Origin of the sequence: Rhodococcus sp. LB1, from assembly GCF_001583455.1 — a bacterium.
Taxonomy (GTDB): Bacteria; Actinomycetota; Actinomycetes; order Mycobacteriales; family Mycobacteriaceae; genus Rhodococcus_F; species Rhodococcus_F opacus.
On the sequence record NZ_LTCZ01000046.1, the window covers coordinates 1 to 57,671 of the forward strand.

A 57,671-nucleotide genomic window follows, 5' to 3' on the forward strand; every position below is an offset into this window, starting at 1 on the left:
GGGTGCGTGCTTGACCGCGATCGCGGTGAGCTTGCGCTTGCCGGCCTGCCGGATTCCGGCCGGCCCGCCGCAGCGGGAGAGGATCTCGAGCACCGCCGGATGGGTGATGCGGGGGCCGAGGACCCGCTCGAGGGCAGGGTGGATGGAGGTGAGCAGGCCTCGGATGCGGTTGCTNNTCGGCGAGGGCCTCGTCGCCGGTATCGACCCGGCGCAGGGTGTGCGGCATGGTGCGGGCGGTATCGGCGATGATGAACGCGTCTCGGGCGTCTGTTTTCGCCTGTCCGGGGTACAGGTCGGCGATGCGGCGCATCGCCAGTCCGGGCAGGTAGCCGACCTCGTGGCCGCCTACGCGGGCCACGGTGACCGGCAGGGCGCCGATCGTATTGGGTTGGTCGACGACCACCAGCCCCGATCCGTGGCTGGCCAGGCGGTCGAAGACCGCCCGCAGTTTCGCTTCGTCGTTCGGCAACGCCTTGTCGTAGATCTTCTTTCCGGCGGCGGTCAGTCCGACGGCGTGGTGTTCGCCTTTGCCGACGTCGATGCCGCAGTACACCGCATAGTTCGAGTCCATTCAGGGGTCGTCCCTTGTGTCTCGGTCGGCCGGTCGCCGATCCGGCATCGACGCCCGGCACCCACGTTACAAAGAGACCTACCCAATTTCGGTTGGCCGTGTCCCTATCAGCGGTCCGTCGACGCCACCACACCCGGCGACACCACCCCCCGGATCATGCGAGAGACAGGGGCAAGGAGTCATACCGGGTCTGGCGACCGTAGCCCTTCTGTGAAGGACCGTGAATAAGGTAACGGGGCCACTGCCGAGGTGGTCGGGAACGGTCGCACCGGCGAGTCGGCTGCTTCCCAAGATCATCCCGAACCGCGACGGGGAATCGTTCCGACCCTCCATACGCCCTCCCAGTCGCCCCGAGATCTGCCGTCGCCGACCCAGCCACGAACCTGAGAAAGATTCGTTGCTCGACTGAATTTTCCAGCTCCTCCGTTGTGGCTCATTTTGTCGCAGTAGGTAGTTCACGGGAACGAGTGCGACACGAGGCTTTCGAGGGCGCACCGATGGTGTACCGGCCAATCCCGACTGGTACTACAACCTCGTCACCGCTGGCGAGGCAGAGATCGAACGTGGCACCGACCAGTGCCCGGTGGCAGTTGATGAGGTGTCGAATCCGAGCCCCTGGCCCCGAACAGCTGAGACCAGGCTCGTTGCTACGTCCATGCTCGCGTCAGCCACGACGTCAGCAAGGACGGTAGCCCCGCTCGGTGCGCCAGTGGCACGGCGTCCGTGAGAGTGTCATTTATGTTGTGGTCCAACGCCATACGACTGCCGGTCGGCCAGTGGCCTGCACGCGGACGCGCTCGTCGGTACGTTCGAGTCCAGGTATCGCCTTGAGCGTGCGATTGAGATTGCCTTGATCGGGCCGGCTGCCGGTGAGGGCAGTGGTGACCGTGACTGCGTGGGTGGCGGGGAATTCTGTGCCGAGGAGGGCCCGGGTGAATGTTGCGTCCCGCCAGAGGAGGCTGGTGGCGAGGATGCGGCGTCCGGCCGCGACGATGCGGTCGTGGTCGAAGGCGAGGGTGCCGTGTTCGTCGAAGCCGCGCCACTGCGTCGCGGCGGCAGGGTCCGTGGTGATGTTGTCGGCGGTGATGACGGCCCACATGGCGATGGACAGGGTCGGCCCGCGTGGGTCGCGACTGGGCTCGTCGAACACCTCAAGTTGTCCCACGGCCAGGATCGCGTCGTCCGGGATACCGAGCTTGGTGGTGACGGCGCGGCGGGCAGCCGTCTCGAGGCGTTCACCGGCGCCGAGAAGGACGCCGGGCAGGGCCGTCTGCCCGGTGTACGGCTCCCAGCGGCGGGGCGCGACGCCGTAGCGCAGCGAGCCGTGTTCCGGGTTGCCGAACCGGAGAGCGACCACGTCGACGGAGACCGATGACTGTTCCATACGGTGATCATGCGACAGCAGGCTCTCGGACGCGACGAGCGGCCCGACTGGGACCGTCGGAGGTGAGCACCACCGGTGCGCCGACCAGCGATCCGAGGTGCGCCGCGACGTCTGCCGGATGTGTCGGCAACTCGACTGTGTCGGGCGTGAGTGCGGACAGGACGTCGGTGAGGTGTTGTTGATGCGCGAGGTCCTTCCACGGCCCGAGCGGCAGCAGGTCGCCGATGCCGGGGTACCGGCGTGCGCTACGGATGGGGATCCCGGCCGCTGCGGCACGGGTCACCGCGTCGAGGTGGGTGACGGCCAGACTGTCCACACCGCCGCAAACCTTTGTCGCGTACCGCATCAGTACCTCATCGAGGTCCCCGATCCGGAAGGTGCCCTGGTAGCTGCCGGTGCCGTTGTGCAGTTCGGGTAGGACCGCACCGAGTGTCGGGTTCTCGGTGGGCATCGGGCCTGCACCGTGCCGGGTGGTGTAGGTGCGGGTGACGCCGAGCACGTGGCTGTCGCGGCCGTGCTCGGCGGAGAGTGCGCGCGCGTTGCTCGGTTCCACGGTGGACCAGGTGGTGTGTGGGTGGAACCCGCGCCACTCGTCGAGTAGCACTCCTTGTGCGCCCTCGTAAACCAGGCGCCCTCCGTCCGCGAGGGCGGCGAGATCACCGTCGTCGGTGATCCGGACCGCGGCCACGAATTCGGAGTACATGATGACCATGTCGTCGTGGTCGGGCCACCGGTGCATGCTGGGGGAGACCAGGTGACGGTAGTGGTCGGCCATCGCGGCGAGTTTGGCGCGCAGAACCGCTGGGCGGTGGCAGTCCCCGACGGTGAGTGCGTCCGGGTGGTCGAGGGCGTAGGCGGCGGTCTCGCCGATACCTTTGCCGCAGGAGCCGTGCCTGCCGTCGCCGCGGGCGTCCTCGCGGGCGCGGTTGGCGGCGACGTGGATCGGGGTGGTCAGTAGCGCGTGGGCGTCGATGTGCAGTAATTGGAGCGGATTCGGTACACCCAGCGCAGCCAGGGCGCGGGCCTCGGCGGCGAGGGCGATCGGTTCGACGAGGACATGCTTCGACAGCACCGTGGGAACGCCGGAGAAGGTCCCGGACCCGAACTGGGAAAAGGTGTGGTGGCGACCGTCGACGACGACGTTGTGCGCGGCCTGTGCGCCGCCGTTGAACCGGACAACGGCTGCGACGTCGAGGCCGGCGTCCGGTGCGCAGAGCCAGTCGACGGTGGCGCCCTTGCCGGCGTCGCCGAAGCCCAGGTCGACGACGATGATGTCGCGGTCACCGAACACCGTGGTCATGGGATCTCCTGTCGTAGAGGGGAGTCGGGAGGCGGGCTCGCACCCGAAGCCGGATCGAATGCCCCGCCTCCCGAACGGGTGTCAGGTGAAGGACACGTCGTCGCTGCCGGCCGGATCGATCGGCAGTGGACTCACCGCGACGGGGGCCCGCGCCGCACTGAGGACGGCGAGCGCGTGACCGACGGTGTCCGCTTCGGCGGCGGATCCGACGTCACGCAGGTCCGCCAGACCCTCGCCGAGGTCGATGCGGTCCTCGCCCATGCCGACCGTCAGAGCGATCAGCTCGCACACCGCGCCCGGGTCGTCCAGCTTGAGGAACCGTTCCCCGAGTAGCTGCTGCCAGTGGTCTGCGATCTCGGGATCGTGGTAGTACGCTGACTGATTCGGCAGTACGAAGTAGACGTTCCACCGCCGTTCGAGTTCCCGGTACACCGACTCGACGGTGACATCGCGGTCGAGGTCGTCGCCGATCACCGCGCGCACGTGGCGGGCCGACAGTCGGGCCTTGTTCAGTTCGTCGCCGATGATGAACAGGTATCCCTTGTGGCCGCGTTTGTCCCACGCGTCGGTGGCGGTGTGCCGTGTCATGAAATATGCGGCCAGCTCGTAGCTTTCGGACTTCTGACCGCCGCCGTTGCCTTCAAGGAAGATGGTGCGGAGTTGCTCGTCCATGGCGTTGCCGGACTCGAATTGACCGACCTGCAGGGGCACTCGGTCGGAGTCGGCGTCCCCGATGCCGCCGAACAGGATCTGCGGGTCGTCGGCGTACCCCTTGCGCTGCAGCAGGCCGTGCAGTTTGCCGAGCTTGTCCTGCATGATCCGCGGTACCGCGCCCATCGAACCGGTGACGTCGAAGAGCACGGCGATCGGTAGCGACTCGGGGTGCCCGGCCGAATCCCGGCATTCCCGCACGGTCACACCCAGCGGGTCCAGGGTCGGATCGGCCTTCCACTGGTCTCTCGGTCGTGCGTACATCGCGCTGGTGTAGCCGAAGTCGTCGACGCCGCGGGCGGTGCGGAACGTTTTGGCCGCGGTGTAGGTGTCGTCATCCCACTTGCCGTATCCCATGGTGGATCACTGTCCTTTCGTGGTGGGGATGGTGAACGGGCGGAATCGTCGCCGCCCGTAGAGCGTGTCGAGCAGGTCGTCGAACTCGGCGAGCAGATCGACGGCGTCGGGTCGCAGACCAGGTTGTGGTTGCATGCAGCCGCATGCGAACGCGCGCAGGCGTTCTGGGGCCGTGTCGGCGAGCATGTTCAGCATCAACCGATGGGCCATGAACACATCCCAGGCCGGGGTTGCGGGGGAGTCGGTGGAACTTTCCGGTGGATAGTGCTCCCGCCGAGAGGGGATTGTCGCCAGCGGAACCGTGCCTGGGCGGGTGGCGAACGACCACCCGGCTAGTACCACTCCATGCCGCTCAGGGTGAATGAGCACGTTGTCCGCGGTCACCGCGGTGTGTACCCACCCGGCGCGATGCGCGGCGGCAAGAGCCCGAAGCAGACGCCGGTGCATCCACACCCAATCCCGCGGATCGAGCCCGTCCGGGTAGCCAGCCCGGACCTCGGCGAGGGTGACGAATCCAGTGGTCGGCGAGTCCAGCACGTTCACCTGCCGCCGGGCGCCGGTCACAGGGTCGGCGTGGGTGAGGTGGTCGATCAGTTGCGGGAAGTACGCGCGCAGCCAATCATTCCCGCCCTCGGCGGACGCCGCGATCTCAGTGAGCGCGGCCCGTTCCGCATCGATCAGAGCGTTCGAGGAGACATTGCGGGGAACCTTGATCACAACGCCCGCGCCGCCGCTGTCGGTGGCATGGTGCAGGTCGGCGATCGAACCACGGGCATGCCGAGTCCCGAGTCGGTAGGAGCCGCGACTGCCGTCCAACACGATCGCCGCGGCCGCGGCCGCGGCCGTGGTAGTCGCAGCCTGCTGCCAGCGGCGATATAGGTCGGACGCATGTGTGAATGCTGCTGCCGCGCAAGCGGCGTACGCGCGATCAACCCGATCCGGGTGAATCAGAACCGACAGGCGGCGGAACCGCCGACGGGCAGCGCGCTGAGCCGCCGGATCGTGGGTGATTGGGCCGAACAGGTCGCTCGGCACGATTGCCGCTCCCACAACATCGAGTGCCTCCGTCATCGTCTCCATACTTTTAGTCTAGATGACTAAAACATTGGTCTGCAACCCGCGAGGATCGGTCAGAGGCGTGTGGGTCGCAGGGCAAACAGTCCGAGCTCCGAGGAGTGAGCGATGCTGGAAAATCGATCGAACCGGGGCACTGGCGATGGAAGCCGCCGTCGTTGCTCCCGTGGACGACTCGTTGGACGGTGCGCCGACGGCGATGCCAGCACGGTGCGAGGTCTTCGCGCCTACATCAAGATTGCAGGATCAACTTATCGGGATGTATCGGCATAGTGCAGGGCAATGAGAAGTGATTAACGGTGGGACTGGATTCGGTGTTTCATCGCACCCGACGACAGAACTTCGGACGTCCTCGTGCATGACTCGGAAATCTCGGCCAGCAGCCAGGGCAGACGTTCCTGGAGGGTTCGAAATTGGTCGCGGTTCCTCGAAGACCTGGTGTTCGTTCGAATGTCAAAGAGTAGGGACTCTCGTTGATACGCCACCTGCGATTGCCGTTCGCTCCTAGCCTTCCACTTCATCCCCTCGACCGAAAGCCCAACGAGTAATTTCGCTCTCCCGACAGTCGTCAGTGAGCAGCGTTGTATGCCTCCGCGATCTCGGTAGGAATGCGCCCGCGAACCCCGATGTCATAGCCCTGCTCCTGAGCCCATTCTCGCACTGCCCTCACATGATCACGGTCCCGCCGCGCAGGCTTCCGCTTGACCTCCTCACCCGACGTGAGTGTGCCCGCTGATCGATTCTTGCGGCCACCTACTCTTGTGGCGTGATCGATGTAATAATCGAGTTTCTTGTGGAATTCCTTCGCATTCTTCGCTGACAAATCAATGTCGTAGTCGATCCCATTCACGGAGAATGCGATCGTCTCGCCCCTTCCCTCCGCAATAGGGGATCCGTCGATATCGTCGACATGCTCGACAACTACTTGGCGCGCCATTTCCACTCCTTCGTCACCTTTCGCACCCACTCTACGTCCATTACGCAATGCTCGCCTCAGCGAATATGAGGGTGCGTCAGGCTGCGGCATCAAGAATGGCTAAACGGACGGAAAGATTTGGACGCTAACCCATCCGTCAGGCGGCGAGTCCCAACTATGCCGACTCCCAACGTCGAATGGATTTCGTCGTGGCGTCAAGCCTTGAACCATTCTGCTCCCCGACTAGATCTCGAGTGGCGCCGCTGAGATTGGGTTCAGACCGCTTTGCGTGCAGAGCTGTCGCGGGTAAGGACACCAGGCGTCTTCCTCGATCGTCTTGGGCAGATGCCCCATCGATGAGTTCTCGAGCGGACCCTGATCTTGATCGGCGCCGACCACTCGTGCCCGCAGTCGCCGCACCTCCACCAAACCTTCCTGGCACTGTTCACGCCGACCTGATCTGGTGTGATGTCGGAGTTTCTATCCCAGTTCCAGTCTGCGACGACGTCCGGCCGCTTGTCAGCTAGTGACGTACCTGGCTTCGGCGGGCGACTACTGCCGGCCTTACGCGAACAGATGCGACAGCCGCGTCCATACGTCCGGGCTTGAACGGTGGCCAGTGGAGAGGCAGGTGAAGTACTGGTCTGGCGAATCGGGCGGGGACGTTGACCAGGTGCCGGCGCAATGTGGCACCACGAGCAACGGCGTGACTTCCTCCGCAGACGGTGCCCGCGGCGCGCAGCAGGTTGTGCGGATCGCGGCGCAGAGCACCCAGGCGCTGTTCGCGCCGAAGCGCCTGGAGGGAATGTGGCAAGTGGTCCGTCGATCAAGTCCGCGAACACCGTTTCGACGATCGCGTGTTTGCGATGAGTGAGGTCGGCGTCGACGGTCTGCAGGTCGGAGTTGGTGAAGAACGGGTGATGCCGCCCTACCGGGAACAGCGCGTCGGGGTAGTTGGCGTCCTTGACGCGGCGCACGATCAGGCGGGCGGTGACCTGGTGGCGTCCGGAGAACGCGGTGTACTCGACCTCGGCGACCTCGGCGTCGGAAATCAATTCCCCGGTGTCGGGGTCGGTGACCGCACCGGGAGAGTGCAGGGCATCCATTCCCTGCCCGTCAATACTGTCGATGGCCTGGGTGATGCGCGGGTTACGGGTCATCACCAGCGAGAACTCGATGCCGGCGGTGACCGCGGCGCCGATGACGGCCTTGTTGCCGAACGCCGAATCGCCGCGGGCCATGATCTTGCCCGTCGCCCGCAGGCGCGGGCGGTGGTGATCGCCGAGCGCAATTGGGAGGCAGCGCCGCGCCCGGAGCCGGCCTTGCCTGCCCGTAGTCGCATCTCCGCGATCACCGGTGCCGCCTGCGCGGTGGACAGGGCCGTGACCTGCGGCGAGAGGCCCTTGCGGAGCAGGGCGCGACCGGCGATCTTCGCGTGCCCGTAGGAGCTCCTTGCTTCTGGTGCCCGTAGACCGGCCGAAGCAACGAGTCGATGTCGAGGTACGCCAAGTCCTCGATGCCGGGCAGCAGTGGTGTGCGGGCGGCGAGGCCGATCAGGTGTCGGCGCAGCACCGCCCCGAGCTGCGGGCTGTGTCCGTAGGTGAACTCGCGCAGGAAGATCCCCAACGTCGACGGCGCATACACCTGGTCGAACACGATCGGGCTGCCACCCGCCCGGATGGTGTCCACATCGTCGATGTTGTCGGCTCCGGTGAGCGTCCCACCGACGATCGAGGTCAGTTTCCCGACCGCGTTCGCGCCGCACCCGAGGCCACCCGCGTGGAGTCGAGGTCGACATGAGAGTCGATCAGCTCCGACAGGCCGGACTGTTCGGCGAGTTCGAGAACCGGCACCAACCCGGCCGCCGACACGAGATTGCGTTCGTCGAACACCGCGGACCCAGCCGTGAACGTGTGCGGAGATTGCACTGAAAGTGCCTTTCCGCATGTGGACAATCGTGACCTGAGAATCTCGATTCTCTCACTACGGGAAGCGCTTTCGCCATTCGCACGCCGTCGCACCCACAGCAAACTCCACGGATCCAGGCAAAGGTTTCTCCTCCATTTTCATCGCGAGGTGATCATGGGCGCGGATCTCGCGGACCTTTGCCTTGAACCGTGACGGTGTCATCCCGAACCGGACAAGTATTTCCTCTGCGGGTGCGCCGCCATAGGGGGCCCACGTTCGGACAAATTCGAGGATGTCCTCGGCCTCTTTGTCCACTTTGGGTTCTTCGGCACGGGTCCGATTTGCCGCTCGGCGCCGCTGTTGCCACTGTCGGTAGCGGCGTATCTCAGGGGCAGTCTGCGCGCCGGGCCTGGGGCGAGATGCTGTGTTTCTGTAGGACTCCGGATTCGTGGGTTCCATCATGCTTCCTTCATCATGGTCGAACTGTGGGGTCAAGTTCGTGCTACCGGATGGGACCGCACTCGGATCGCGTAGGAAATCTCCGCGGCCATGTGGCAGGGTGTTTCGGTGCGGAGATGTCGGCACGTCGGGCCCGCCCGATTGAGCGGAACTAGGCGCCCACACCGGCCCACACCCGCTGCACATGGACGAGTGCAGTCGCGTGCCGCTGAGTTTGTGCCACCGGAGGGTGCCGTTGTTAGCTATCGGAGAAAACGGACGCGAGGTTAGTGATTCGCTGTGCACGTGCGAGTTTCGGAAGATCGCTACCGTCCCGGGCCCGTTCACCACCTAAGCCGAGTTCATCGATCTTCCGGTAAGTCAGGCTTCCTGACGAACGACTGATCAGATGGATCTCGCCAGGCATCGGAAATGGCGCTATCGGTGGAGGGCCCATTCGAGCATTGTGAATTCCTCGTCGATGTCGGTGAATAGGCCCGTCACACGATCACCGATTATTGGCGCACTGTCCTCGTCGCACAGGATGCGCCCTGGAATGACAGGCCCGGCAGCGAGTTCGATCAACGCAACCGTGTACGGGACGGCGTCCTTCAGTTCAGGATGTAGTGCGCGCTCGTACACGGTGTAGCTCCAGATGGTCCCCGTGGGTTCTACATCACGCCAGTCAGCGTTTCGGGACCAGCATTCCGGGCATAGTTCGCTTGCCGGGAATCTTGTATATGAGCACTGGCTGCACTGCTGGAGTGATAGCCGCCGTTCGCGCATTGCGGTCCACATCGGTGCCGTCAGATCATCGCCCGGGGCGGGTCGAATGTGGCTGTTCATGCTGCTGCCGTCAGTAGTGTGGCAGCGGCTTTCAGGAAGTCGTGCGACGAGCAGTCGAGCGCGGTTCGCGCCCCGGGCACCTGTCGCTCGCCGCATTCGCCACGTAGTTGTCGAACTGACTCGCAGAGGTTGAGCCAACCCCACATGTAGCTCTCTGATAGTTGCCCCCCACTCGTGTTTACCGCTAGTGATCCGCCTGGTCGGGTGTTGCCTGCGGCGAAGAATGGCCCGGCGTCGCCTGGTTCGCAGAAGCCGTAGCTCTCGAGCATCTGGAGGGTCCACACAGAAGTCGCATCTTGAACGTAGACGGCGTCGATTTCCGACGGGCGCACACCCGTGGTGTTCCAGAGCTGTCGGGCAGTCGCGCCCAGCCAGGGCCGCATGAGATTGTCGGCGTTCTGGTCGGCTCGTAAGGCCGTCTTCTCTGCGATGCCGACAATGTGAATCGGCTTCTTGGGTGAATACTTTGCGCGATCTGCTCGAGTCAGTACGAGTGCAGCGCCGCCGTCGGAGATCATTGTGAGATCGGGACGCCTCAATGGCGCTGCGACGTAGGGGTGGGAGAGGTAGTCGTCGATCGTCATCTTTTCCTTGAAGATGCTGAGGGGATTGAGGCGAGCCCATTCCCGTTGGGATACCGACACCCATCCGAGCTGTTCCTCGGTCGTTCCGTAGAGGTGCTGGTGTCGACGGAAGGCCATCGCCGCCGAGCCCGCAACATGTACAAGTCCTGCCGCGGCGGCGAATTCGGCACCACCACCGACTGTGCGCCCGAACCCCACGCGTTGGGAACGTTGATTCGTCCCGTATGTGAGCACCACAGTGTTTGCCAGCCCTGCGGTGATCGCCATGACACCGAGGTGAAGTGAGAAGTTTCCGGTACCGTAATCGAGGGTGGCGCTGTAGTCGGGATTGATACCCAGCATGTGGCCGATTTGTTCATCGATTCCCGCGCCGCCAGTGAGATTTCGGCACGTGATCAGGCCGTCGACGTCGTCTTTGGTCAAGCCGGCGTCAGCGAGCGCCAGTTGGACTGCTTCTGCGGCTATTTCGTTGGCACTACGGCCCGGGAGTTGGCCCTGCTCGGTGGTTCCGACACCGACCAGGGCGGTCTTCATGGCAATGGACATACTTTCACTCTCACTTTGAAATGCACGGTGTCGACCTGCGGTCAGGGTTGGCGGCCGGATACGAATTATTTGTTCGCGGGCTGATCAAGATCGCGAAGGTCTATGCCTTTTGTTTCTTTGATCAGGATGGAGCCGGCGACCACGACGGCTCCTAGCACCATGATGTACACGCTGAAGAGCGAACTCTTGCCAGTCGAGGTGAGCCAGGTGTTCAGGTAGGGGGCAGTGCCGCCGAAGATTGCAACCGACAACGAGACGACGAGTCCGACGATGGTTGCTCGGATCCGGGTCGGCGCTTGTTCAGCCACGATCGCGGGGTAGATCGCCCCGGCGCACGCCCACACGAGCTGGCCCAGCATCAGCGCGACGAACAGAGTCCACGGGGCGCTGGACACCATGCCGGCGATGGGGAACGCGAGTGCGATCATGAGCGCGCCTTGCGCGAACACGAATGGCTTACGGCCAACTTTGTCGGATAGGGCTCCCATGAAGGGCAGCAGAAGCACGATGAGGCCCTGAGACAGCAAGCTGACCACGAAGGCTGACGTGGGATGCATGTCGTGCTGCGAGATCGCGTTGGTCGGAGCGAACGAGACCCATGCGTAGAAGGAGATGTTGGTGCCGACCGAGATCATGATGATGCGTAGAGCGATACCGAGGATCTCCCGACCACTCATTTTGGTTGCGGGGGTATCGGATTCTTCGACGGTCTCGGCCTCTTCGAGAAAGACTTCGGTTTCGATGGCTGTCCGGCGGATCCACAACGCGAACAGTCCCAACAGTCCGCCGAACGCGAATCCGATCCTCCAACCGTACGAATCCATCTGATCCGCGTCGAATATTCCGGTCAGTACTGCAGCACTGGATGTTGCGGCCATCAACCCAATCGTTGATGCTACGAAAGGCATCGACGACCATAACCCGCGTCGCGCCGGCGGAGCGATCTCGGCGGCATAGGTGTACGACACGCCGGCCTCGCCTCCGTGCGCAAGCCCTTGTACCAGTCGCACGATCAGCAGAAACGCCGAGGCCCCAATTCCGACCGCCGCGTAGGTCGGCAGCGCGGCCATTGCCACGCTCGACCCCGCGAGTAGGCACATTGTCGCGACCATGACGTTCTTTCGGCCGATCTTGTCGCTGAGTCGGCCGAAAACGAAGCCGCCAACTGGCCGAGCGACGAATCCTACCGCGAAGATCGCCAGCGTGCTCAGCAGAGCGGAGGTGGGATTGTCAGACTGAAACGCGTTGTGGGCCAAATAGACCGAGAAGATCGCGTAGAGATTCCAGTCGAACCACTCGAGTGCGTTTCCGACCCCGGCCGCTACCAATGAGCGGCGTTGCGCACTGGAGGATGTTTGCTTGTCCACAGACTGGGTGGTGCTTACCATTTTGTGTCTCCATGGGTACTGGCGAAGGAGTCGACGCGCGACTGAAGGGGGCTGTGCCTACCTCAAACGGTTCGAAGTCGACCGCTCGCCGTGGGGGTGGACTTCGGTGGCTGCTCAACAGCTCGGCGAGAACGGACATGCGGGGGACGGTCTCGCCGTAGCAGCTGGACTGCTGGGCAATGTCGTCGGGATCACAGTCGACAGTACTGCCATCGCGTGAGCAAAAGCAAGGTTTATCGGCGAGAATTAGGCAAAAGTGTCGACTCCTGACAGGTTAGCGAGAGTCGGGGCCTTTACCGTCGACAATGGCAAGCAGGCCGGGTAGAGCGTTGGTCGCCATCGCCCGGTTGAGTGCAGCTGCGAGCTGACCGTCTCGCTCACGGAGTGCGAGCATCAATCGTTGATGGTCGGCAAGTGAGCGTTCGATTCTCCAGCCACGTGCCATTCCGAGGTGACGTAGCTGCATGACGCGGAGCCCGAGCCCGTCGATGGTTCGCTTGAGTGTCGCGTTCCCGCAGATGAGCGATGCTTGTTCGTGGAACAACACAACCTGCCAAAAGTATGCATCGTCGTCGCCGCTCTCGGCTGCGCTTACCAGGCCGGCGAGGTGTCGCTCCAGAGTGTCGAGTTCTGCATCGGAGGCATTCTCCACGATTTGGCGGGCAACGAGACCGTACAGCTCGCTGCGTAGATCGTAGATCTCGATGATCGTCTGTCGAGTGAACTCGGCGGCCCTGGGTCGGCGACGTGCCGGGACCTCGACCATCCCTTGGCGTTCCAAGACGAGGAGTGCTTCGCGGACTGGTGTGCGGCTGGTGCCGAATCGCTGTGCCAGGTCAAACGAGTTGAGGTCGTCGGACTGTCCGACACGCTCTTCGATTATGTCCCGAGCGATTTCGATGGCGATTTTGCCGACCAACGAATCCTGGCGCTCGTCCACGCCGAGGAGTCTGGCAAGAATTCCATCGATATCGGCTGTGGACACACTCAGCGGCCGCGCCGCGTTCCCATCGCTCTCCATGCGGACACAATAAACCCCCGATCGGTGCCCCGGCGTCACCTCCAGCCGGAGTCGCAATCCTCGCGCAGGCCCCGCTAGAAGCACCAAGTGTCGACTCTCTGGGCCTGATTCTGAGGAGTTACTAGTAATTCGTCGACTGTTGTGCTTATAGTGGCGACACTTACGAAGAAGGAATCAACCCAATGGCGAACCCATCAACCGTTCGGCCACTACCTCTCACCGGCATCAGAGTCTTGGACTTCACTACGTTCCTGTCCGGTCCGTCCGCAACGCAACTGCTGGCAGACCTCGGCGCAGACATCGTGAAAATAGAACCTGCAGTGGGAGATTCGAGTCGATCGATCCCTCCGCACTTCCTCGGCGACGACAGTGCGTACTATCTGGCCAACAACCGCAACAAACGAAGTGTTGCCCTCGACCTCAAGCGGCCGGAAGGACTCGACGTCGCATTGCGACTGATCGCGGTCTCCGACGTGGTCATCGAGAACTTTCGGCCCGGAGTGTTCGCGCGCCTGGGTATCGACAAGCACGCAGTCACTGCCGAGCGACCCGACTTGGTCTGGGCGTCCATCAGTGGTTTCGGCCAGTTCGGCCCACACCACCAGAGACCCGCCTACGACATGATCGTGCAGGCCATGAGCGGAGTGATGAGCCTGACAGGCCATCCCGACCAGCCTGCCGCAAGGCTTGGAGTCCCGGCCGGCGATGTCGTAGCAGGGATGTACGCCGTCATTGGGGTGCTCTCGGCGCTCGTGTCCAGGGCAGACACCGGGTCGGGCCGCATCATCGATGTCTCCATGCTGGACTCCCAACTTGGTCAACTTTCCTACCAGTCCGTCTACGCAATGATGTCCGGGCGGGCTCCGGGGCGTCAGGGAGCCGGGCACGATTCGATCCCCACATACAGATCCTTCCGCGGCTCGGACGGCGCCGAGTTCGTCGTCACCGCCAATACGCAGGCGATGTGGGAGCGGCTGTGTGCCGCCGTAGGAGAACCGTCCCTGCCCGACGATCCGAGATTCCGCGACCAAACGACACGACTGCAGCACAAGGACGAGCTCTGGGACATCCTCGAGAAAGTGTTCGCACAACAGCCCGCCGACGAGTGGGCGTCACGTCTGATTGGGCATCAAGTCCCATGCGCGCCCATCCGCGATGTCGCAGAGGCCCTCGACGACGCCCGCGGTGCAGGCCGCGGGATGGTCGTCGAACTGACCGACGGGAGTCACTCGTTCGAGGGCGTCGCGACTCCGATCTTGTTCGAGAACACCGAAACTCCACCTCTTCGATACCCGCCACGTCTCGGCGAACAGACGCACGAGGTGCTCGAAGAGCTTCTTTCGCTGACACCAGCAGAGTGCGACCGCCTGGCCCAGTCAGGTGCAGTGTTCCCTCCGGCCCCCCAGGCCGATCCGGAGGAGCCGCATTCCGCCCTCTGAACAGACCATGATTTCGAAGTTCGAAACAAACACCGACAGAAAGGCTTTCACATGAAGCTACACGGAAAGGTCGCAGTCATCACCGGCGCTGGATCCGGAATGGGACGCGCAGGCGCGCTGCTGTTTGCCCAGGAGGGCGCTCAGATCGTCGTCGCCGACCGCGACGAAACCGCAGCACGAGAGACCGCAGAGCTGGTCCGCTCGAAGGGTGGCGAAGCATCCACCGTCGTCGCCGATGTCACGACACTCGAAGGCAACGAAACGATCGTTCGCGGCGCCGTCGAGGCCTTCGGCGGCGTGGACGTGTTCTGGGCCAATGCAGGCGTCGCGGCACCGATGAGCCCCCTGGCAGAGCAGTCCATCGACTTCTTCGACACCCTCATGGCAGTCAACGCAAAGGGGCCGTGGCTGGGGGCTCGCGCAGCCATGCCTTTCATGCAGCAGCGCCCCGGCGCCTCTTTCATCATCACTGCATCCCTCTCTGGATTCCGGGCTCGACCGAACAACAGCGCGTACTCCACGTCCAAGGGTGCGGCAATTCAGCTCACGCGTGCATTGTCGATCGAGTTCGCACCTCAGGTTCGCGTCAACTCCGTCGCGCCGGTATCCACCGAGACACCCATGCTCCGCACCTTCATGGAGCACCAAGACGACATCGAAGCGACCATCAACGCGCAGCGCGCCGGCGTCCCGCTCGGTCGACTCGCCCAAGCAGACGACATCGCAAAGGCTGCGCTGTTCTTCGCATCTACAGACTCCGAGTTCATCACCGGTGTCACCCTCCCCATCGACGGTGGAATCTCGGCTCGCTCCTGAACCCGCCCTTGCTACAGAGAAAGAACTCACAAATATGCACAAGGAATATTACGGTTCGATCATCGACGGCAAGGAACTGCCTGAAGCAGGTACAGCGACGATGGACAGCATCGACCCGGCGACTGGCGGCGTTCTGGCAAGAATCCAACGGTCCGACTCCGCAGTCGTCGACGAAGCAGTCGCCTCGTCGCAACGCGCATTCGAAAGTTGGCGTGCAGTAGACGGTTCCGTTCGCGCCGATGCCATGAACGCCCTCTCGAAGGCGATTCTCGACAATCTCGACGTACTGGCATACCTCGAATCCGTCGACAACGGCAAGCCGCTGCGAGAAGCACAGGCCGACGTACGACTGACCGCCAGCTACTACGCGTACTACGCGGGAGTAGCCGACAAGATTCACGGCGAAACCGTTCCTCTCGGCCCCGCATTTCACTCGTACACCCGCGTCGAACCATACGGAGTCACCGCGCACATCGTCCCGTGGAACGCAGCCCTACAGCAGACCGCACGCGGTGTCGCACCCGCCATTGCCGGGGGCAACACAGCAGTGGTCAAACCCGCCGAGGACACGTCGATGGCGGTCGTCGAATTCGCCAGACTGGCCGTCGAAATCGCAGGAATCCCGCCCGGTGTGATCAACGTCGTCACCGGCCTCGGCGCCGAGGCCGGTGCAGCGCTCGTAGAGCATCGTGATGTCCGACGTATCGCCTTCACTGGGTCCGTTCCCACCGGCCAATCCGTATTACGCGCTTCGGCAACCCATCTGAGCCCCGTGACCCTCGAACTCGGCGGCAAATCACCGAACATCGTTTTCGCCGATGCCGATCTCGACAAAGCTGCAACCGGTTCGCTGACCGCGATCAACTTCAACGCCGGCCAGGTATGCATGGCAGGAAGCCGCTTACTGGTTCACTCGAGCATCCACGACGAATTCGTGGAACGGCTGACCCGGCTCGACCGCGCCGTCGGTCTTGGTCGCGGCATTGACAACCCCGACATGGGACCGATCACCACCGAGAAGCAGTACCGAAAGATCCTCGAATACTTCGACATCGGACGCTCCGAAGGTGCAGAAGTGGTCGTGGGCGGTGGCCCGGCACACGTCGCAGGACTGGAGGACGGCCGCTTTGTTCAACCCACCATATTCACCGGCGTGCGCAATGACATGCGCATTGCTCAGGAAGAGATTTTCGGTCCAGTCCTCTCGGTCATCGTGTTCGATGACGAAGAAGAAGCGATCCGGATCGCGAACGACACTCCCTACGGCTTGACAGCAGGACTGTGGACCAACGACCTCGCCAGGGCGCACCGCGTGGCAGGCCGAATCGACGCCGGCCAGGTATCGGTGAACAACTACTTCGCGGGCGGAATCCGCACACCCTTCGGTGGATACAAATCGAGCGGATTCGGCCGAGAGAAGGGACCCGACGCGGTCTATCACTACCTGCAAACCAAGTCCGTCGCGATTCAGCTCTGAGAAGGCATGCCGATGACAATTTCCAAGGAGAATTTGGCCCCCGTGCAGGCTCTGTCCGGTCACCTCGGTGATTGGAACGACACGCTCGACGCCGAGTACCGCGATTCCCCAGAGTTCTTCGACAGATTTGGCGCTATGGTCGACGTCCCCCGATCACGTGGGGCGCTCACCCCTATCGAACAAGCGCTGATTGGGGTCGCTGTCGTAGGCAACGCTGCCAGCACGAATTGGCCGCGACTGCGTGCATATGTGCGGGCCGCTCTCGACCTCGGCGCGAGTCGAGCCGAGGTCCGTGACGTATTGCAGCTGGTCAGCATCATGAGTATCCATGCACTGTCGACCGGGGCGCCGGCCGTTGCAGAAGTTCTGTCCGAAAGGGGGATTCGTCCTCCATCCGGGCTGAGTGACCGACAGCGGAACCTGCGTGCGGATTTCGAACAGAAGCGCGGGTACTGGCACAAGAGCTGGGACGATGTCTTGGCGCTCGACCCGGACATGTTCGAGGCCTACATGAACTTCTCCACCGTCGGGGCCCAATTCGGTTCGTTGCCAGTGAAGTTGCGTGAATTGATCTACATTGCCATTGATTGCGTGGTCACACACCTATACGTCCCAGGCGTGCAGATCCATACGCGGGCCGCGCTGGATGCAGGTGCCAGCGTGGAGGAGATCCTGTCGGCGATCGAGATAGCCACGTTCACCGGTGCGGATCCGTATTTCGAGTCAATGACGCGCATACCCGAATTGTTCGAGTAACGGGGCAACTCGCTCGGATTCCCTGATCCAGTCGGGTCGCGCACTTCGGTTGGTGTGTGACTCGACTGCGTGAGTCGTGCTGCGGCGGCGGTGATCGGATTTGTGCGCCGCAGGCACCGGAAGGTCCATGAATCCTGATCAGCACAGGAAGTGCTGCCAGGAAGAACTTTCAATCCTCCCACGGTGACTGTTTCGGATCAGGAGATCGGCATGGTAGAGCTCGAAGGCAAGGTTGCAGTCGTCACTGGCGGCGCCAGCGGGATCGGATTCGCAATGGCAGAACGTTTTGCCGGGGAAGGTGTGAAGGTCGTACTTGCCGATATCGAAGAAGGCAGTTTGGATATCGCAGTTTCGGCCCTGAGTGCATCAGGAGCCGACGCTATCGGTGTCCAGACAGACGTATCGGATCCGGAGAGTGTGCACAACCTGGCATTACGCACGATCGACGAATTCGCCGGTGTCCATATCCTGTGCAACAACGCGGGGGTCGACAGCGGCGCGTTGTTCTCCGACATTCCCCTGCGAACCTGGCAGTGGGTGATGGATGTCAACTTCTACGGTGTCCTCCACGGCTGCCGGGAGTTTCTCCCTCTCCTCCGGCAACAACCCGAGGCGCACATTGTCAACACCTGCTCGGTGGCTGCATTCGCGACCGGTGCAGCAACAATGAGCCCCTACGTTGCATCCAAGTTTGCGGTTCTGGGGATGAGTGAAAATCTCGAGATCGAATTGCGAACGGCAGGAGAGTCGATCGGGGTCTCGGTGCTGTGCCCAGGTCCGGTCAAAACACGCATGACAGAGTCCGAACGCAACCGGCCCAGCGGCGTCGTATCCACGTTGGCAGATCCCGTTCGGCGTTCTTCGGTCGAGCGTCTGGCAGACACGACCGCCGCGTCCGGCCTGGAACCGGGCCACGTAGCAGAGATGGTTGTCGACGCGATCCGAACCAATCGCTTCTTCATCCTGCCCCATCCCGACATGGCGTTGAAGGGAGTGGAGCGACGTATCGCGTGGATGAGGGATGGTACAGCGCCCGGCGCGCGCGAAGCGGGCACGTAAAGACCCACTCACATTGTCCGAGATGCTTGGCCGACGCACTTCGCCCGCCGAGCAGCGCTCTACGGCCCGGATCGAGGTTAACGCATTCGACGAGATCACCGACTCGACAACGACTGCTTTGCTGGCAGCTCACCGGGTGTTCTCGAGCGGGCACGCGCGGATCTCGCGGCGAAGTCTCGACTCCTGGATAGAACAGCATCCGGGGGCGCGTCTAAGTCTGATTTCATGAAGTTGAGATCAGACTCTCCGGATGCCGAAGGCTGCAGCACAGTCGCGCCAGTGACGGCGATGCTTAACGCCCACGCCGGTTCCTCGATGTTCATCGCTAAACTGCCGGGGCGCTCCTGGCGAGCTTGAATTTCGGAGAGTCGGTCAGGGTGATTGCGGCGGTTGCCATGCCGCCGCCGGATTGCCGACCATCCCCACAGGGCTCTCGGCGAGACCGAGCGCGTCGAACTGTTGGGCTGCATGGATGCCGTCGAGGGTGATCTGTCTGCCGAGTTCGGCACGTTCTCGACAACTGCGAGCGTTTGGTGGATGCAGTCGCCACGCTCTCCGGGAAACTGCTTCGGACCTGTCCCGAGCTTCGGATTTTGGCCACGAGCCGGGAGGCCCTCGGTATCGAAGGGGAGCGATACTGCGCGTACCGCCCCTGACGATTCCCGACACGGACGATGAGTTGTCCCTGCGCGGGCTGCCCCAGTACGACGCCGTGACGCTGTTCATGGAACGTGCCGCCGCCGCGGTGTCCGGGTTCGAGTTGATCGAGGACAACCGGATCACGGTAGCGCACATCTGCCGTGCGCTTGAAGGCCTACCCCTAATACGGAATCGATTGTTTTGGTTAGTTTTCGGTGCTCGAGTCTAAGCCGGTTATTGATGTCGAGTAACTGCATCGGAGTAGGCGGCGGCAGAGGATGAGCGGGATTCATTGTCGCCCCTGTTCTGCAGAGGAGGCCTGCGGTTCCCCATCGTCTGATGCTCGAATTCTCGGCAGTGCTTGCAGGGCCCGTTGTGAGGTGTCACGACCGACGGAGGCGACCAGGAGTTCGGTTAAGTGACGCAGTGCTTCTCGTTCGAAACGTACATATCGGCGTCGTCCGTCGATGGCGACGGTCACCAATCCTGCTTCGGTGAGCATCTTCACGTGGTAGGAGACGGTGGATGCACCGACATCTGCGTGGTCTACGAGGTGCGTACACGAAATCTCCCGCATTCGAGCGATGATGGTAAGCAGGTGCAGTCGCACGGGGTCTGCGAGGATGCGGGCGATGCGGGCGATTTCGTCTGGGAGGTGGGATTCTGAGCTCATTCGCCGTTCTCCGTCGGCAGGGACGTTGTGATGTCGCGGTCCGCCCGAATGAGGAGCGCCATTGCGGCTGCCCCGATGACCGGCCCCAGCGCGAGAGTCAGCAGTGCGGCAGACCAGGACCAGTGCTCGACCAAGACCGGAACCAGCCACAGGGTGAGGGTTGTCGTGAGGTAGCCGAGTGCGAGTTGGATCGAGACCGCACCGCCGACGTAGACCGGGTCTGCGCGTTCGGTCACTAGCGCCGAGAATTGTGCGGAGTCGGCGATGACCCAGAATCCCCAGAACACACAAACAGTGAGCACGATCGGTAGCGGTGCGGTGTCGAGGATACTCAGCCCGATTGCTGCGGTTCCCGAGCAGATAAGGCAGATCAGTGCCGATTGCGCGCGGCCATATCGGTCGCTGAGACGGCCGCCGACGAAGCACCCGATTGCTCCGGCACCGATGCAGGCGAAGGAGAGTGCGGACCCCGTCGCGTCGGGGTGGGGGCCGGTGGCGATGGCAGGAAGGGTGGCGAGGAATGCCCCGACCCAGGCCCACATGGCGTAGAGCTCCCACATGTGGCCCATGTAGCCGATGTTGGCGAGAGCGACGTGTTTGTTCCGGAGGCTGGTGATTGTGGCGGTGAGGCTGAACGGCTGCCGGGGAAATGGGTACGGGCCGGACGTGCGAAGTAGCAGGATCAGGCCGCCACCCGCCGCAGTCATGATGGTGGTGGCGGTGATGACATGCTGCCACTGCACATCTCCGAACGAGTTGACCAGGTGCGGCAGCGCGGAGCCGAGCGTGAGTGCGCCGATCATGACTCCGAGGGCGGTGCCGCGACCGCTTCGGAACCAGGTGGATACCTCTTTCAGTGCCGGCGGATATACCGCGGCGAGGAAGATGCCGGTGAGCAGCCGCAGCGGTAGGGCTGTGGCGAGACCATCGGCGAACAGAAGGCTCAGGTTGGCCAGGGCGGCGCCGACGGCGCCGCCGAAGATCAGGATGCGGCCGGGTACGGCGTCGGCCAGGCCGGTGGCAGCGGCGGTGACCGCACCGATGACGAAGCCGAACTGGACGGCGATGGTCAGCAATGATGAACCGGCCGCGGACAAGTTCCACACGGCCACCAGTTGCGGGACCACGAACGACGCCGAGAACCACACACTCATCGACAGGAATGTGCTGATGGCGATCAGTGTGAGCGCCGTTGAGGATCGTTGCGCCGGCGCAGCGGCCGGTATGCGCCCGGGTGCCGGCTGGAGCTCGGCGTCGTATGGGCTCACCGCAGGTGACCTCCGGGGTTCTTGCCGCGGCGGGCCAGCCACCGGACACCACCGAGAGCGTCGATCGCGCGGTCCACAGAATCGAACAGTGCGACACCGGCGGCGGCTGCCACGGGCCGCAGCTGTCGTACCAACTCGTCCTGGTTCTGGTCGAATCCACTGCGCAGGACCAGCGCGAGGGGGATGCCACCGCGCTCGGCGTTGACGAGGTCCTCGGTCAGCGACCGCACCAGCTTGTTTCCGGGCTCGATGGCCTGCAGATCGAACACGGTGCCGAGATCGAGGAACGCGCAGATCGCGTCGATCGAGTCGTCGGTGGCGACCGCGGAGACGATGGAGCCGGTGAAGCTCCCGGTCTCGTCGAATAGGGACCAGATCGGTATGTCGATCGGATTCGACAAGCTGGTTCCCGGGGCCTCGAACGGCGTGAGGCGTTCGCGTGTGGATTCGGCGAACGGTGCCATCTGCAGGTTCCACCGGTCGGCACGGTCGGAGCCGACCACGGCGACGCCACCGCCGCTGCCGACCAGGGCAAGGTTGTCCCCGTCGAGCGCGGGGACGAATTGTAGCGCCGTGAGGACGTCGAGCAGCTGGTCGAGGTCGTCGACCAGTAGCACTCCCGCCTGGCGTGCGGCGTCCTCGAGAAGCTGTGGGTCGCTGGCGAGGGCGCCAGTGTGCGAGGCGGCGGCGGCGCCGCCCGCCGCGGTGCGGCCGCCCTTGAGTAGGACCACGGGTTTGGTCATCTTGCGAGCGAGTCGGAAGAAGTCGCCGGCCCACCGGTCGTCCTCGAGGTAAAAGGCGGCGGCGTGTGTTCGGGGATCGGCTTCGCAGAAGGCCAGGAACTCGGCGGGACTGACATCGTCACAGTTGCCCACTGAGCTGACGAAGCTGAATTGAAGACCGAGCTCGGTCCCGCGCCGCAGGATGTCGCCGGCGTAGGTGCCGGACTGCGACACCACCGCGAGGTGCCCCTCGGTCGTGCTGGACGCGTCGGTGCCGATCATGGTCATCCGCTCGTACGGCGTGTAGTGGCCGATGCAGTTGGGCCCGAGCACCCGTAGGTCGCTTGCGTTGAGTATGTCCTTGAATGGCGGTGTGTCGGCGGTGAGGATGTGCGCGGTGCGGGTGCCGCGTGCGGCGAGCGCGCGCAACGCGTCGGGCACCGCCGCGGCCGGTAGCGCGAGGACCGCGCGATCGATGTTCTCGGGAAGCGCGTCGATATCCGGCAAAGTCGACACACCGTAGATGCTGGTGTTCTTGCCGCTGATCGGCAGGACCTGGCCGGTGTAGCCGAAGTCGACGAGGCTGCGCACCGAACGGAAACCCATTTTCCGTTCGTCGGCGGAGGCACCGATGATGGCCACCGATCGCGGGTAGATCGCCGGCCGCAGGGTCTCGTAGCTGGCAGATGGATCGGGAACCGGACGTACATGGCATTCGGTGACATCGAGTGCGGTCGCTCGGGCATCGACGGCGACGATGCGATCGGAGGTGACGACGACCGGGTTAAAGTCGACTTCGGTGATGTCCTCGTTGAGCAGCAGACCGGACGGTCCGCCGACGGCGACGAGCATCTCGACGACGTCGTCGAGGCGCTGCGGGAAGCGCTTCTCGATGACCCGTCCGAGTCGGGTGCTCGACACGATCCGCCGGGCCTCGACGGCATCGACTGGGGCCAGCGCGAACACGACGTCGTCGAGTGTTTCGATGTCGACCCCACCGTGTCCGAACATCACGACCGGGCCGAAGCCGGGTGCGTCGAGACCGCCGACTACCGCTTCGAGACCGGAGTCCACCATGGCCTCGACGGTGACGCCGCGGACCGTGGCCCCCATGGCGCGCTGCGTCTCGAGGAGTTCGTCGGTGCGGCGTCGGGTATCTTCCGGCGCCACCCCGAGCAGGACACCACCGGCCTTGCTCTTGTGGACGACATTGTCGGCGACCAGTTTCACGGCGACGGGACGGCCGATTGCTTCTGCGATCCGCCCGGCTTCGACCCCGTTGGTGGCGAAGGTGACCGCGTTGGCGGCGACGCCGTAGCGGATGGCAAGGTCGCGAATGATGTCTTCGCGGAGTCGTTGGGTCATCGGTCTGCTCCCGCCTTCTCGAGCTTGTCCTGCAGATCGGTGGGTGCATTCGGGTACTGCGGAGGCCGCTTCTGCAGGAAGGACTGCACACCTTCGTCTCCGTCGGGCAGGTCACGGACCACTGCGGCGAGAAGCGGCTCGAGTGCGTTGCCGGCGTCGAGTCCGTTGTGCAGGGTCACCCGCAGCCCGGTCTTTATCGCCCGCACCACGGCGGGTGAGACTTCTGCGATCTGATGTGCGAGCGTCAGTGCGCGGGCGAGAGTGTCAGCCGGGTGGCATACTTCGCTGACGAATCCGGATTCGCGGGCGGCGTCGGCGGCGACTGGTGCGGCGGTGGCCAGCATTTTGAAGGCGACCGGGTAGGTCACGATGTCCAGCAGGCGGCTCAACTGCCCGCCGACGGGGACCAGGCCGATGCGGGCGCCGACAGCGCAGAATTTCGCATTGTGGCCGGCGATCCGGATGTCGCAGTTGAGTGCCAGGATGAATCCGGCGGCATAGGCTGCGCCGTTCACGGCTGCGATGACCGGGGTGCCGAGGTCGGCGGGCAGGGTGAAGGCGGCATTGGCCTCGGGGTCACCTGCTGTGTCCGGGTTGTGCAGGACTTCCTGCAGATCGTGTCCGGACGAGAAGGTGTTGGCGTCACCGGTGATCACGATGGCCCGGACGGACGTGGTCTGATCGGCCTCGAGCAGTAACTTCCGCAGTTGTGGGGCCATATCGCCGCTGAATGCGTTGCGCTTGGCGGGGTTTGCGATGGTGAAAATCCGGACTGGACCGTCGTCGGTCCGGTTGATGGTGGCAGTCATGGAAATCGGCACTCCTGAAGGTCAGTGGGCGGCGGGGGCGTTTGCGACGGCACCGGCGTTAATGCCGGTTGCGGTCGATTCGGGTGATATCGGTGCGGTGGTGTTGATCTGCCGGGTACGGCGCAGTGTCGAGGTGATGCCGCTCCAGACGAGCGTCACGACGAGGTTCAGGATCAGCGCCGAGATGGCGATGTACATCGGCGAGGACAGGAAGAACGGGGCCGCCGTCGAGCCACCGAAGTGACTGGCCTTGGGGGATGAGACGTTGTAGGCGGCGATCGTGCCGTAGGCGATACCGAATGCCCACCCTGCCAGCAGTGCCCGCTTGTCGGCGAAGCGTTCGGTGAACAGGCCGAGCAGCACCGTGGGGATGGTCTGCAGAATCCAGATACCGCCGAGCAACTGGAAATTGAGGGCGAACTGGCTGTCGAGGGTCAGGACGAACACCAGCGCCCCGAGCTTGACCAGTACGGACACTACCTTGGAGATCTCGGTTTCCCGGCGGCTGGTGGTTTCGGAGCGGGAGAACTGGCGGATGATGTTCCGGCTGACCAGGTTCCCGGCGCCGATGGCCATGATTGCCGCCGGTACAAGGGCGCTCATCGCGATCGCGGCGTATGCGACGCCGACGAACCACGAGGGGAACATCTCTTGTAGCAACTGTGGCACGGCGAACTGCGGATTGCCGTTGAGGGGTTTGATTCCGGCCGCCAGCGCCATTATGCCGAGCAACGCCACGAAGCCGAGGAGCACGGTGTAGATCGGGAGGACGGACATGTTTCGGCGTACCGTGCGGGCGCCGCGGGCGGCGAAGACACCGGTGATGGCATGCGGGTACAGGAAGAACGCCATGCCGGAGCCGAGCGCGAGGGTCATGTAGACGCTGGCGTTGACGCTGATCGTCGCCGCTTCCGGGTCGGGGGAGTTGGTGCGTTCGGCGATTGCGGCGCCGGCGTCGGCGAAGATCTGCCCGAAGCCGCCGAGTTTGATCGGGATGACGATGACGGCGACGATGACCACGATGTAGGTCAGCCCGTCCTTGAGGAACGCGATCAGTGCCGGCGCGCGGATACCCGAGGAGTAGGTGTATGCCGCGAGGACTCCGAACGCGATGAACAGGGGGAGATCGCGCACGATCCAGCTGGCGGTCGGGCCCGCTTGGATACCCATGGATGCGAAGACGACCTCGAGGCCGACGAGCTGCAGTGCGAGGTAGGGCAGGGTGGCCAGCAGTCCGGTGAGGGTGATCGCCAGGCCGAGGGCTTGTGATTTGAAGCGGTCGTTGACGAAGTCGGTCAGCGTCACATAGCCCTTCGCGTGGGCCAGCCGAACTAGACGGGGCAGGAACAGGAAGCCCAGCGAGTAGAGGACGACCGCGTTGGGCACCGCGTAGAAGCCGAAGGCGCCGATGCTGAAGATCGCTGCGGGTACAGCGATCAAGGTGTAGGCGGAGTACAGGTCTCCGCCGAGAAGGAACCAGGTGATGAATCCGCCGAAGCCGCGGCCGCCGAGGGCCCACTCGTCGAGTTGGTGTTCGTTCTTGGCTCGGCGCCATCGGCTGGCGACGAAGCCCATTCCGGTAACCAGTACGAACAGGACCATGAACACACCGAAGGTGACGCCGTTGAAGGTCATTGCGCGTCCCCGATTTCAGGTTCGTTGCGGAAGGCGATGTAGTAGGTGGCGCCACATCCGCAGGCGGCGGCGATCGCCATGGTCATCTGGAACCAGTAGAAGAACGGCAATCCGCCGAGGGTTGGTTCGGTGTGCTGATACAGCGGAACGGACAGTGCGAGCGCGACCGGTGTGGCTACGAGGATCGTGCAGATCACGCGCTTGGTCCATGACAAGGTCGGTCGAGGGTTGTCCGGAGGGGTGCTGGGCGGAGGCGCAGGAATCATTTTGATACTCCTAAATCTATCGAAGTATTGGATGTGAGAATCAGATCACATCGGCGGTCGCTGGGTCAACGCCCAAGTTCTCGACACCGAATATGCCCAACAAATGATCGAAAATATGGTGGGACAACCACATTCGGTATCGCGGTTCCCGCGAAGTTGGGGAGTCACGATCGCGGACTGTCGTCGTCGACGTAGCAGGACAACGGGCGCGCCCACACGCAGCACAGCACCCCACCGGCGAGCAGGGAAGCGCCGCACATCAAGGCCACCGCGCGGAGAGTGAGAGTGAGGTCGAGGGCTGGCCAGTGTCCGGAGGTGGGATCCTCCACTTGGACGAGGGCAAGCGTCAGAACGCCGGCCAGGACGAGTCCCGCACCAGCGGTAACCACGTGGATCACTCTGGGAGACATCGCCGCATCCCCCAGAGCACGTATCCAGCGGCGTCCCAGCAGGTTACGGTAGACGGTGCCATACGCTCGACCCACCGGCGTCGAACCCGCCGAACAGCGATTCTCCCCAAACGGGGGATCGATCCTTGTCGACCAAACCCGCACGGACGCCTTCGACGAAGTCGGGCGTGCGGGCGAGATGGGTGGCGACGTCCAGCTCCATCTTCAAACAGCGCAGCAGGTTCCGTTGTTTGCCCGCGGTCAACACCGCGAACGTCACCTCCAAGCTCTGCGGGGACGCCGAATCGAGTACCGCGAGAGTTTCCCGTGACCATGAGCTGTGATGATCACGGAGGCGGGAGTGGATCTCGGACAGGCTCGGTGCGCCGAAGCACCAATCGATCTCGCATCGGTGTTCGGCCAACCGGCTGGTGGTAGTCGGGGCTGCGGGAGGCAGTGAGCGCAGCACCTCATCGATCGGCGTCTGCGGGTTTTCCTCCAGCGCTGACACCACGAGGGCCACGTCGGTAACCCGGTGCGTGGCCAGCCCGGTGTACATGGCATCGGCAGCATCGAGACGGTAGCCCGTCAACCCGAGGTACATCCCGAGCGCACCCGGAAGTCGGGACAGGAAATAGCTACCGCCGACATCCGGGAAGAACCCGATCGCGGTTTCGGGCATCGCCAGCACCGCCTTGTCACTGACGACACGGAACGCACCATGCACGGACAATCCCATTCCGCCGCCCATGCAGACCCCGTCGATCAGTGAGACCAAGGGGGTTGTGAGTTCCGCGATCCGGGCGTTGAGGCGGTACTCGGAGGCGAAGAAGTCGTCGCTGTCGCCGTATGCACCGTCCACAGTGTTCTGGCGGATCTGACGTATGTCACCACCGGCGCAGAACGCCTTCGGGCTCGAACTCTCCAGAACCACAGCGGTCCCCGGATTCTCTTCCCACCCGTCGAGGGCGCGATGGAGCTGGGCGATCATCGATGTGGTCAGCGCGTTCAACGCCTTCGGGCGATTGAGAACGATTCGAGCGACCGGACCCTGGTGGTGGAACCGGATCTCGTCGGCGTCGTCGGGGACGATGGTGCTTTGCTCGGGCTGAACTGTGGTGCGCTCATGCGTGAGGGTGTATCCGCACCGCCCGAATCGGACCTCACTCATGGGTGGGCATGGAGAAGTCGGTGCGGGTCTGGGTGTCGTTGGGCCAGCGGGTGGTGGCGGTCTTGTTGCGGGTGTAGAACCGCACGCCTTCGGGGCCGTGGATGTGGTGGTCACCGAACAGGGACCGTTTCCAGCCGCCGAAGGAGTGGAAGGCCATGGGGACGGGGATGGGGACGTTGATGCCGACCATGCCGACCTTGACGTGGTGGAGGTAGGTGCGGGCGGTGTTGCCGTCGGCGGTGAAGATGGCGGTGCCGTTGCCGAATTCGTGATCGTTGACTAACTGGAGGGCCTTCTCGAAGGATTCGGCGCGGACGATGGACAGGACCGGTCCGAAGATCTCCTCGAGGTAGATCCGCATGGTCGGGGTGACGTGGTCGAAGAGGGTGCCGCCGAGGAAGAATCCCGCCCCGGCGTCCTTCGGGGTGCTCGGCCGGCCGTCGACGACGAGTTCGGCGCCTTCCTCGACGCCGATGTCGATGTAGGAGGCGACCTTGTCGCGGTGCACCCCGGTCACCAGCGGGCCCATCTCCACGTCGGGGTCGGTACCGGGGCCGACCTTCAGATCGGCGAGGGCGGCGACGAGACGATCGCGCAGGGCGTTGGCGGTTTCCTCGCCGACGGGCACGGCGACGGAGATGGCCATGCACCGCTCTCCGGCGGAGCCGTAGGCGGCGCCCATGAGGGCGGAGACGGCCTGGTCGAGGTCGGCGTCGGGCATGATCACCATGTGGTTCTTCGCGCCGCCGAGGGCCTGGACGCGTTTGCCCTGCGCGGAGGCGGTGGTGTGGATGGACTCCGCGACCGGGGTGGAGCCGACGAAGCTGATCGCCTCGACATGATCGTGGGTCAGGAGGGCGTCGACCGCGACCTTGTCGCCGTGCACGACGTTGAACACCCCGTCCGGCAGGCCGGCCTCGGTCAGCAGCTTCGCGAGTTCGACGCTGAGGGTGGGGTCCTTCTCGGAGGGCTTCATCACGAACGTGTTCCCACAGGCGAGGGCGACGGGGAACATCCACATCGGGACCATGGCGGGGAAGTTGAACGGGGAGATGCCGGCGACGACGCCGAGCGGCTGGCGGAAGGTGACTCCGTCGACGGCGCGGCCGACGTTTTCGGAGAACTCGCCCTTGAGTTGCTGCGGGATGCCGCAGGCGAATTCGACGACCTCGAGGCCGCGGGTCACCTCGCCCTTGGCGTCGGAGTGCACTTTGCCGTGCTCGGCGGTGATGATGGCGGCGAGCCGGTCGGCGTCGCGTTCGACGAGGTCGCGGAATCGGAACAGGATGCGGGCCCGGATGTGCGCGGGAGTGGCCGACCAGGCGGGGAAGGACGCGGCCGCCGCGGCGACCGCGGCATCGACATCGGCGGTGGTGGCCATCGCGACCTTGCCGGTGATCTGCCCGGTGGCGGGGTTGTAGACGTCGGCGCGGGTGGCGGCGCCGCGGGCGTCGATCTGACCGGCGATGTAGTGGTCGATGTCGACCGGCCGACAGCCAGTGGTGCCGGTCGACGGGGTGGGAAGGGTGGCAGTCATGTGAAGTGTTCTCCTGAAAGGGTTTTCAGCCGTAGATCTGGGCGTAGAGGTCGCGGATCTCGGCATCGGTCGGGACGAGGGGGTTGTTGTTCGGTGACCCGGAGGCGAGGGCCTGTTCGGCCATGAGCGGGATCAGTTCGTCCCAGCGGGCCTTGTCGATGCCGTAGGCCTTGGGCGTGGGCACGGCCACGTCGCGGCACAGCTCGCGCAGCGCGTCGACGAGGTTGTTCGCGGCGGTGGTGTTGTCGTCGCCGGTGGTGGCGACTCCGAGGGCGCGGGCGCAGTCGGCGTACCGGGATTCCGCGGCGCGGACCGAGAACGCGGTGACCGCGGGGAAGAGCATGGCGTTCGATAGTCCGTGGGCGACGTGGAAGTGGGCGCCGATCGGCCGGCTCATTCCGTGCACCAGGGCGACGGAGGAGTTGGAGAACGCGATCCCGGCTTGGGTGGCGGCGAGCATCATCTGCTCACGGGCCTCGGTGTCGGAGCCGTCGGTGTAGGCGCGGCGCAGGACCCGGCCGATGGTGCCGATCGCGACGAGCGCGAGGCTGTCGGCGAAGGGGTTGGCCTTCTTGCTGACGTACGCCTCGATGGCATGGGTGAGGGCGTCGACGCCGGTGTCGGCGGTCAGCCGGGGCGGCATCGACACGGTTAGCTCGTAGTCGATGACCGCGGCGATCGGTAGGAACGCCAGGCCCGGGCAGAGCATCTTCTCGTCGGAGACGCTGTCGGTGATGACGGTGAACTGGGTTGCTTCCGAGCCGCTTCCGGCGGTGGTGGGGACGGCGATGACCGGCAGGGCCGGCCCGGTGTTGTTGCGGGGGGCCTTGTAGTCGCGCATCTGCCCGCCCTGGCGGCCGAGGATTCCCAGGGCCTTGGCGGTGTCCATCGGGCTGCCGCCGCCGAACCCGATGACCGAGTCGCAGTCGTGCTCGGCGATCGCGGCCAGTCCGGCGTCGAGGGAGTCGGTCGTCGGATCCGGGACGGTGTCGGCGAACAGGCGCGGCGACAGACCGGCGGACTCGAGGGTCTTGATCATCTGTTCCGCGGCGCCGGTGCCGACGAGGAACGAATCGGTGACCACCAGCGGGCGGGTGAGCCCGAGGCTCGAGACCACCTCGCCGATCTCGGCGACGGCGCCGCCGCCAATCCGCATGATCCGCGGGAGTGCGATTGGTGAAGCCATGTGCAGATCTCGCTTTCTCAACGGTTGGTGAAGTGCGGCTTGCGCTTGTCGAGGAAGGCGGTCATGCCTTCGGTCTGGCCGTCGGTGGCGAAGGCGGCGTGGAACAGGCGACGCTCGAACCGCAGGCCCTCTGCCAGGGGGTCTCGAAGGCGGAGTTCACGGCCTCTTTGGCCATCAGGACCGAGGGTCGGGAGAATCCGGCGATCTGCTGCGCGATGGCGATTGCCTCGTCGATGAGGGTGTCGGCGGGGACGATGCGGGCGACGAGGCCGATCTTCTCCGCTTCCTCGGCGTCGATGGTGCGGCCGGTCAGGACCATGTCCATGGCCTTGGACTTGCCGACGGCGCGGGTCAGGCGTTGGGTGCCGCCGGCGCCGGGAAGGATCCCGATGGTGATTTCGGGCTGGCCGAATTTGGCGGTGTCCGCGGCGATGATCAGGTCGCAGCTCATTGCGAGTTCGGCGCCGCCGCCGAGGGCGTATCCGGCGACCGCGGCGATGATGGGCTTGCGGGTGGTCGAGGCGCGTTCCCAGCTGGCGGTGATGAAGTCTTCGAGGTAGACGTCGGTGAACGATTTCGGCTGCATCTCGGCGATATCGGCGCCCGCCGCGAAGGCCTTGGCGCTGCCGGTCAATACAACGGCACCGATGCTGTCGTCGGCCTCGGTGGTATCGAGCGCGTGGGTCAGTTCAATGGTGAGAGCATCACATAGGGCGTTGAGCGCTTTCGGGCGGTCGAGCGTGATCAGCGCTACCGGACCGCGGCGTTCGACGCGGAGGTGTTCGTACTCGTCCCAGTTGCCGTCGAACGACGGGGCTTCTTCGGCCATGGAGGTCATATGCCTCACTCCTGTTTCTTCTTGGTTTCTGCGATGGGTGACGGACGACGTCAGACGGTGATGACTGTCTTTCCTTGGGTGCGTCCGTGGGCGAGCTGGTCGAGGGCTGTGGGTACATCTTCGAGGCCTAATCGGGCGGTGATCAGCGGATCAATCAGGCCGGCGGCGGCCATCTCGAAGATGGCTGCTTGGGCGATGTGTACGAGGTCCGGTCGGTGTTTGCGGTACAACGACCAGTGCAGGCCCGCGATGGTGTAGTTCTTCACTAACGCGTGGTTGAGGTGCGGACGTGGAATGTAGCCGCTGGCGAATCCGATGACCACGATGCGTCCCTCGAAGGCAATGTATTTCGTTGCCTGCTCGTAGGCCTTGCCGCCAACCGAGTCGAACACGATGTCGGCGCCGGCCGGTGCGGCTGCCTTCACCTGCTCGATCACGTCGCCGTCGGATCGGTCGATGACCACGTCGGCTCCGAGACGGGAGGCGGTAGCGGCTTTGTCTGCACCGGACACGATCGCAATCACGGTCGCGCCTGCCGCTCGGGCGACCTGCACGGCCGCCGAGCCGACACCACCCGCAGCGGCGGTGATCACGATGGTGTCACCGGCCTTGATCGACGCCCGTCGGTGCAGGCCCAGCCAAGCGGTCAGATAGGTCAGATTCAAGGTTGCCGCGACACTGTCGTCGATGGCGCGGGGAACGATGTAGACCTCGTCCGCGTTCAGCAGGGCAACGTCGGCGAAGCCGCCATGAGGGAGGATTGGCTGGCCGACGACCCGCGAGGCGAGCAACATGGGGTCGACTCCGCCACCGATGTCGTCCACCCAGCCGCACACCTCGAGGCCTGGGGTGAACGGCGGATCCGGCTTCTGTTGATACTCGCCCCGGCACAGCAGAACGTCGGCGAAGTTACACGAGGTGGCGGCCACTCGAAGCCGCACCTGCCCGTGGCCGGGGGTGGGTACGGTTGCCGCTTCCAGACGGAGGACGGACGAGGGCTCACCGTACTGACGGACTTTCCATGCTCGGGACATTTTGTGCACCTTTGCTTGTGGTTCTGCTGTGCCGTTGCGGGTAATCAGGCTCGGCGACCCTCGTTGGGGGTTGTGGCACCGATGAGGTGGACCGTGTTGCCGAAGACCTCTTCGCCGCGGCCCATCTGGGCGTGGGAGGGCGGAATGTCGGCCATGGGCAGGACGCGGCCGACGACCGGGTCGATCTTCCCGTCGACGACCAGCTGGTTGTAGGCGATCGCCTGGGCGTCGTTGGTGCCGTGCGAGCCCTGCAGTCGCTTCTGGCGGGTCCAGTGGTACCGCAGGTCCACCATGGCGTCGAAGCCGGTGGTTCCGGCGCAGATGGCGACCATGCCGCCCGGTTGGCACACGAAGATGCTGGTCGGAATGGTTGAGGCGCCGGGGTGCTCGAACACGATCGCCGGGTCTTCTCGGTTGCCGGCGATTTCCCAGATCTTCTTGCCGAACGCGCGGGCGCTGGCGGTCCACTTCTTCTGGCCTTTGGCGTCGTCGACCAACGGCGGTATTCCCCAGTGATCGAATTCGCGGCGGTTGATGTAGCCGATGGCCCCGTACTTCATCGCGTAGGAGCCGCGTTCGTCGTCCGATACCACGGCAATCGCCCGGCCGCCGGCTTCGCGGACGAGCTGGCAGGCCTGGGTTCCGAGTCCGCCGGAGCCACCCCACACCAACACCAGGTCGCCCTCGGTGACGGTGTTCCCCTGCCAGCCGTGCAGCATCCGGTAGGCGGTCGTGCCGACCAGGGTGGGTGCAGCCGCTTCGGCCCAGCTCAGGTGTGCCGCTTTGGGGAGTATTTGGTGCGCTTGAGCGCGGGCGAACTGCCCGAACGAGCCGTAGTTGGTGTCGTAGCCCCAGATCTTCGCACTGGGTGCGATCATCTGGTCGCGTCCGGAGGTGATCCACGGGTCGTCCTCGTCCCACACTCCCGGATGGACGACGACCTCGTCGCCGATGCTGATGCCGCTGACCCCTTCACCGACGGCGTAGACGATGCCCGAGGCGTCCGACCCTCCGACGTGGAAGTCCTCGGTCTCGCCCCGTCGCTGCCGGGTCGCGACCTGATCTACCGGGTAGCCGCGGGCTGCCCAGACGTTGTTGTAGTTGACGCCGGCCGCCATCACGGCGATCAGCACTTCACCGGTACCGAGCTGCGGGGTGTCGACGACCTCGTGGACGAACGCGGTGGCGGGATCGCCGTACCGCTCCGGGCGCACGACCTGCGCGTGCATGCTCTTGGGAACCACGCCGAGTGGGGGCAGCGTTCCCGGCTCCACCGCGTCGGTGGTTGGGTCGGCAACGGACTGGCGCTCCATCAGTTCGGTCACGATCATCTCCTATATATTCATATTCGTAGAATCATCAAACTATTGATCGGGTGCTATTCCCCAACCCCCCGGCCCCTTCAATCGGAGAGGCGCGTCGGCGGGGATCAGATTTCGGACACCGGGCGCGTGAGAAGAGTTCTCGCGCAACCGGCGCCGGAACTGTTACTGCTCGACGGCGCCGTACCGTTCGTCCCGCCACGCCAGGGCGGCCCCGAGTCCCTTGGACGCGACGAGCTCGGTGAACTCGGCACGCTCGGGAGTTTCGGCCGAGTTCAACACCGCGGCGATATCGAGATTCGACTCGACCGCGCTGGTCAGCCCCATCGCGTCGTAGGCACGGGTGATGGCCCGCTTGGTGTACCGGAGGATCGACAGGGGAGTGAGTGCGATCTTGCGGGCGAGGACGTCGACGGTCTTGTCCAGGTCGGCCTTGCTGACCACACGGTTGACCATCCCGAGCGTTGCGGCTCGTTCGGCGTCGATGATGTCTCCGGTGTAGAGCAATTCGTTGGTTGCCTTCTGCCCGAGCAGGAACGGCATCAACAGCGTCACAGGCCCGGAGCCGAACCGGATCTCAGGCTCACCGAACTGGGCGTCGTCGGCCGCGATGATCAGATCGCACGCCATCGCCAGTTCGCAGCCACCGGCCAGACACCACCCGGAGACGGCGGCGATGACCGGCTTCTTCAGTCGCCACACCTGCATCGACAGCCCGATGTTGTTGGTCAGGCCGGCATGCCACTGTTCGGCGGTCGAGACACCCATCTCCACTTCCTGGGCGATGTCGTAGCCGACGCTGAACGACTTTTCGCCGCCCTGCAGGACGACGACCTTGATCGCCGGGTCGGCTTCCGCGGCGGTCAGGGCCTGCGACAGTTCCTGCATCAATTCGACCGACAGCGCGTTGAGTTTCTTCGGCCGGTTGATGGTCAGCCAGGCGACTTCTCCGCGGTACTCGGTACGGACGAGATCGTCAGTGGATGTGGTCATGCTATTGCCTCGCTTCGCAATTCGATTTCGGAGTCCGACTGCGTCCGCAGACGGGCCTTGTCGACCTTGCCCACGGCGGTCCGGGGCAATGCGTCGACGACGATGAACTGGTCGGGAATCCACCATCGGGGGAATCGCTCACCGACGTGCGCGCGAAGCGCGGCGTCGATGTCCCCGGTGGCGTTGTCGGCGGCCACGATGTAGGCGAGCGGCCGCTCGATCCATCGCGGATGTGCCATCGCCACGATGGCGGCCGACGACACGGCCGGGTGGGTGCACAGGTATTGCTCGAGTTCGGCGGTCGCGATCCACTCGCCCCCGGACTTGATCAGGTCCTTCTCCCGGTCGTGCAGCCGCAAACGGCCTTGCTGGTCGATCGAGGCGATGTCGCCGGTGTCGAACCAGTTCCTGTCGCCGTCCCGTACTCCCACGATGAACGGCCCCCGTACCTGCAGCTTGCCCATGGTCGGCTCGGAGCCGTCCTGAGCGAACCCTCCAGTGTCGACACGTAGCTCCACCAGGGGAATGGGGACTCCGGCCGAGGTCGTGGGTTCGAGGCGTTCGTAGGTGCTGCACGCCATGGTCTCGGTCATGCCCCAAGCCGTGCTGACGGTGGCACCGAGAACGGTCGCCACCGCGTCCACGACGGGCTGCGGGACGGCACTGCCACCACTGAAGACCTCCCGCAGACGGTTCGGCCGCGGTGCGTGCCCGGCGGCGACGGCCGCGCATACGTCGTGCCAGACCGTTGGGACCGCGGCAGCGGCGGTGACGGACTCCTCGCTGAGGATCGCGGCCACGCGGTCCGCAGCGAGGTCACCGCCGCAGAGGACCAGCGACGCTCCGGTCAGCGCGCAGGTCAGAGGCAGCCCCCATCCGTTCACGTGGAAGAACGGTGCCAGTGGAAGGACCCGGTCGGAGCTGTGCAGCCCCGAGGCGGCGGTGGTGGCCTGGCTGAGGGTGTGCAGCATGACCGCGCGGTGGCTGACCGCGTAACTCTTTGGCCGCCCGGTCGTTCCGTTGGTATGGAACAGGTACGCGGTAGTGTTCTCATCCTCCACCGCAGCCGGCGCCGACAGGGTCGCGTCTGCCTCGGTCAGGTCGCGGTAGCGGACGACCGTGTCCGCGTGCTCGGTCCAGTCGCGCTCGCCGACGACCATCAGGGGTACCCCGGCCTGGCGCAATACGCCCAGGACCGACCGGACGTTCCGACCCAGGACCGGGTGGTCCACCATCTCCCCGTCGACCACCACGGCGGCCGGTCGGGGAGACATGGCCTGGTCGATGAGGAGCTCAACGCTCAGGCGTGCGTTGAGGCTGTTGACGGCGGCGCCGAGAAGGGGCACGCCGAGCATGACCTCGAAGTGCTCGAGAGTGTTGAACGCGAGTACCGCGACCGTGTGCCCTGGCCCGATGCCCAGCTCTGCGTGCGCACCGGCGGCCAGACGCTGCGCTCGCGCCGCCACATCGGGGAAGGACCAACGTGTGGTCGGCGACCCGCTGGCTTCTCCTGCGATGCTCACGACCTCCGACTGCGGATGAATGTTGCTCATTCGCCACAGCAGATGGTCGACGGTCAGGGGAAACATGGCTACTTCACCAGGGTGGTGACGACCTGCACCGGGTTGGCGAGGGTGTCCCGAATCGGCGAACGCTTCTGCACAGCGTCGGTAAGCTCCTGCAGCTGCGCGGTCGAGGCGTTCGGGGACTCGGCGTGCACGCTAATCCGGATCTCCTGGGCGCCGGGGCGGACGCTGTCGTCGAGATTGAGGAAGCCCTGGAGATCGAAATCGGTCTGCATCTCCAGTCGCAGCGAGGACAGTTCGATGCCCCGCACGGCCGCGTTGGTGGCGTAGGTGACCGCGTAGCAGCCGGCGAGCGCCTGGAGCACGTACTCGGCGGGGCTGGCAGCCTTGTCCGTGCCCAGCAAAGCCGCCGGCTCGTCGGACTCGAGGACGTACGACGCCTCCCGGCTGCTCACCAGCTCACCGTTCTGGTGCAGCTCGCCCGTGGTCGAACGCTGATGGCAGCCGTCGAGCCACTCGGATCCGAGTGAGAACGTCACCTGGGCGAGTGCGGGGGTCTCGCGGACCGCGTCGATCGTGGAGTGGAGGGCCTGCTTGTCGACACCGTTGATGGTGGCTGAGGAGGTGCTGGTCATGAGGTATTGCCTTTCGTTTCGTGTGAGCGTGCGCGGGCGTCGAAGGATGCCTTCGCTAGGCGTTTGAGGGAGCAGGGGAGTCGTGGTTGTCGACCGCAGCAGTTCTTTTCGGTGAGCTGTGGGGATCGAGATCGATGTCCTTTTTGTTGGTCTCCGGTGCAAGGAAGGCGCAGACCACGGTGATGACGCTGAGGACGGTGAAGTACCCGACCACCAGCCACGGGCTTCCGTTTCCGACTGCGAGCAGTGATGTGGCGATCAGAGGTGAGAAGCCGCCGGCGAACACCGAGCCGATTTGATAGCCGACTGATGCGCCGCTGTATCGCACTCCGGTGGAAAACATTTCGGAGAAGAAGGCCGCTTGCGGGCCGTACATCGCGTCGTGGAAGAAGTTCAATCCGATCACCATGGCGAGAGTGATCAGGACCGGGTTGCCGGTGTCGGCCAGGAGGAAGAACGGGCCGATGAACAGTGCGCTGGTAACGGCGCCGAATAGATATAGGGGGCGTCGGCCGAATCTGTCGGACAGTGCTGCCCAGATCGGTACGGAAAAGAGGCCTATCGCTGACGCGATCAGGACGGAGTTCAAGCCGACGCTGGTCGCTGTGCCCAAACTTCGGGCGATGTAGGCGATGCCGAACACCGTGTAGAGGTAGTAGATCGCGTTCTGTGACAGTCGCATTCCGGTTGTCAGGTACACCGCCCGTCGTTCGTGGCGGAACAGCTCGACGACGGGCCTTTCGGCGATGGTGTCGTTCCTCTTCATGTCGGCGAACTTTTCGGGTTCCGACAATCCGATGCGGATTAGTAGGCCGACGAAGACCAGCAGGCCGCTGATGAGGAAGGGGATGCGCCAGCCCCAGGCGAGGAAGGTTGCGTCGTCGAGAACGGTGCGAGCGATGCTGAACGCTCCGACGGCAAGCAGCATGCCGGCGGAGACGCCGATCTGGGTGAAGCTCCCGTAGAAGCCGCGGCGGTTCGGTGGCGCCGACTCCACGGACATCAGCGCTGCGCCGCCCCATTCGCCGCCGACGCCGAATCCCTTTGCGAGACGAAGAACGAGCAGGAGGATCGGTGCCCAGATGCCGATTGAGGAGTGGGTGGGAAGGACGCCGATGAGGGTGGTGCTCGCTCCCATGATCAGCAGCGACGCCACCAGCATCGCCTTACGTCCCACCCGGTCACCGATGTGGCCGGCGACGATTCCGCCGATGGGGCGGGCGAGGAAGCCCACCGCGTAGGTACCGAACGCTGCGATGAGTCCGATCGCGGGGCTGACGTCCGGGAAGAAGAGGGGGCTGAATACCAGGGCTGCGGCGGTGCCGTACAGAAAGAAGTCGTACCACTCGATCGTGGTGCCGACGAAACTGCCGAGCGCAACCATTCTCAGAGAGTTAGGTTTTCGGGTACCCGACGGCGCGTTCGATGAGCTCATAGCCGGGGTCTCCTCTCGGGAGGTGGGTCGCCGCTGAGGTTGCGGTGACGTGTCGAAGGGTGTGGCGGGTGTACGGGTCCGGGTCGTCGCCGGCCGCGACCCGTAGTGGATTTGGGCTTTGAGGGGGACGGTCGAATCGTGGTTGTGACGCCCGACCCGCCATCTCTCTGGTGTGTCTCAAGTCTCAACCGGGGGCAACCGGGGTGGCAATAACCAAAGCGTCGCGAGGCTCTGCAAATTTGCACAACGGCAGGTGGACGCGGGTATCCGCGGTTCGGCGCCATCAAATCAAGCATCAAGATATAGTTGGATTGTTGGCCATCAATAGAAATATCGAAGGATTAGGAGTGCCCATGCTCCACGGCGCCGCCCCCACGCTCGACGAGTTGGTGGACGTCCTCAAAGCGCTGGCGGACCCCGTCCGGTTGGATCTGCTCAGGCGCATCGCGGCTGTCGACGAGATGGCCTGTACCGACCTGGTCGAGGAATCCCACGTGTCTGCCTCCACCGTCTCGTATCACGTCAAAACGCTGAGGACCGCCGGCCTGGTGCAGGTACGTAAGGAGGGCCGCAACTTTCACTACACATATCGGCCGGAGACTGCCCGGTCGCTGACGTCTGCGCTGAACAGTATGGGATGAGCTCGTGGTGTACAGATCAACCGTCAGCGGTCGTGGGGCAGGTGTGTATCACGTGGCGCACGGTGCGGATCCGGCGCGCCCGCTACGGTTCGACGGCGACCCCGCGTTCGGTGGCAAGGACCGAGCGCTTGGCCCCTTCGAACACCTTCTCGGAGCGCTCGGTGCCTGCTGCCAAATCACTGCCGATATCGTCGCGCGGTCGCGGCGAGTGACGCTGGGGCAGGTCCGGACGACCATCGAGACGAGCTTCGACAACTCGGTGCTGGTGCGCGGCATGCCGGGAACTTCCCAGTTCAACACCCTCGACGTCGACGTTGCCGTGGAATCGTCACTCAGCACTGAAGAGCTCGGCGACCTTGGGCGTGAGGTGGAACGCCGCTGCCCAATTTTCCAGCTCTTCGTCGCGAGCGGCGTTCGAGTCAGCAGCTCGTGGACGCGGCTGTGAGGCGAACGCGATAGCGGCTACCGAGCCAGGTGCAGTCCGCTGGCGTTCGCGACCAGCTTCTCGATGTGCTCGGACATGACGCGAACTCGAGCCAGACGCACCAGGTCGCGTGGAACGGAAATCCAGTAGCTGCGTTCAATCTTCGCCGTGATTTTCGTGAGTCGTTGCAGGCGCTGATTTCCATCAGCGATGAATGAAGGAAGCAATGCTATTCCCAGGTCCGCTTCTGCAGCCTGGATGAATCCGGCGATGTTGTTGGTCTGAATCTGGGCTTGCGCGTTCGGCAGCAACTCGTACAGCAGATTGAACGTGCTGAAGTCGAGCGCTGTATCTACGTACCAGATCAAGACGTGGTTGTAGAGATCTTCTAACGTCTCTACCGGCGGGTGTGAGGCTAGGTAGTCATGCGACGCATAGAATCCCAGCGAGTAGTTGGCGAGTCTCTGAACTGTCACGGCGCGAGCCTGCGGACGCTCAATCGTGATAGCGAGGTCGAACTCCCGGGGGGTGAGTGACGCGTGTCTGTTCGCCGTGACAACTTCGACTATGAGGCCAGGATGCTGGCCTTGGATCGCTCCGAGGCCGGGGAGTAACAGGTAGGCCCCGAATCCGTCGGGAGCAATAATGCGCACATGGCCCGTCAGGGATGGGCCCCGCGACAAGCAATCTTCCTGCGCTGCAAGCACAGCCGCTTCCACCATCTCGGCATGGACCAGCAGTTGGGCCCCGGCATCTGTCAATGTCCAGCCGTCGGAAGTGCGATCGAACAAGCGATTCTCCACCGCTCGCTCAAGGCGAGTGATGTGGCGGCTGACCGTGGTGTGGTTGATCTGCAAGTGCTTGGCAGCCTCGGTGAGCCTGCCACGACGTGCGACTTCCAGAAAGAGTTTGAGATCATCAGCCGAGAACATTGGTTCACTCTAGTCAATTGCGATGTGTCTCAACCAGGCCCAAACTACGTAGAGACTGCTATGGGACGTGAGGAACTGACCGAGGGATCCTGAAGAGTCGGAAGGCGCTCTTCATTCGGCCTTTGCACCGGCGCCGCAACAAAATACCCGGTAAGATTTCCCCGCTTCCTCACCCCCTCGGCCTACGCCGCGTGCAGCACTCGACGATGACGTTGGCACCGCTATCGGCGGGCCAGATGCCACCCCGGCCCGCATCCGGGCATAGCAGGTACTCGCGTTCCCTCGAAGCTGGTGCTCGACTGACCAACCACGTCGCCCGATTGGTCGTGAGCACCGAATCCGAAACCGACCGGTCGTAATCTCAGCGTCCGTGCCGATGCCGCCATATGAGGGATGACGAAATCCCCAGGTCGTGTGCACTTGGATGAGATTCAGTCCGTCCTGCTCGCCGAGATCCTCCACGCGAAGTTCACCGTCTCGTCGGTGGCCTTGGCGGGGTGGCGCGATTGGATACTTCATCGCGACTTCCTTTCGTCCTGCGGGGATGCCGACGTGTGCGGTTTGCCCATGCACGACGACCCGAAGGTCGGCGTGTCATACGGGGTGGGGTCATTGGCGAAGAGTCGGCATGACGAATTGGTACGCCGGTGGGCTGCGTCTGGCCGCCCTCCGACACCGGGCTCATGCGAAGGTGCGGACTCCCGGTGCCGAAGCGCTCCTCTAACGCGCGGTGTTGTGTCTTCCTCCTGCTGTCGTTCCGACGCCCGTAGCGCCTCGACCAGCGCACATGTGTCTCGGTGATGACGCATCCTCACCGCCAGGTGCTTCTTGGGTCCCGGGTCCCAGTGTGTGTCGTCGAGGCGCTTCGGGTCTTGTGTAGAGCTCGTCTGCAGAGGTTGACAGCGAATGTCGACAGAGATACGTTGATATTCGACATAAATAAGTGATGGCGGTCACGCTATCCGAGGTTTGGAAAGGGCGGCCCAAATGTCGTTCACGCGAGAGCAGGTTGTCGACCGGCTACGCACTCAAGTCGGCCACCAGCGCCCGATCGTCGGCGCGGGGGCGGGCACCGGCATCTCGGCGAAGTTCATCGAACGAGGGGGAGCTGATCTCATCATCGTCTACAACTCCGGACGCTTCCGCATGGCAGGTCATAGCTCGATGTGTGGGCTTCTCCCGTTAGGCGACGCAAACGCGATCGTTCTGGAGATGGGTGAGCGTGAGGTTCTCCCGGTTGTGCACGAGACACCTGTCGTGGCGGGCGTGAACGGGACCGACCCGACCAGGGACATGCGTCGGCTGCTTAACCAGGTTGCGGCGGCGGGCTTTTCTGGCGTCAACAACTTCCCGACGGTGGGACTGTTCGACGGTCGTATCCGGGAGGAACTCGAGGCATCAGGTCTGGGTTTCGAGCGTGAGGTTGACATGATCGACATCGCACACGACTTGGGCCTGTTCACCATCGTCTATGTCTTCACCCCGCAGGAGGCCGCGGCCATGGCAGCGGTAGGCGCCGACGTGGTAATCGCCCATATGGGGCTGACTGTGGGCGGCAGCATCGGCATGTCGACCGACGGCGCCTTTTCTCTCGAAGACGCCTGCGACCGGGTACAAGCGATCGGAGAGGCGGCACTCGCGATCAAGGACGACGTCATCGTTCTGTGCCATGGAGGGCCCATCGCAACACCCTCCGACGCCGAGTACGTGATGAAGCGAACGAACGCCGTGGGCTTCGTCGGCGCCTCCAGCATGGAACGACTTCCCGTCGAGGAAGCTCTGACCCAGACGACCAAGGCGTTCAAGGCAACAACGACCGCCTGAGGTCGGAAACTCCCTATCTCACTCACCACATCAAGAAGGACCACCATGATTGCCCACCTGCAAGACAACTTCGACTGGGCGGCCGTCGGCGACAAGCTCGCAAACACGGTCACGCTGGTCGTCGGAGGTGCCCGCGGAACGGGCAAGACCACTGCCGATAATCTTCTCCAACTGGGTGCCCGAGTCGCCATCTCGGACCTGAACAAAGAACGAGTCGATGCCGTTGCCGAAGAATTCAAGCACTACGGTGACCGATTCCTCGGCGTCGCAGGAGACGCCACCCGGACCGACGACGCCGAGCGGGTCGCCGCCCAGACCGTCGAAGAGTTCGGGGCGCTACACAATGTCGTGTACTCGGCTGGCGCCTACCGTGCCCAACGTCCCACCCTCGAAATAGGAACCGACGAATGGGACCTCATCATCGACTCTAATCTCAAGGGCGCCTTCGTCACCTACCAGGCGACCATCCCGCACATTGCTGGGGCCGGCGGTGGCGCGCTCGTGAGCATCTCGTCGCTCGCCGGGCGCACCTCCAGCCCCTTCCTTGGTTGCCACTACTCCGCTGCCAAAGCAGGAATTTTAGGGTTGACCAGGCACATCGCCAAAGAATTCGGCCCTCAGAACATTCGTGCAAACTCCATCTGCCCCGGCGGGATCGTCGGGGTACGCATGAACGACTTACTTGCGGATCTGCATCGTGAAGCAGATTTGGTGGAGCTGGCCAAGCAGACTCCGTTGGGACGCAACGTGTACGAGCAGGATGTCGTCGGGGCCACGCTGTTCCTTTTATCCGACCTGTCTCGGTTCATCACCGGTGCCACCCTGGACGTCAACGGCGGCATCCTCACCCTCTGAACAGGACCACACCGTGACCACAACAGTCGCCCTGATAGCGGCACTCGACACCAAAGCGGACGACGCCCGCTTCATTCGCGAGCGCCTCCGTGAGCATGGGTTGCAGGTGCACCTCATCGATGTAGGAGTGCTCGACGTACCCCTTCTGCAGCCGGAAACCACCCGCGAGGAGGTGGCCGCCGCCGCCGGAACGGAGCTGGGCGCACTCAGGCGGCGGCACGATCGTTCGGCGGCTGTCGACGCCATGGGGATCGGCGCCCGACGAATCGTCGAAGAACTGGTCGCAGAACAAAAAATCGCGGGTTCATTCGCCCTCGGCGGCGGCGCAGGAACCACTATCGGATCGACCGTGATGCGGGATCTGCCGCTGGGCTTTCCCAAGGCAATCCTGTCCACTGTTGCTTCGGGAAACACCGCGAACTATGTCGGCACCTCGGACATTGTGATGTTCCCGTCGATTGTGGACATCGCCGGTCTCAACCGGATCAGCACAATGACCTATTCCCAAGCCGCTGATGCTTTCGCGGGCATGGTCAACGGCCTCAGTACCAGACCAAAGCCCACTCCGCTTCCGGACCGACCCCTCGTCGCCGCATCAATGTTCGGTGTCACCACGCCGACCGTGATGCGCGCCAAAAGGATTCTCGAGAACGCGGGATGTGAAGTTGTTGTCTTCCACGCAACGGGCGCCGGGGGCCGGGCGATGGAGCGCCTGATCGCGGAGGGCTACTTCGATGCAGTTCTCGACATCACCACCACTGAGTGGTCCGACGAGGTTGTCGGCGGCATTTTGTCCGCTGGCCCCACACGTCTCGAGAGCGCCGCTCTGCACGGCGTACCCCAAGTCGTATCCCTCGGTGCCACCGACATGGTGAACTTCGGAGCACCAGAAACGATTCCTGACGGATTCTCGAATCGTCTGCTCTACCACCACAACGCCGAGAACACACTCATGCGTGTCACCAGCAACGAAGCACGACAGATCGGCGAAGCGATCGGCAGAAAACTCAGCCTCGCCACTGGACCGTGCACACTTCTGATCCCCCTCCGCGGCACGTCGGCACTCGACGGCGACGGCGAACCCTTCAACTGCCCCGAGGCACGCCGAGATCTGTTCGACGCCGTGAAATCGTCCCTGACCGACTCAGCGGTGGCTGTGGTCGAAATCGACCAGCACATCAACGACGAGGCCTTCGCAAACTCTGCTGCCCGTCTACTCCTCGACTACCTCAACCACGTCCCCCACACAGCCCAAGCGAGTACCCATGTCTGAGAACAAGAAGCTCCGCGTAGCACTGATCGGCCCCGGCCGTATTGCGACAGCACATCTACCTGCCATTGTCTCCGCCAGCAACAGTGCCACTCTCGTCGCAGTGGCAGGCCTGCCACACGAGAAGGAACGCACCCTGGACCTGGCCACCCAATACGGAGCCGAGCGTGCGGTCCACGATGCTGAAGCGGTCATCCTCGCCGACGATATCGACGCGGTCGTCCTGACGGTCCCCAACCATGTGCACGCGTCACTGACCACGGCACTGGTCGAAAACGGCAAGCACGTACTCATCGAGAAGCCACTCGCCACCTCATTAGCAGACGCCGACATCATGATTGACGCCGCCAGGTCACATGATCGAGTGCTCATGGTCGGCCACTGCCGACGCTTCTTCGAGGGGGCGCAGACTGCCAAGAGGTCGGTTCCCGACCTCGGTCGGCCACTGACGCTGTCTCACACGCTGGGTGTCTTCGCGGAGCATGTGGCAACGGAGTGGTGGAAGTCCGCCTCCAACGCCGGCGGGCTCGCACTGGGCCTCAACGGCCCCCATGTCATAGACACGATGCTGTGGCTTATCGGGAGCCGGCCCACGCGGGTGTATGCCCAGACTCGGCGCCTGCGCGATCTATGGGAGGGCGAGGACGAGGCCATGATGATGGTCGAATTCGAGGACGGCAGCTTGGCCTCCGGTCACATTTCGCTCAACACCCGAGTCCCTGTGAACGACAGACTCATCAACGGGCCAAAAGGCAGCATGCGGCTCACCGACGACCGGAACCTCTGGTTGAACAACACCCAAACGGTCACGGAAGAACTCACTCCCTACATCAACGGCGATTCCTCATTCAATAACCAATTCCGTGAGTTTGTCGACGCGATTCGTAAGGGCAGAGTCCCGCAGTCCTCGGCGGAGGAAGCACGGTCGGTGGTCGCCCTCATGGAAGCTGCGCACGTATCCCAAGCAACCGGGCAACCCGTCGACCTCGGCGCGTATCTGACGACCAGAACTTAAGGGAAACACCCATGTCCAGCAACAGTACGACCGTGAACCAGGTATCTCCGACATCGCGTCGAGGGCTCGCCCGCGTCGTCGCATCCAGCACGACCGGCATGGCGTTGGAAGCGTACGACTTTCTGCTGTACGGCTCAGCCGCTGCACTCGTATTCAACAAACTGTTCTTCCCGACCGAAGACCCGATCGTGGGCACGTTGCTTGCGTTCCTCAGCTACGCGCTGGGTTTCTTCGCTCGCCCCGTCGGTGGAATCGTGTTCGGCCACTTCGGAGACCGCATCGGACGCAAGCCGCTGCTGATTATCAGCCTGGTCCTGATGGGCGGCGCTACCTTCGCGATCGGACTCTTACCGACCTACGCGATGATCGGGGTGTGGGCTGCCGTCGCGCTCAGCGCGCTTCGGCTCATCCAGGGCTTTGCCCTGGGCGGAGAGTGGGGCGGGGCCATGCTCCTCGTCGCCGAGCGAGTTCCCGCACGGCGCCGCGGAGCGTGGACCAGCCTGCCCGAGGCAGGAATTCCGCTGGGTAACCTGATCGCAACCGGAGTTCTCGCCGTGCTTGCGGCCACACTCGATGACGTCGCCTTCCTCGACTGGGGGTGGCGGATTCCCTTCCTGTTGTCGGCGGTGTTGCTGGTTGTGGGCTATTGGATCCGGTCGAAGGTAGAGGATGCCCCGTTGTTCGTGGAGGCCCACGAACGGGCCGAAAGCGCTGTGGCAGCGGAAGCGCCCGCCAGGACGGTTCTGCGCGAGCACCGCCGTGAGCTCGCCGCGTGTGCGAGTGCGCGCCTCACGGAGAACATCGTGTACTACGTTCTAACTGCTTTCATCCTCGTCTACGCCGTCGAGAGGAGTGGAGTAGACAAGGGCGTTGTGTTGAATGCTCTCGTCCTCGCCAACGTAGTCCAGCTCGTCGCGACGCCCTCCTTTGGTGCGCTGTCGGACAAACTTGGTCGCCGGCCCGTGCTGCTCGGCGGAGCGATTGGCACCGCGGGCTGGATCTGGGTCTTCTTTTGGCTCCTCGACACCGGGAACTCGGCACTGGTTTTTGTGGCCATGGTGGGTGGGCTGATCTTCCACTCTGCCCTGTACGGGCCGCAGGCAGCGTTCTTCGCCGAGCAGTTCCCCACCACGGTCCGCTATACGGGCATGTCGATCAGTGCCCAGGTCACGACGGTGATCGGTGGCGCTATCGCGCCGTTGATCGCCATTGCGTTGCTTGGCGCCTTCGATTCGTCGATCCCCGTGGCCATCTACGTCGCCACCGCTGCAGTGATCACCGTTATCGGAGTCGGTCTGGCGAGGGAATCGCACCGCCGGGACCTCGCGACGATGCGCGACACCACGAATTGACGCCCGGCGCTTGGGTAGACGGGCGCCACGAACGCTGAGCGGGGACAGCTTGTGACCTTTCGGTGGCGCCCGCCAGCCCCCCCGCACTGACAATCAGCAACACGTGCTGAGACAACCGCACAAGCAGAGAGGAATCGTCATGGCAGGACGACTCGAGGGAAAAGTAGCACTCATTTCGGGTGCAGCGCGAGGTCAAGGTAGGTCTCACGCGGTCCGTATGGCCGAGGAAGGTGCAGATATCATCGCATTCGACATATGTCGGCAACTTGATACGGTGCAGTACCCGCTTGCCAGTTCTGAGGACTTGAAGGAAACGCAACGGCTGGTGGAAGCGCTTGGACGACGCATCCTGACCGCAGAGATAGATGTGCGTGACGCGGACACCATTGCGCAGTTCGTCGGCGCCGGTGTCTCCGAGTTCGGTGGACTCGACATCGTCTGTGCCAATGCCGCTTTCACCTGCTTCGTCCCCAACACGTGGTCGATCACCGAGCAGGAGTGGGACGAGATGATCGGCGTCAATTTGACGGGGGTGTGGAAGACCGTCAAGGCGGCAATCCCCGCGATGATCACCGCGGGCCGCGGAGGATCTATCGCCATCACCAGCTCTTCCGCAGGTACCAAGGGCATGGTCAACCTCGCACACTACGTTTCCGCCAAGCACGGAGTCGTCGGTCTGATGCGCACGCTAGCCAATGAGCTGGCTCCGCATATGATTCGGGTCAACACCATCCATCCGACCGGAGTCAACACGAAGCTGATCAACAACGATCACGTTCGCACGTTCCTCGAGGCGCACCCCGAGTGGGACGCCAACATGGCTAACGCGCTTCCGGTGGATATGGTCGAGCCCGAGGACATCAGCAATGCCATCGTGTGGCTGGCATCTGATGAGGGCCGCTACGTCACCGGGGTCAGCTTGCCGGTCGACGCTGGTTTCGCGGGCCGCTGACACCCCTGCTGCTGGGTGTATCAACTGTATTGCGGTGTGGTGCGCACGATTCTCTACGTGCACGGCGGTTTGCTGGGCGAGAGCACAGTGCGAGGCACCGCTCCCCGCCGTATGAGCGAGCGTGGAAAGGACGGCAGCGGCCCGTGAGGCCCATCCGGTCAGTGCCCGGACCGGGCGCACCCCACCGGATCATCAGAGAGATCGAATGCCGTTATGCCTGAATATCCTGAGCGAGAGAATGTGTGGACGACGGGACGGAACCCGGGCTTTGCCGGTCCCGGTCCTGGACGGCGCGAGCCTGGCCGCGCGGCGATAGAAGCTGACGTGCGCAACTATCGACAACGGCATCGCGAACGAAGGCAAATCGGAACAACTCGTCACACCCGGGACGAGACCGAAGCGTTTCTGTCGTTCGCTGGGATATGGGCACCTTTCGGCGGCCCGCCGGAGTGGGAGTTGTTCGTTACCTACGGAATAACTAGGGCGACATTCTTCGAGAGGCTCTGGCAGATCATCACTTCGAGGAAATGCGATCAGATCGTCGCTCAACGGCTTTCGGCCGCCTACCCGCGACCGCCATCCCATCGAGATGGGCTTGTCGGTGAACGTGGTGCACGATGATCGGGCGGACACGCGTCCATGGATGCGTAGTGGGTGAACGGACGGGAAAGAGCACAGCGCCCACCGGGTTCATTGCAGTCGACGTCAGATTACAAAGGGGGAGTGGTGTCGCGGACTGTCTGGTGGTTGGTCCCCGGTGGCAATCGACGGAAATCCGTAGGAAGCAGTCGCCGCGTGCTTGCCCTGGAGTGCACACACGCTTCGACGCCGAGGATGTTGGTGCCGTCGTCCGTACGCCGGTCGAGAAACATCACCCGGCGTCGGCCGTTGCCACCAACTCGTCGATTGCTTCGGGCGCCAGGGCGTCCTCGATGACGGCCAATGCGGCCCCTCGCAATCCCGCGTCGTCGCCGAGACGCGCACGAGTAATGACCGAGGCGCGAGCTGATGAGGGAAGCGCTGACTTGTAGATCGACTCCTGCATTCCGACGAGGAACTGGTCGCCGGTGTCGACGAGGTATCCCCACACTGTCACGACGTCGGGGTTGAGGAGATTGATCACCGATGCCATGACCTCGCCGACGTGACGGCCGGCCTCGCGCACGGCTTGGCCTGCAGGTACGATCCCGGCGTTCGCCAGGTCAGCCACGTCGCGGGCGGTGTGCGCCTCGTAACCCTGCTCCACGAGGGCAGCAGCTAGGGCTGGTCCACCGGCAATGGTGTTGAGGCATCCCCGGCTCCCACACGGGCAGGGCAGGTCCACGCCAGCCATCTTGGTGTGGCCGATCTCGCCAACCATTCCGGTGGCCCCGCGCACGACGTTGTGATTGATTACGAGACCGCATGCGACAACAGTTCCGACTTTCAATGACACCAGCACGTTAGCGTCGCGCCACCCCGTTCGGTGCTCTCCGATCGCCATCAGGTTGACGTCTCTGTCCACGAAGGACGGTGCGTGGAAGGACTGCGAAAGACGTTCGGCGAAGTGGAAGTTTACCCACTCGCGACTCCCGCCCGATCGGTTTGATGCAGGGGCGGTGGCGATTTCGACGTCGCCCGGGAGTCCCAGTCCGACGCCGTAGACATGGCCTGCGGAAAGGTCGAGCTCCGCCAAGGCGTCCTTGAAGACAGTGCAGATCAGCTCGATCAACGCTTCCGGTCCGCGGGCAACGTCGAACTGGACCTGGGTGCGCCAGAGGATCTCTGCGTCCAGGTCGGTGATTGCGAGCATCGTTCCACTCATGCCCACTTGGGCTACCAGAGTGACGCCTGCGGCTGCGTTGAACGCCAGTAGGCTTGCGGGTCGACCTCGACCCGGTGAGGTCTCTCCATCGGTGGTCAGCAGGCCGATTTGCTGCAGGATGTCGAGTCGTTCGTTGACCGTCGATCGGGCTAGACCCATCGTCTTTGCCAGCTCGGTGACGGTCTCGACCTTCCCAAGTCGGATGAGGTTGAGCACCTCGCCGGTTCTGGCCATCCGGCCGCCGGACCGTTTCGCAGGTGGTGTCCCGTTGCCGCTGCCGGTGAGGCGTCGTTTCGGGCGCATCGCCGGCGGTTCCGGTGGTGATCCACCACCCCCATTTAGCGTCATGTAGTCAGCATATACGCCGACATCTGTTCCCATCCAGCCTATTGACGAAGCGTACCGACATGATTACGTTTACTTTCGACATATATGTCGTTGGGCTGCCTGCGGGCGCCACCACTCGAGCCGCGCCGTGCTGCGCCAGGTCTGCTGAAAATCTCACCACCGGTGCGGACCACCAAACAGAGGAGATCTAGATGAACGTCCCACATGCGAACGAGCTGTTTGTCGGTAGTCGTTGGGTGGCCCCCCGGAGCAGTGAACTCGCCGATGTCGTCGCACCATACGACGGTCGGGTGATTCGCCAGCTGCCTCGCCCGACTATTGATGACGCAAAAATCGCGGTCGACGAGGCGCAGGGCGCATTCGACAGCTGGGCTGGGTTGACCCATGACGCAAGACGCGAGATCGTCGCGAGGTTCTGTGGCGCGCTGGACAAAAGGCTCGATGAGATCGTTCGTGTCTGGGCACTTGAGGCTGGTATGCCGTTCCGCAACGGCGACGAACTCACCAAAGCTGCCTCGGAGCTATGGAATCGGGCGCTCGACGAGTCTCAGACCGCATCGTGGATCGAGACGCGTGAGACCTCGATGGGACGTATCGAGGTTCGACACGATCCGATCGGACCCACCGTGGGGATCGTAGCTTTCAACGGTCCTCACATGCAGTTTGCGCTGGCGATCATCCCCGGCTTGCTCGCCGGGAACACGATGATCATCAAGCTTCCGCCCGAGGCGCGGATGCTCGGATACATCTTCGCCGATGCGGCCGCGGACGCCGGATTTCCGTCTGGTGTCTTGAGCATCCTTGCTGGTGATGCCGATGTCAGTCAGTACCTCGTTGAGCATCCAGGGATCGCGGCCGTTCATTTCACCGGTGGAACCGAGGTAGGTGTTTCCGTCATGCACTCGTGTGCGGATCGCGTCGCCAACGTCGTGCTGGAGTTGGGCGGAAAGTCCGCGTCGATCGTAGCCGCGGACGCCGACCTCGACATGACTGTGCCTGCTCTCGTCGATGCGATGGCGCTTTATAGTGGCCAGATCTGCGTCGCTATGACGCGGCTTCTCGTCGCCCGAGAGATCCACGACGCAGTCGTGGACGGACTTGTCGCCGGCTTGAAGGCGCTGAAGATGGGCGACCCGGCAGACCCCGAAACCACCTGGGGCCCACTCGCGGCACCGCGCTTTCTGGACCGCGCAGAAGGCTACATCGAACGGGCCGTCGCAGGAGGCGCGACCATTGCCGCCGGAGGCGGCAGGCCGAGTGGCTTGGAAGGCTACTTCCTCGAACCCACCCTGCTGACCAACGTTACGAACGACATGGAGGTCGCACAGAACGAGATCTTCGGTCCGGTCTTCTGTGTCATTCCGTTCGACACCCTCGATGAAGCAGTCGCAATCGCGAACGCATCGCGGTACGGGCTCTCTGGATCGGTGTTCACCACCGACGAGCGGGCCGGCCTGGATGTGGCACGTCGAGTTCGATCCGGCGTCTTCATCATCAACGGCACATTCCCTTGCCTGGCGGCACCCTTCGGGGGAGTCAAGCAGTCGGGGTTTGGTCGCGAAGGCGGTCCCGAGGGGCTATTCGCGCTTACCCAGACCAAGAGCATCACCTTGTCCAGCGCTGTAAGCGCGACTGCCTAACTTCCGACACCGCACTGTCCCAGTGGGCCGCCGGGCGAAAAGCTCGGCGGCCCAACCTGTATCAGGGCGCTCGGCAAATCTTCACTTGAGAGGTTCGTCAGGCCACAGCGGGTCGAATATGTGACGGAGATCTCGCGAAACCGTTGACGTCGAGAATCGACGTCATTAAAGTGATAATCGACATTAATGAGGCGGCGGTCGGTGCCACCGAAGAAACTCACGACCGACTGACGGGCCCACAGTCTTCCCATCACACATCACAGAGGTGCACCATGACCCGCGCGTCCGTACGTAGCCGGAACCCCAAACCGGACCATCCCTCCCAGCCCGGCCGCCGCCGATCCGCCCTGATGGCCGCAGCACTCCTCGTCACCGGCGCTGCCACCGCCTGCACCTCGAACGCGGCTGGCAGTGCGGGCGCGAACTGTGACACAACCACATACGACGGCGCGATCGCCGCCTACACAAGCGGCGACGTCATAGGCAAAGGCCCTAACGGTGAAATCTCCGTACCGGCAACATCCATCGAACTCACCGACGCCGAAGTAGCCCAAGTCCGCGCCATGAACGCCACCGCAGCGGTCGTAATGCACTTCTCCGGCGACAGCTGGAGCAACGCCCAGGTCGACGCACTCAAGGCCGAATTCGACAAACTAGGCATCCGAATCGTTGCCCAGACCGACGCCCAGGCCGACCCCGCCAAACAATTTTCCGATATCGAGACCGCGCTCTCGGCGAAACCGAACGTCATGGTATCGATCCCCTCCCTCGACCCCATCGCGCTTGCGCCCGCCTACCGAAAGGCCGCAGACGCCGGCGTCAAAATCGTCTTTATGGAGAACCCCGCCAAGAACTTCCAACCGGGACAGGACTACGTCGCCGTCGTCGCCACCGACAACTACGGGGCCGGCGTTCTCGGCGCACACCAATTGGCGAAAGCGCTCTGCGGAAGAGGCGAAGTGGGCGTGATCTACCACGGCGCACAGGCGCCGACGAACGTCCTGCGCGAACAGGGCTTCACCGAAACGGTCGAGAAGAACTACCCCGACATCGACATCGTGGAAAACAAGGGCCTGCTGGGCCCGGACTGGAAAGGCGAAGGTAACTCGAACGTCAACGCGTGGCTCACTAAACACCCGCGGCTGGGCGGCGTGTGGTGCTTCTTCGACGCCCCCTGTGAGGGCGCCATCGACGCCGCACGCGCCTCAGGACGCGACGACCTCGCCGTCACGACGGTGGACTTGGGAAACAACGTCGCCATCGACATGGCACAAAACGGATTCGTCAACGGGATCGCCGCCGCGCAACCGTACGATCAGGGTGCCGTCGAGGCGAAGCTTGCAGCCTACGCGCTGCTTGGCAAACCGGCCCCGGCCTTCGTCGAGCTTCCCTCCCTCCCTGTCACTCGCGACAATCTAGTCGACTCATGGAAGTCCCTGTATCACTCGGACGCCCCCAGTGACCTCCAGCAAGCCCTGGACAGCAGCCGATGAACACCACGGAGAATGCATCGATCGCGGTCTCCATGCGGGACATCCACAAATCCTTCGGCAAGGTGGAAGTTCTGCGAGGTGTCGATTTCGAACTGCGCCAGGGTGAAGTCCACGCCCTGCTCGGCGGCAACGGTGCGGGAAAATCGACACTGATGAAGATCCTGCAAGGCGTTCACCGCGCCGATGCCGGGGACATCATCATCGACGGGCGGCCAATGGACTTCCAATCACCGTTCGATGCGACAGCAGCCGGCATCGGCATGGTATTCCAAGAATTCAGCCTCATCCCGAGCCTCTCGGTCGCGCAGAATATTTTCCTCGGTCGCGAACCCCACAAGTTCGGACTAATCGAAAACGGAACCCTGAACCGACGGGCGAGCACACTGCTCGACCGCATGGGCGCCGACATCGACCCGCAAAGCCTGATCGGAGATCTCCCAGTCGGGTACTGGCAACTCACCGAGATCGCCAAGGCGCTGAGTATGCAAGCACGTGTCCTCATCATGGACGAACCGACCGCCAGCCTCCCGTATTCCGAGGTCGAAGCACTGTTCACCCTTATCGGCAGGCTCAAAACACAGGGCATCTCGATCGTGTACATCAGCCATCGAATGGCCGAAATAGCACGCGTAGCCGATCGCCTGAGCATCATCCGCGACGGCCGCAGGGTCCTCACCGACGACGTGCACGCAGTCCCGCCCGAACAAGTGGCCGAATCCATCGTCGGTCGAGAGATTCTGCACGGCTTCAACAGAACCAAGCGAAACGCTGACACCCGTCCAGAGGTCACACTGTCCGTCGAGAACCTCAGCGCGGGAAACCGTCTCGACAACGTCTCGTTCCAAGTGTCCGCCGGCGAGGTCGTCGGAGTCGCCGGCCTGATCGGAAGCGGACGAACAGAATTGGCACGATGTTTATTCGGCATCGACCGAAGCGACTCAGGTCGGATAGTGGTCGACGGCAAACCCATCCGCCCCCGTCGGCCACTCGACGCCATCAGATCGGGCGTCATGCTCGTACCCGAGGACCGTCAATCACAAGGCCTCGTACGCGAACATTCCGTACGGACCAACCTGCTTCTGCCCAGCCTCTCGCGACTGACCCGGGGGCCGTTCATCGACGACAGCAGAGGCCGTGACCTCTGCGCAGACCTCGCACAGAGGCTCGGGATTCGCGCCACCGCCATCGATCAGCCAGTTGGCCGACTGTCTGGCGGAAACCAGCAAAAGGTCGTCATCTCAAAGTGGCTAGGCCTCAGCGAGATGGGAGTCCCACCGCGGGTGTTGATACTCGACGAACCCACCACGGGCGTCGACATCGCCTCCAAAACCGACATCATGCAACTGGTGCTCGACCTCGCTGACGCCGGCACCGCGATCATTCTCATCTCTTCCGAGCTCGAGGAACTCCTCGCCGTCGCCGACCGTGTCCTCGTCATGCGACGAGGACGAATCGACGCCGACTTCGACCGCGACAACATCCCCGACGAAGAGTCGCTCCAGCTCGCCATCCAAGGAGTGTGAACACATGCCCACCAAATCCAACGCCGCGAAAGCCGCGACGCTAACCACCACGTCACAGACCCAGGAGCCTCCTAGCGCAGGTACCGCACTCCCTGAACCTGGACGGCCCAGCTTCGCCTCACGATTCGGCGACCTGGAGTGGCGCGATTTCGCCATCTACATCGGTTTCGTCGTGGTCTTCCTGCTATTCGCAGTCTTCCTACGGGACGACGGATTCCTGCTGAGCAACAACCTGCTCAACATTGTCAGACAGACCGCCATCATTGCCGTCATGGCGGTAGCTGGAACCTTCGTGATCGCCGCCGCCCAGATCGATCTATCGATCGGATCCGTTGCAGGACTGTCCAGTGTCGTCACTGCCATGACCATCTCGTCGACCGGCAGCGTTCTGCTCGGAGTGTTGGCCGGACTCGGCACCGGCGTGGTGGTAGGTTCCATCAACGGAGGCCTCGTCGCTGTCCTGGGCTTGCCGTCCTTCTTGGTGACCCTCGCAATGCTGGGCATCGCCGCCGGAGTTGCGCAATGGATCTCAAACTTTCAGCCGGTGCCCATCCTGAACAAGGCCTTCACCAACCTGTTCGGCTCCGGAGACTTCGGACCTATTCCCGCACTCCTGCTCTGGGCCGGTCTCTTTGTCCTCACCGGCGTGGTGGTGATGAATAAGACGACATTCGGGCGCCAGGTACTGGCCGCCGGAGGCAATGACACCGCAGCACGCTTCACCGGCGTCCGTACCAAACGAATCACCTTTTATGTGCTGCTGATCTCGGCCATCGTCGCGAGTGTCGCCGGAATGCTCTACGCTGGACGCCTTCAGTCGGGTCGGTATCAATGGGGCTCCGGCGACGAACTCTCCGTCATCGCTGCCGTTGTTCTGGGAGGAACCAGCCTCTTCGGTGGATACGGCCGGGTCATAGGCTCGGCGATCGGAGCAGTCTTCATCGGGCTCATCAACAATGGACTGATTCTCGCGGGACTGGACGTGAGCCAGCAGATCATTATCCAAGGCGTCATCATCATCATTGCCGTCGCACTTGCGAAAAAGAAGTGAACCACCCACCCTCGGTACCTCGGAACGCGATAAACGGGCCGTTCATCAGGGGTACACCACTACTCCGGGTCGTCGTCCACATCCCGTCGAATGTCGCGAACATCGTGTAACACCAGCATCATTAGCGAACACCCCCAGGACAAGGTGATGACCATATGGACGCGGATGTTCTGATCGAGTTGATGGCGCTTTCCGTCACTCGACCCCCTCCCGGCGCGAGTGTCGAGGTTATGGCCGCATGGCACGAAGCGCAATCACGCTAGTGAGTACAACTCGGTGCGAGCAGGACAGGACGGAGCCCGCGACAGCGCCCGCGCCGCACGAGCGCACCAGCGGTCACTGCAGTTGCTCCGCGACTCGGCGCGATAGCTCCGTGCGCCGCGCGCCAATAAAAACGCAGAGCGCTCGGGGCCCTGCCTCGAACAACGTTAAAGCCCTGATGTTTCGACGATGGGTGATGACCTGAAGATCTGGCTCATCACTCACCCTCTAGGCTCGTCGGGCGTCTCAGCCGCGTGTCCTCCCCGAGACCTCCGACGCCGGTGGGGACCCGCAGAACCGACGTATGCGGGTCCCCGCCACCCACGTCCTTAGGCATAGGATTGCGGAATTGACCACGCACGCGGGGGCCGTTAGTAGCGGACAAACCTGTGCCTGCTTCTCATCCTCGACGACTGTCTTCGGAACGCAACGGGGTGAGTGTGGCCCGGCCCCCAAGCGAAACGCCAACAGCAACCGCAACCGCTCGGAGAGCCAAGGCCTTCTGCAGAGCGTTGCGCGCGATGGAGCCTTCTCCGAGACCGTCGCCGCGACTTGTGGTCGGACGTGTGCAGTTGCCGGCAGTCAAAGCTGTCGGACAAATGGTTCATTGGAAGGGCGGGGATTGGTCGCGGCTGCTCCGAGGCGGGCATGCGTGTCGAATGACAGATCTGGGAGCAGAAATTAGTGCAGGAACTCTCGCCGATACGCCAGCCGCGAATGCCGACTCTCCTTCAGCCTGCCATTCCATCCACCCGATCGCGGAGCTCAAATAACAACGGCGCTCTTCTGGCGGTCGTCAGTGAGCAGCGTTGTACGCCTCCGCGATCTCGGTGGGAATTCGCCCGCGGACCCCGATGTCATAGCCCTGTTCCTGAGCCCATTCCCGTACCGCCCTCACATGGTCACGGTCCCGCCGCGCAGGTTTCCGCTTGACCTCACTACCCGACGTGAGTGTGCCTGCGGATCGATTCTTGCGGCCACCTACCTTTGTGGCGTGATCGATGTAGTGATCGAGTTTCTTGTGGAACTCCTTCGCATTCTTCGCCGATAAGTCGATCTCGTAGTCGATTCCATTTACGGAGAAGGCGATCGTCTCGCCCTTTCCTTCCACAATGGGAGTTCCGTCGATATCGTCGACGTGTTCGACAACTATTTGGCGCGCCATTCCAACTCCTTCGTCACTTTTATGCACCCACTCTACGTCCATTGCACAATGCTCGCCTCAGCCAAAATGCTGTGCCCCACACGCATGCATCGAAAATGACAACTCGGACGGAATTCTTGGCGGAAAAACCCTCATCCACCAGGCGGGTCAGCTCGAATCCACGGCGGGGTGTTGGATGTAACCGCAGTCAAGGGAGTGATACTCGATGTCCACAGGTCAGCGGCGGGCAGCGACAGGATTCCCCCAAATAGATACGGTGCCTCGCATTCGATTGTTTCGGAGTCGCCGAGGGTGAGTTGCTGTTCGTGGAAGTCGAAATGCCTTGTTGAATAACGGTACAGCTCGACAATGGTCATGAACCGCACCGGGAACGCCATCCCCCGCCGCAAGTCCTCGTCCGATTCACGGTGCAGGTGGCGGACGAGGGAGGCGCTCACTCGATCGAGTTTCGCGCCCGCTCTATTGTTGTTGAACACCAGTGCGGCGGTGCAGGAACCGTAGTAGTTCACCACCTCGAGGTGCCCAAGAGCATATGCACCGGGGTGATACAGCCGGCGAAGTCGTATTGGGAGGTGTGAGGGTGACGGGTCCGCGCACACTCGCCGGCCGTGCTACCTGGGCAAACGTCCACTACGGCGGTTTCCGCGCGCGTGTGATGAGCGGGCGGAACATGGGGCGCTGTCGTCTACCGCTTGGCGTAGTCGGCGACGCCGGTCCAGTCGATGACCACGCAGGGCTCATCGCCGAGGATCCAGGCGTCGTGTCCGGGCGGGCAGATCATGAGATCGCCGGGGCCGAACTCCATGTCTTCCCCGTCGTCCATGACGATCTTCATACGACCCGAGATGACGTAACCCATGTGAGCGGCCTGGCAGCTGTCTGTCTTGGCTATCGGTTTGACGTGTTTGGACCACGGCCAGCCGGGCTGGAAGGTCGCCCTCCCCACAGCGCCGGAAGTGACGTTGACGAGTTCGAGCTTGCCCATGTCGTCCTCGAAGGGGCGGGTTTCCTCGGGTGAATCGAGACTCTTGCGGATGAGACCGGACATCGGTTGTCCTCCCACGTCGTTGTGGCGGCACCCACAGAT

General features: G+C 63.4%; 49 protein-coding genes and 4 pseudogenes. 18 read left to right on the plus strand and 35 right to left on the minus strand.

Features of this window, described 5'->3' with window-relative positions:
- From AZG88_RS08700 to AZG88_RS08760, 13 genes and pseudogenes are all read right to left on the minus strand, one after another.
- Nucleotides 1-571 (minus strand): annotated as a pseudogene (locus AZG88_RS08700) (IS110 family transposase); the annotation flags it as partial.
- 736 nt (nt 572-1,307) lie between these two features.
- Nucleotides 1,308-1,955: an NUDIX hydrolase gene (locus AZG88_RS08705; RefSeq protein WP_061697456.1), complete on the minus strand. Its 648-nt coding sequence runs from the start codon at nt 1,953-1,955 to the stop codon at nt 1,308-1,310.
- A 7-nt stretch (nt 1,956-1,962) separates the two neighbouring features.
- Entirely contained in the window at nt 1,963-3,255 is a 1,293-nt protein-coding gene (locus AZG88_RS08710) for an adenylosuccinate synthetase (protein ID WP_061697457.1), read from the minus strand.
- An 81-nt stretch (nt 3,256-3,336) separates the two neighbouring features.
- Nucleotides 3,337-4,323: a hypothetical protein gene (locus tag AZG88_RS08715; RefSeq protein WP_061697458.1), complete on the minus strand. Its 987-nt coding sequence runs from the start codon at nt 4,321-4,323 to the stop codon at nt 3,337-3,339.
- Nucleotides 4,324-4,329: 6 nt separating this feature from the next.
- Nucleotides 4,330-5,394 carry a hypothetical protein gene (locus AZG88_RS08720; protein ID WP_061697459.1) on the minus strand — a complete coding sequence of 355 codons (1,065 nt, stop codon included), beginning with the start codon at nt 5,392-5,394 and terminating at the stop codon, nt 4,330-4,332.
- Nucleotides 5,395-5,965: 571 nt separating this feature from the next.
- Nucleotides 5,966-6,334, minus strand: coding sequence for a histone-like nucleoid-structuring protein Lsr2 (locus AZG88_RS08725; protein ID WP_061697460.1), 369 nt, complete (start codon nt 6,332-6,334; stop codon nt 5,966-5,968).
- Nucleotides 6,335-6,588: 254 nt separating this feature from the next.
- Nucleotides 6,589-6,933, minus strand: coding sequence for a zinc-ribbon domain-containing protein (locus AZG88_RS55490; RefSeq protein ID WP_420855178.1), 345 nt, complete (start codon nt 6,931-6,933; stop codon nt 6,589-6,591).
- A pseudogene (locus AZG88_RS49670) lies at nt 6,837-8,241 on the minus strand (IS1380 family transposase). The gene AZG88_RS55490 and the pseudogene AZG88_RS49670 overlap by 97 nt, the downstream one beginning before the upstream one ends.
- A gap of 55 nt (nt 8,242-8,296) precedes the next feature.
- A complete protein-coding gene (locus tag AZG88_RS08740) occupies nt 8,297-8,536 on the minus strand; it encodes a hypothetical protein (RefSeq protein WP_061697462.1) in 240 nt (79 codons plus the stop codon).
- Between the two features lie 561 nt (nt 8,537-9,097).
- Nucleotides 9,098-9,601 carry a Zn-ribbon domain-containing OB-fold protein gene (locus AZG88_RS55495; protein ID WP_082833262.1) on the minus strand — a complete coding sequence of 168 codons (504 nt, stop codon included), beginning with the start codon at nt 9,599-9,601 and terminating at the stop codon, nt 9,098-9,100.
- On the minus strand, nt 9,502-10,623 hold the full coding sequence (locus tag AZG88_RS08750; protein ID WP_231913888.1) for a thiolase C-terminal domain-containing protein: 1,122 nt from the start codon (nt 10,621-10,623) through the stop codon (nt 9,502-9,504). Before AZG88_RS08750 ends, AZG88_RS55495 begins: the two co-directional genes overlap by 100 nt.
- A 77-nt stretch (nt 10,624-10,700) precedes the next feature.
- Nucleotides 10,701-12,023, minus strand: coding sequence for an MFS transporter (locus AZG88_RS08755; protein WP_043786954.1), 1,323 nt, complete (start codon nt 12,021-12,023; stop codon nt 10,701-10,703).
- A gap of 274 nt (nt 12,024-12,297) precedes the next feature.
- Complete coding sequence (locus AZG88_RS08760) at nt 12,298-13,083, minus strand: GntR family transcriptional regulator (RefSeq protein ID WP_156517450.1); 786 nt, start codon at nt 13,081-13,083, stop codon at nt 12,298-12,300.
- 143 nt (nt 13,084-13,226) lie between these two features.
- Here AZG88_RS08760 and AZG88_RS08765 point away from each other — a divergent pair, with 143 nt between their 5' ends.
- The 6 genes and pseudogenes from AZG88_RS08765 to AZG88_RS53440 all read left to right on the plus strand — a co-directional run.
- Nucleotides 13,227-14,483, plus strand: coding sequence for a CaiB/BaiF CoA transferase family protein (locus AZG88_RS08765; RefSeq protein WP_063886787.1), 1,257 nt, complete (start codon nt 13,227-13,229; stop codon nt 14,481-14,483).
- Nucleotides 14,484-14,534: 51 nt separating this feature from the next.
- Nucleotides 14,535-15,299 carry an SDR family NAD(P)-dependent oxidoreductase gene (locus AZG88_RS08770; protein WP_005560786.1) on the plus strand — a complete coding sequence of 255 codons (765 nt, stop codon included), beginning with the start codon at nt 14,535-14,537 and terminating at the stop codon, nt 15,297-15,299.
- A 34-nt stretch (nt 15,300-15,333) separates the two neighbouring features.
- On the plus strand, nt 15,334-16,776 hold the full coding sequence (locus AZG88_RS08775; RefSeq protein WP_061697464.1) for an aldehyde dehydrogenase family protein: 1,443 nt from the start codon (nt 15,334-15,336) through the stop codon (nt 16,774-16,776).
- A 42-nt stretch (nt 16,777-16,818) separates the two neighbouring features.
- Nucleotides 16,819-17,532, plus strand: a complete 714-nt coding sequence (locus AZG88_RS08780) for a carboxymuconolactone decarboxylase family protein (protein ID WP_231913889.1) — start codon at nt 16,819-16,821, stop codon at nt 17,530-17,532.
- Nucleotides 17,533-17,715: 183 nt separating this feature from the next.
- The gene (locus AZG88_RS08785) at nt 17,716-18,591 is read left to right on the plus strand and encodes an SDR family NAD(P)-dependent oxidoreductase (RefSeq protein WP_082833263.1); all 876 of its coding nucleotides are present in this window, start codon (nt 17,716-17,718) and stop codon (nt 18,589-18,591) included.
- A 509-nt stretch (nt 18,592-19,100) separates the two neighbouring features.
- Nucleotides 19,101-19,414 (plus strand): annotated as a pseudogene (locus AZG88_RS53440) (hypothetical protein); the annotation flags it as partial.
- Between the two features lie 105 nt (nt 19,415-19,519).
- Here AZG88_RS53440 and AZG88_RS49685 read toward each other — a convergent pair.
- The 17 genes and pseudogenes from AZG88_RS49685 to AZG88_RS08875 all read right to left on the minus strand — a co-directional run bounded on the left by AZG88_RS49685 (nt 19,520) and on the right by AZG88_RS08875 (nt 38,034).
- The gene (locus AZG88_RS49685; RefSeq protein ID WP_082833264.1) at nt 19,520-19,903 is read right to left on the minus strand and encodes an ArsR/SmtB family transcription factor; all 384 of its coding nucleotides are present in this window, start codon (nt 19,901-19,903) and stop codon (nt 19,520-19,522) included.
- Nucleotides 19,900-21,171, minus strand: coding sequence for an MFS transporter (locus AZG88_RS08800; protein WP_061697468.1), 1,272 nt, complete (start codon nt 21,169-21,171; stop codon nt 19,900-19,902). Before AZG88_RS08800 ends, AZG88_RS49685 begins: the two co-directional genes overlap by 4 nt.
- A complete protein-coding gene (locus AZG88_RS08805) occupies nt 21,168-23,258 on the minus strand; it encodes an acetate--CoA ligase family protein (RefSeq protein WP_061697469.1) in 2,091 nt (696 codons plus the stop codon). The genes AZG88_RS08800 and AZG88_RS08805 overlap by 4 nt, the downstream gene beginning before the upstream one ends.
- A complete protein-coding gene (locus tag AZG88_RS08810) occupies nt 23,255-24,067 on the minus strand; it encodes an enoyl-CoA hydratase/isomerase family protein (protein ID WP_061697470.1) in 813 nt (270 codons plus the stop codon). Before AZG88_RS08810 ends, AZG88_RS08805 begins: the two co-directional genes overlap by 4 nt.
- Nucleotides 24,068-24,088: 21 nt before the next feature.
- A complete protein-coding gene (gene mctP, locus AZG88_RS08815; RefSeq protein WP_061697471.1) occupies nt 24,089-25,702 on the minus strand; it encodes a monocarboxylate uptake permease MctP in 1,614 nt (537 codons plus the stop codon).
- Complete coding sequence (locus tag AZG88_RS08820) at nt 25,699-25,899, minus strand: DUF3311 domain-containing protein (RefSeq protein WP_231913890.1); 201 nt, start codon at nt 25,897-25,899, stop codon at nt 25,699-25,701. Before AZG88_RS08820 ends, mctP begins: the two co-directional genes overlap by 4 nt.
- A 233-nt stretch (nt 25,900-26,132) precedes the next feature.
- Entirely contained in the window at nt 26,133-26,357 is a 225-nt protein-coding gene (locus AZG88_RS08825; RefSeq protein WP_231913892.1) for a hypothetical protein, read from the minus strand.
- 64 nt (nt 26,358-26,421) lie between these two features.
- Entirely contained in the window at nt 26,422-27,528 is a 1,107-nt protein-coding gene (locus AZG88_RS08830) for an enoyl-CoA hydratase/isomerase family protein (RefSeq protein ID WP_063886788.1), read from the minus strand.
- Nucleotides 27,521-29,065: a CoA-acylating methylmalonate-semialdehyde dehydrogenase gene (locus AZG88_RS08835; protein ID WP_061697473.1), complete on the minus strand. Its 1,545-nt coding sequence runs from the start codon at nt 29,063-29,065 to the stop codon at nt 27,521-27,523. Before AZG88_RS08835 ends, AZG88_RS08830 begins: the two co-directional genes overlap by 8 nt.
- 25 nt (nt 29,066-29,090) lie before the next feature.
- Complete coding sequence (locus AZG88_RS08840; protein WP_061697474.1) at nt 29,091-30,251, minus strand: iron-containing alcohol dehydrogenase; 1,161 nt, start codon at nt 30,249-30,251, stop codon at nt 29,091-29,093.
- A 17-nt stretch (nt 30,252-30,268) separates the two neighbouring features.
- Nucleotides 30,269-31,080, minus strand: a pseudogene (locus AZG88_RS08845) (enoyl-CoA hydratase).
- A 59-nt stretch (nt 31,081-31,139) separates the two neighbouring features.
- A complete protein-coding gene (locus AZG88_RS08850) occupies nt 31,140-32,123 on the minus strand; it encodes an NADPH:quinone oxidoreductase family protein (RefSeq protein WP_061697475.1) in 984 nt (327 codons plus the stop codon).
- Between the two features lie 44 nt (nt 32,124-32,167).
- Nucleotides 32,168-33,448: a crotonyl-CoA carboxylase/reductase gene (gene ccrA, locus AZG88_RS08855; RefSeq protein WP_156517452.1), complete on the minus strand. Its 1,281-nt coding sequence runs from the start codon at nt 33,446-33,448 to the stop codon at nt 32,168-32,170.
- Between the two features lie 162 nt (nt 33,449-33,610).
- The gene (locus AZG88_RS08860) at nt 33,611-34,438 is read right to left on the minus strand and encodes an enoyl-CoA hydratase/isomerase family protein (RefSeq protein WP_061043339.1); all 828 of its coding nucleotides are present in this window, start codon (nt 34,436-34,438) and stop codon (nt 33,611-33,613) included.
- Nucleotides 34,435-36,027 (minus strand): AMP-binding protein, encoded by a 1,593-nt coding sequence (locus tag AZG88_RS08865; RefSeq protein WP_061697476.1) that lies wholly within the window; start codon nt 36,025-36,027, stop codon nt 34,435-34,437. Before AZG88_RS08865 ends, AZG88_RS08860 begins: the two co-directional genes overlap by 4 nt.
- Before the next feature lie 2 nt (nt 36,028-36,029).
- Entirely contained in the window at nt 36,030-36,599 is a 570-nt protein-coding gene (locus tag AZG88_RS08870) for an OsmC family protein (protein ID WP_061043341.1), read from the minus strand.
- A 55-nt stretch (nt 36,600-36,654) separates the two neighbouring features.
- On the minus strand, nt 36,655-38,034 hold the full coding sequence (locus tag AZG88_RS08875) for an MFS transporter (protein WP_061697477.1): 1,380 nt from the start codon (nt 38,032-38,034) through the stop codon (nt 36,655-36,657).
- Nucleotides 38,035-38,387: 353 nt separating this feature from the next.
- Between AZG88_RS08875 and AZG88_RS08880 the strand changes: the two genes are divergently transcribed.
- Nucleotides 38,388-38,675: an ArsR/SmtB family transcription factor gene (locus AZG88_RS08880; protein WP_061697478.1), complete on the plus strand. Its 288-nt coding sequence runs from the start codon at nt 38,388-38,390 to the stop codon at nt 38,673-38,675.
- Between the two features lie 52 nt (nt 38,676-38,727).
- Complete coding sequence (locus tag AZG88_RS08885) at nt 38,728-39,120, plus strand: OsmC family protein (RefSeq protein ID WP_231913894.1); 393 nt, start codon at nt 38,728-38,730, stop codon at nt 39,118-39,120.
- A 17-nt stretch (nt 39,121-39,137) separates the two neighbouring features.
- Here the strand turns inward: AZG88_RS08885 and AZG88_RS08890 are convergent, their stop codons facing one another.
- Nucleotides 39,138-40,031 carry a LysR family transcriptional regulator gene (locus AZG88_RS08890; protein ID WP_061697480.1) on the minus strand — a complete coding sequence of 298 codons (894 nt, stop codon included), beginning with the start codon at nt 40,029-40,031 and terminating at the stop codon, nt 39,138-39,140.
- Nucleotides 40,032-41,018: 987 nt separating this feature from the next.
- Here AZG88_RS08890 and AZG88_RS08895 point away from each other — a divergent pair.
- The 6 genes from AZG88_RS08895 (at nt 41,019) to AZG88_RS08920 (ending at nt 47,299) form a co-directional block, all read left to right on the plus strand.
- Entirely contained in the window at nt 41,019-41,855 is an 837-nt protein-coding gene (locus AZG88_RS08895) for a phosphoenolpyruvate hydrolase family protein (protein ID WP_061697481.1), read from the plus strand.
- Between the two features lie 45 nt (nt 41,856-41,900).
- A complete protein-coding gene (locus AZG88_RS08900; RefSeq protein WP_061043346.1) occupies nt 41,901-42,710 on the plus strand; it encodes an SDR family NAD(P)-dependent oxidoreductase in 810 nt (269 codons plus the stop codon).
- Between the two features lie 13 nt (nt 42,711-42,723).
- Complete coding sequence (locus AZG88_RS08905; protein ID WP_061697482.1) at nt 42,724-43,983, plus strand: Tm-1-like ATP-binding domain-containing protein; 1,260 nt, start codon at nt 42,724-42,726, stop codon at nt 43,981-43,983.
- Nucleotides 43,976-44,995 (plus strand): Gfo/Idh/MocA family protein, encoded by a 1,020-nt coding sequence (locus AZG88_RS08910; protein WP_061697483.1) that lies wholly within the window; start codon nt 43,976-43,978, stop codon nt 44,993-44,995. Before AZG88_RS08905 ends, AZG88_RS08910 begins: the two co-directional genes overlap by 8 nt.
- An 11-nt stretch (nt 44,996-45,006) precedes the next feature.
- Complete coding sequence (locus AZG88_RS08915; protein ID WP_061697484.1) at nt 45,007-46,347, plus strand: MFS transporter; 1,341 nt, start codon at nt 45,007-45,009, stop codon at nt 46,345-46,347.
- 139 nt (nt 46,348-46,486) lie between these two features.
- The gene (locus AZG88_RS08920) at nt 46,487-47,299 is read left to right on the plus strand and encodes a mycofactocin-coupled SDR family oxidoreductase (RefSeq protein WP_061697485.1); all 813 of its coding nucleotides are present in this window, start codon (nt 46,487-46,489) and stop codon (nt 47,297-47,299) included.
- Between the two features lie 871 nt (nt 47,300-48,170).
- Here the strand turns inward: AZG88_RS08920 and AZG88_RS08925 are convergent.
- Nucleotides 48,171-49,451, minus strand: a complete 1,281-nt coding sequence (locus tag AZG88_RS08925; RefSeq protein WP_231913895.1) for an ROK family transcriptional regulator — start codon at nt 49,449-49,451, stop codon at nt 48,171-48,173.
- A gap of 191 nt (nt 49,452-49,642) precedes the next feature.
- Here AZG88_RS08925 and AZG88_RS08930 point away from each other — a divergent pair, with 191 nt between their 5' ends.
- From AZG88_RS08930 to AZG88_RS08945, 4 genes are all read left to right on the plus strand, one after another.
- Nucleotides 49,643-51,091: an aldehyde dehydrogenase gene (locus AZG88_RS08930; RefSeq protein ID WP_061043351.1), complete on the plus strand. Its 1,449-nt coding sequence runs from the start codon at nt 49,643-49,645 to the stop codon at nt 51,089-51,091.
- A gap of 272 nt (nt 51,092-51,363) precedes the next feature.
- Complete coding sequence (locus AZG88_RS08935) at nt 51,364-52,584, plus strand: substrate-binding domain-containing protein (protein WP_231913896.1); 1,221 nt, start codon at nt 51,364-51,366, stop codon at nt 52,582-52,584.
- A complete protein-coding gene (locus tag AZG88_RS08940) occupies nt 52,581-54,107 on the plus strand; it encodes a sugar ABC transporter ATP-binding protein (protein ID WP_061697487.1) in 1,527 nt (508 codons plus the stop codon). Before AZG88_RS08935 ends, AZG88_RS08940 begins: the two co-directional genes overlap by 4 nt.
- Nucleotides 54,108-54,111: 4 nt before the next feature.
- Nucleotides 54,112-55,158 (plus strand): ABC transporter permease, encoded by a 1,047-nt coding sequence (locus AZG88_RS08945; RefSeq protein WP_082764671.1) that lies wholly within the window; start codon nt 54,112-54,114, stop codon nt 55,156-55,158.
- Nucleotides 55,159-56,215: 1,057 nt separating this feature from the next.
- On the opposite strand, the gene AZG88_RS08950 is transcribed toward AZG88_RS08945, so the two are convergent.
- From AZG88_RS08950 to AZG88_RS08960, 3 genes are all read right to left on the minus strand, one after another.
- Nucleotides 56,216-56,584, minus strand: a complete 369-nt coding sequence (locus AZG88_RS08950; RefSeq protein ID WP_061043354.1) for a histone-like nucleoid-structuring protein Lsr2 — start codon at nt 56,582-56,584, stop codon at nt 56,216-56,218.
- A gap of 131 nt (nt 56,585-56,715) precedes the next feature.
- Nucleotides 56,716-57,093, minus strand: coding sequence for a hypothetical protein (locus AZG88_RS08955; protein WP_156517453.1), 378 nt, complete (start codon nt 57,091-57,093; stop codon nt 56,716-56,718).
- Nucleotides 57,094-57,269: 176 nt separating this feature from the next.
- Complete coding sequence (locus AZG88_RS08960) at nt 57,270-57,632, minus strand: cupin domain-containing protein (protein ID WP_061697489.1); 363 nt, start codon at nt 57,630-57,632, stop codon at nt 57,270-57,272.
- Between the last annotated feature and the right edge of the window lie 39 nt (nt 57,633-57,671).

Coding starts and splice junctions, on each gene's coding strand:
- AZG88_RS08890 (WP_061697480.1), bottom strand. CDS start 40,031: ATGTTCTCGGCTGATGATCTCAAACTCTTTCTGGAAGTCGCACGTCGT.
- AZG88_RS08860 (WP_061043339.1), bottom strand. CDS start 34,438: ATGACCACATCCACTGACGATCTCGTCCGTACCGAGTACCGCGGAGAA.
- AZG88_RS08900 (WP_061043346.1), top strand. CDS start 41,901: ATGATTGCCCACCTGCAAGACAACTTCGACTGGGCGGCCGTCGGCGAC.
- AZG88_RS08770 (WP_005560786.1), top strand. CDS start 14,535: ATGAAGCTACACGGAAAGGTCGCAGTCATCACCGGCGCTGGATCCGGA.
- AZG88_RS08875 (WP_061697477.1), bottom strand. CDS start 38,034: ATGAGCTCATCGAACGCGCCGTCGGGTACCCGAAAACCTAACTCTCTG.
- AZG88_RS08865 (WP_061697476.1), bottom strand. CDS start 36,027: ATGTTTCCCCTGACCGTCGACCATCTGCTGTGGCGAATGAGCAACATT.
- AZG88_RS08710 (WP_061697457.1), bottom strand. CDS start 3,255: ATGACCACGGTGTTCGGTGACCGCGACATCATCGTCGTCGACCTGGGC.
- AZG88_RS55495 (WP_082833262.1), bottom strand. CDS start 9,601: ATGCGGCGAGCGACAGGTGCCCGGGGCGCGAACCGCGCTCGACTGCTC.
- AZG88_RS08925 (WP_231913895.1), bottom strand. CDS start 49,451: ATGACGCTAAATGGGGGTGGTGGATCACCACCGGAACCGCCGGCGATG.
- AZG88_RS08705 (WP_061697456.1), bottom strand. CDS start 1,955: ATGGAACAGTCATCGGTCTCCGTCGACGTGGTCGCTCTCCGGTTCGGC.
- AZG88_RS08850 (WP_061697475.1), bottom strand. CDS start 32,123: ATGTCCCGAGCATGGAAAGTCCGTCAGTACGGTGAGCCCTCGTCCGTC.
- AZG88_RS08920 (WP_061697485.1), top strand. CDS start 46,487: ATGGCAGGACGACTCGAGGGAAAAGTAGCACTCATTTCGGGTGCAGCG.
- AZG88_RS08725 (WP_061697460.1), bottom strand. CDS start 6,334: ATGGCGCGCCAAGTAGTTGTCGAGCATGTCGACGATATCGACGGATCC.
- AZG88_RS08880 (WP_061697478.1), top strand. CDS start 38,388: ATGCTCCACGGCGCCGCCCCCACGCTCGACGAGTTGGTGGACGTCCTC.
- AZG88_RS08755 (WP_043786954.1), bottom strand. CDS start 12,023: ATGGTAAGCACCACCCAGTCTGTGGACAAGCAAACATCCTCCAGTGCG.
- AZG88_RS08810 (WP_061697470.1), bottom strand. CDS start 24,067: ATGACTGCCACCATCAACCGGACCGACGACGGTCCAGTCCGGATTTTC.
- AZG88_RS08935 (WP_231913896.1), top strand. CDS start 51,364: ATGACCCGCGCGTCCGTACGTAGCCGGAACCCCAAACCGGACCATCCC.
- AZG88_RS08750 (WP_231913888.1), bottom strand. CDS start 10,623: ATGAAGACCGCCCTGGTCGGTGTCGGAACCACCGAGCAGGGCCAACTC.
- AZG88_RS08830 (WP_063886788.1), bottom strand. CDS start 27,528: ATGAGTGAGGTCCGATTCGGGCGGTGCGGATACACCCTCACGCATGAG.
- AZG88_RS08805 (WP_061697469.1), bottom strand. CDS start 23,258: ATGACCCAACGACTCCGCGAAGACATCATTCGCGACCTTGCCATCCGC.
- AZG88_RS08840 (WP_061697474.1), bottom strand. CDS start 30,251: ATGGCTTCACCAATCGCACTCCCGCGGATCATGCGGATTGGCGGCGGC.
- AZG88_RS08915 (WP_061697484.1), top strand. CDS start 45,007: ATGTCCAGCAACAGTACGACCGTGAACCAGGTATCTCCGACATCGCGT.
- AZG88_RS08910 (WP_061697483.1), top strand. CDS start 43,976: ATGTCTGAGAACAAGAAGCTCCGCGTAGCACTGATCGGCCCCGGCCGT.
- mctP (WP_061697471.1), bottom strand. CDS start 25,702: ATGACCTTCAACGGCGTCACCTTCGGTGTGTTCATGGTCCTGTTCGTA.
- AZG88_RS08895 (WP_061697481.1), top strand. CDS start 41,019: ATGTCGTTCACGCGAGAGCAGGTTGTCGACCGGCTACGCACTCAAGTC.
- AZG88_RS08960 (WP_061697489.1), bottom strand. CDS start 57,632: ATGTCCGGTCTCATCCGCAAGAGTCTCGATTCACCCGAGGAAACCCGC.
- AZG88_RS08930 (WP_061043351.1), top strand. CDS start 49,643: ATGAACGTCCCACATGCGAACGAGCTGTTTGTCGGTAGTCGTTGGGTG.
- AZG88_RS08835 (WP_061697473.1), bottom strand. CDS start 29,065: ATGACTGCCACCCTTCCCACCCCGTCGACCGGCACCACTGGCTGTCGG.
- AZG88_RS08945 (WP_082764671.1), top strand. CDS start 54,112: ATGCCCACCAAATCCAACGCCGCGAAAGCCGCGACGCTAACCACCACG.
- AZG88_RS08950 (WP_061043354.1), bottom strand. CDS start 56,584: ATGGCGCGCCAAATAGTTGTCGAACACGTCGACGATATCGACGGAACT.
- AZG88_RS08715 (WP_061697458.1), bottom strand. CDS start 4,323: ATGGGATACGGCAAGTGGGATGACGACACCTACACCGCGGCCAAAACG.
- AZG88_RS08720 (WP_061697459.1), bottom strand. CDS start 5,394: ATGACGGAGGCACTCGATGTTGTGGGAGCGGCAATCGTGCCGAGCGAC.
- AZG88_RS49685 (WP_082833264.1), bottom strand. CDS start 19,903: ATGAGCTCAGAATCCCACCTCCCAGACGAAATCGCCCGCATCGCCCGC.
- AZG88_RS08765 (WP_063886787.1), top strand. CDS start 13,227: ATGGCGAACCCATCAACCGTTCGGCCACTACCTCTCACCGGCATCAGA.
- AZG88_RS08870 (WP_061043341.1), bottom strand. CDS start 36,599: ATGACCAGCACCTCCTCAGCCACCATCAACGGTGTCGACAAGCAGGCC.
- AZG88_RS08775 (WP_061697464.1), top strand. CDS start 15,334: ATGCACAAGGAATATTACGGTTCGATCATCGACGGCAAGGAACTGCCT.
- AZG88_RS08940 (WP_061697487.1), top strand. CDS start 52,581: ATGAACACCACGGAGAATGCATCGATCGCGGTCTCCATGCGGGACATC.